The organism is Listeria fleischmannii subsp. fleischmannii LU2006-1, assembly GCF_000344175.1.
GTDB classification, from domain to species: Bacteria; Bacillota; Bacilli; order Lactobacillales; family Listeriaceae; genus Listeria; species Listeria fleischmannii.
In genome coordinates, this window is the sequence record NZ_ALWW01000010.1 from 1 (window position 1) to 57,084 (window position 57,084).

Below are 57,084 nucleotides of genomic sequence, written 5' to 3' on the forward strand. Positions count from 1 at the left end.
TTGTCCTTCGAATCCAGTAACCGCCCCAAACCCCCGGAACTCAAAATAACGGCACAAAACGAAACGGACCAGAAAGCATTTCCGTAAGCCCCAAACAATAATCAGACCACTTTAACATCTTCGGTTGGTTTAAACTGTTGTCGTCTATGTAGTAGTCAATTTTATGAAATAGCGACACCTTCATACGGTCCGCTGCACGCCAATCTAAGAAAAAACCACGCTTATACTTCCGTAAGATGTCCTCATCCACATTCGTGTCGTTCCAATTCCCCATCTCCAAAGAACGCATTCTTTTCTGGATTTCAAAGCGCGCCACATCCACATAAACGGTAAGATCAGCTTCAGCCGCTAAACTAGCCCCCGTCCCGTAAATAATCGTAAGTGGCTTTTTCGAATGGGCCACTTTAAGACGCAGCTCCGCTAAACGCTCCTTTTCAAAATAGTCTTCAAGTGTAATCGGCGCCATCCTTCCAAAAACCCGGTCCTCCGTAATGATCATATCGAATTTACGCCGAATTTCCTCCCCCGATAACGCGAATTTATCGGCAAAAATCAGTTCTGCCTCTGTAAAATGATTTTCTAAAGCCTGCTTAATCAGTTCCATGCGAACGCCTGGATACCCTTCGATTACGAGTACCGCATTCGCTTTGTTAAGTTTCAAAACAGCACTCGAAAGCTCGTTTAAAATAGCTTCAAATCCCGTCCACGTTAAAAATTCTCCTTTTACCCGAAAAGTCGGGTTTTGGTCATATGTTGCTTTATTTTGCCCCAATACCGACGCCTCCTTCCATTTATGCTTTCAGTATAAGAATTTATGCTTTCCTAAACAATCCTTTTTCCAAAGAACGAAAACCATTTCCGCAGTAAGAAAAAAAAGGACTATTTTTCGTGCTCCCTTTTCACGGCAACCAAAAAAAGCCGCTACATCCTGTAACGACTTTTAAAATTAACGCTTTTCACTTCTCTCGTCCAGTAACTCACGAAAGCTTTTATTTTTTCGGGGATATTTTTTTCGATAAAGGGTTTGGGTAATCACAGCTAAAATTAAGGCAATAAACATGATAAGCATAGACTTTGAAATCGTAGCGACAAGTAAAAGCGCTGCACTGCTAAAAATTCCAATATTTACAAAGTAGGAAGTCATTATCATTCCTCCAAATTATAATTTAATTCTGGTTCTTCTGTTAAGGTATGGATGTGAAGCGCATCAAACACCATAGCTTTTTGTGCGACGTAAGCATTATATTCAATCCGCTCTAATAAATCGTAGGCTTTATGAAGAGAGGTTTCGAGAACGACAATGCCGTGTTTATTAAGTAGACTCGCGCTAGGAACTGCCTTATCTCTAAGGTTGACTACATGCTTTCGAACAATTTCTGCGAGCTCTTTACTTGTTGCGGGGGCAAATTCGAGTGTTTGAATACGCCCAATTTTTTGCGTTGCCTCGGTTAAATTGGGTAAATCGATTCCGAGTGTTGCAAACAACATCGATTCTTTAGGGTGCGCATGTAACACACAGCCAATTTCTGGATTTTCATTATAACAAGCTCGGTGTAAATTGATTTCTCGCGTTACTTTTCCGTCGCCTTCTACTACTTCATTTTTTTGATCTACAACTAAAATTTCATACGGGGACAGCTGGCATAATTTGGCTTGGCTCATTAAAGTTGGTGTCATAATAATATGCTCCTCGTTCATTTTAACAGAGACATTTCCCCCTGCCGCATTCGTTTCAAAACGATCAAACATCGTTTTAACAATTTTCGCTAAATCTTGACGTTCTTTTTCATATAACATTACATTCCCTCCACTTCAATAATTGAAATTTCTTTTTTAAAATGCTCCACTTCTTCTAGGCTAAAAGTCGAGCTGTCCATATACTGCACTTTACTTGCTGCTACGCTGGTCGCTTTTCGAATAACTTCTTCAATACTTAAATTTTCAAAAAGTCCTGCTATAAACCCGCCAACGAATGCATCTCCTGCTCCAGTATCACTTTTTTCCGTCACTTGTGGCGCTATTACACGATAAATTTTATTGTTATGGGCGACATAAGATCCTTTTTTCCCAAGCGAGACAACGAAATAACGAATTTTCCCCATTAGTAAACGAATATTTTGAAGAACATCCTCATTTGCCTTATGCCCCAATATTTTGACTTCTTCTTCATTTGGTTTTAAGAAATCCACACCATTTTTGGCAGCATAGAGCAAAAATTCACCAGATAAATCGCAAGCAAGGAAAGCTCCTGTCTCTTTTACGGCTGAAAATAACGTTTTAAAGTCGTCAAGCGTAAATTCTGGTGGCGGTGAACCCGCAATGACTACATAATCGTCTTTTTGAACCCTTTCTTTTATGAAAAAAAGGAGTTTTTCTTTGTTCTTCTGGCTAACTGTAAAACCAGCTTCCGGCATCATCGTACTACCGCTTGACGTCTCGCTAATGACAACAAAGCATTCACGTGTCCATTTTGCCGGCTCAACAAAAAAGCAGTGGGAAATAGCTCGCTTGTTTAAAATATCCAAAAACTCTGGTCGATTTTGTTCACCGATAAAGCCTAGTGCCAAATTAGGAATGTGATATTGATTTAATACGTGAGAAACATGAAGGCCTTTCCCGCCGCAATCAAATTCTGTACGCACCACCCGATTCGTCTTTCGTTTTTCTAATTCCCCGCGAATAAAAAGCAGTCTGTCAATTGCTGGATTTAGTGTAATTGTATAAATCATTTTACATCCGCCTCTTCAAATTGTCGCGTTCGTTTTTTCATAACTTTTAAATAGAAAATAAGAAGAATTAGCCAACCTACTACTAAAACGAGTCCAATGACAGTGGGTTTTGTAGCTTCCGCCATAATAAACCGAAAAACCGGATATTCCAGTGTACTCCATGTGATTTCTTGACCTGGTTTTAACGAAATCGCACCTGTGGAACGGGCAAGTTTTGTAATAGTATCTGCAAAAAAAGTTGCGACATATAAAAATACCGGCGTGGTAATAATGCCAAGAATCGTCATACGTAGCAAATTCCCGCCTGTTACAACAAGGGCTGGTGCGCATAGAGAAATATTTAAAATACCCGCAAATGGCAATACACCGTTGCCTGGTAAAATGAATGAAAAGAGTAAGGTCACCGGTACCATAATGACAACCGCTACCCAAACTTCACTACAACCAGCGAGTATCGGCCAATCCAGCCCAATAAATAATTCTCGATTTTTAAATTTCTTTTTCATAAATTCCGATATCCCGTCAGAAAGCGGAGATAGGGCTTGCATAAACAGTTTAGCAACCATCGGAAATAAAGTGAGAGCCGCAGCAGACTGCATAGCGAGCATCAAGATTTTAGGAACATCATACCCCGCCGCAATCCCGAGAAGACCACCAATAATAAACCCCATCACGTGATTTTCCGCGAAAATACCAATTTTTTCTTTTAACGCATTAGCATCCATATCTTTTCGTAAAACGGGGATTTTCTTAAGCAGCCAATCAAAAGGCATTAAGAATACGCAAAAGATCATCATTCCGTGTGAAACCGTCACGCCTGGAATACCGTTTAACTCCTGAATTTGCCGCTGGTTGGCATCGCTTAAAAGTAACTCAACCACAATTTGAATCCCTGCTACTAAAAAGGCCAGATAATAATTTTGAGTCACCCCATAAATAAGAACGGCCGTTAAAATTTTGCCCCAAACATTCCATAAATCTACGTTTAATGTCTTAGTACGGTTTAAAATTAGCATAAGCGCATTAATTCCGAGTTGAACCGGAAACATCAAAAAGGCAAGTGGCCATGCCCAAGCAAGCGTAGCCATCGAAGTCCATCCGCCGTCTAAAATGGTCAGACCAATACCCGTCCGCTCGGCAAGACTTTGAGCGGCTGGTGTCAGCGCTTCAATCATAAAGCCAATAACAATATTCATCCCAAGAAAGGCAACACCTAAAATAATACCCGCACTAAACGCATCACGTGCTTTCATACGAACAATTAAACCAATGATAATCATCAAAGCTGGAACAAAAACGGCTGCTCCCAAATTTAAAACAAACTGTATGACATTTTGTAAGGAATCCATTTCCTTCAACACTCCCCTCGTTCATTTTTATTTTAAGGCGGCTAGTAACTTTGTTGTCTCTTCTTCCATCCCCATCCCTGTTAAAAAGGCAATCCCATTTAAAGTAGGAATATCAAATGTTTTATTCGCTTTCGTTATCGCAATATACACATCGCTCGTTTTAATATGTTGCTCGAGTGATTTAATATCCACCGCTTCCACAACAGCCACTACACCTTTTTTCTTTTAAAATACGCTCTACTTTTGAAGCGACCGTTTGGCTTGTTGCAACGCCTGATCCACAAGCTACAATGACTTTTTTCATTATCTTCATCCTCCAAATTGATTTTTTAAAAAGCGCACCATTTCGCGTTTATCTTGAAACTGGCTGAGCCTTTTTGAAAATGTTTCATCTGCAAATTTTTCCATAATTTTGGCTAAAAGTGGCACTTGATTTTGCGGTTCCTGAATACCTAAAATAAAAATCATTTTCACATTAATTTTTTTGTCCGTTGTCCCCATCTGAATAAATGGAATAGCTTCCTCTAATTTACTAACAAACACAAAAGGCTTTTTCACATGGCAAACATCCGTATGCGGAATCGCAATTTGAATCGAGTTCATCATAAGACCCGTTGGAAAGGCCTTCTCCCGCTCGACAATGGCGCGAAAAAAAGAACGTTCCACAAATCCTCCATCCTCTAAAATTGTGGCAGCAAGGCTAAAAAAGTTTTGCTGATTTGTCGCAATTTGCCCCATCATGGTGTTTTCTTCTTGAAATAAATCGGCGTACTCCAACACTTCACCCCCTATCAATCAGTTCGTACAACTCATTTTCACTTGATGCCGATAAAACTAATTCCCGTTTTTTTTCGTCTAAAAAAAGCTCGTTTAATTTTAAAAGAAGTGAAATATGGTCATTTTTTTCAGATGGCGCAAGAGCAACCACAATATCTACTTCCTTCCCACTAGGCGTTTCAACTAGCGTGTCTAAACGAATAATTTGAATATCCGCGTTTAAAACGCCATCACTTGGCCTAGCATGCGGCAAATAAATATTGGGTCCAATCATCATCGTTTCATAGTGATTATAAAAATGAGCGCTACAGGTTTCGACATAATGCAGCGTTACCGACCCCCGTTTTAAAAGCGGCTTAAACGCTTCCAGTACGACAGAATCAAATGTTACCCCTTCTAAAAAGCTAATTTGTTCTTCAAAAATGGCCATTTTCTTCGGCGTCTTTTCAATCACCGGCTTTTTCATAAAAAATTGATTTAATCGCTTTTCAACAAAAGAATGTTTTTCAGTTGGAATAGCCTCTTTTAAAATCGCCATAAGTTCTTTTGTCCGCATGCCTTCATTAAGTAAAATGGTTTGTTCTAGCTCTCGTCGTAACTTTTTCCGTTCAAAATCCCCTAAAATCGGAGGAACAATAAAAACTTTCGCCTGACTTTGAACAGGGACAGTCGTAAAAATAAAATCAAGATTTCCTTCCACCTCTGAGAGTTGTCTAACCGCATAAGCACCTTTAAAATCAATCGTTGGGAACATTAATTTCAAATTTTCAATTAATAATTTTGAAATAGATGTCCCACTTTGACATAAGACCACCGCAGAAAAAATGGGTTCAACAGATGCCTCTTCTTGGTACATCCAAGCAAGTACAATCATTGATAAAAGGACCATTTCCTCTTCCGCCCATTCATGCCCTACAAGTTGTTCAAATGGGCGTGCTGCTTTTTTCACTAGTTGAAAAGTTGTAAAATGTTCAGCTTTAAATTGTTCAACAAGTGGATTCTCAATTTGAAAGCCAAGTAAATTGCGATATATTGCAGGTCGAATATGAAGTAATACTTTTTCTTTAAACTGGTGTTTATGGGCAAATTCAGTTGCAAAATAAAATTCGAGTCGCTGAATAAATTCGGTTGTCGCCTCTGTCATTTCGTCACTTTCCGAAAGATAAAGGACGGATTCTAACAAACTAGAAGCCAAAATTTGTAACGCGAGGTATAAATAATCGGCCTCGGATAAAAAATCGTAACCCCAAAACATTTCTTTAATTACCGGGTATTCTTTCGTATTTTTAAGGTCATAATGTTGTAATTGAAAAGACCAGTCTTCTCTTAAAACTTCCGTTCGCTTCATGGTTCCAACTAACATATACGGAAGAACTTCTAGTTGCTCGTCGGTAAATGTTACTTGCAGCCGCTTTTCTACACTTTCTAGCCTTTTTTTCAAAAGAAAAGTTTCACTTAGTGTAATTAAATTTTTTTCATCGAGAATAAATTTTCCATAGGGCAATTTTATGACTTCACGTAAAATTTCGGCGAGTTGATTTCGAATTGAAAACTCTGTGCCGCTTATGGCATAGCCTTCTTTTCGTGAGTATTTGAGTAGAATTCGTTTTTGGCTTAAATAATCTCGAATCCATTTCACGTCACTTAAAACGGTATTTTTGCTGACATACACGTAATCGGCTAATGCTTTAAGCGATAAAAATCTTGGCTTCATTAGCAGTTGAATTAAAACGAGCTGCCTCCTAAGTTTAACTTCATAGTAAGGAAATAAGCGCACTTCTAACGTTGTTAATAGGCGGTAGCAATCCATGCGGCTTTGTTCTGTGACTAAAATAGTGCCTTCACTTATAAAAATTTTTTCTTGCTGTAGTAGATGGTTGATTTTTACAATTTGTTTCCGTAGTTCAACTTCTGAAAGTCGAAAACGTTTGGCTACTACTGCAAAATCCATGTTTTCATGTAATAAAAGATAGATGATGAGTTCTTTCGTTTCTTGTTCCATCTACTTCCCTCCTCATACTTTAATAGTAAATGATAACCCTTTCATAAAATTGCAAATCGATCACAACTTCAAATAAAGCGCTTTCTTTTATTGTGATGAATAGTTGCTACAAAAAAAAGCTAACACAAAAAATGTTAGCTTCGAAAGAAAATTCTATTAGGCTTCTTTTGGTTTTTTCCAAAATCCGTAAATCAGTCCCGCAATGACCATACCAATTAGGATGGCGACAATAAACAGAATAGGTTTATTCGCAAGGGGTGCTACAAAAATACCACCGTGCGGAGCAGGTACATTAATAGTCCAAATTTGTGTTAGCGCACCCGCTATGGCCGAGCCTATTACCGAGGATGTGATAACGCGAAGTGGATCAGCGGCGGCAAACGGGATGGCCCCTTCTGTAATAAAGGAAAGACCTAAAATATAGTTGGTAATCCCTGCTTGTTTTTCTTGTTCTGTGAACTTACTTCTAAATAATGTGGTGGCAAGCGCGATAGCAAGCGGAGGTACCATCCCCCCAGCCATAACTGCGGCCATAAACGCACCGTCACCGGTTGAGGTGAAGACTCCTATTGCAAATGTATACGCGGCTTTATTGAACGGTCCACCCATATCAATGGCCATCATGCCACCGAGGACAAGTCCGAGGATAGCCGCATTGGCAGTACCTAGGCCTTCAAGTTGAGTGGTTAAAAAATCATTAATCACTTTGAAAATCGGATTGACAATGAAGTACATAAGTCCGCCCGTTATGAGCAGTCCAAATACTGGGTAAAGTAAAATCGGTTTTAATCCGTCAAGTGAACGAGGCATGCCCGCGAACACTTTTTTTAATCCTAAAACGATATAACCGGCTAGGAAACCAGCTGCTAATCCGCCTAGGAATCCAGCACCTGTCGTGTAAGCCATCAAACCACCGACCATACCAGGCATTAAACCAGGACGATCTGCGATACTGCTCGCGATAAAACCGGCTAAAATAGGGATAAGGAAGAGGAACGCTCCTGTTTTGTCACCTGAAATAGCTGATAACATTTGATAAACAGCACTATCTGGATAAAACTGTTCGATTAAGAACGAAATCGCCATTAAAATCCCGCCGCCAACAACAAATGGTAGCATGTGTGAAATTCCGTTCATTAAATCTTTATAAATTTTACTGCCGACAGAAACTTTTTCTGAAGACGCTTCTTCGCTTTTCACATGATCCGCATGAAAAACTGGGGCATCTTGTTTTAGAGCACGTTGAATTAATTCTTCCGGCTTACGAATCCCATCACTTACAGGTGTTTCAAGTACATGTTTGCCGTCAAAACGCGCCATTTCCACGTTTTTATCGGCTGCTACAATAACACCAGATGCTCGTTCAATTTCATCAGCCGTTAAGCGATGTTTGACACCTTCAGAACCATTTGTTTCTACGCGAATCGAAACGCCCATTTCCTTCGCTTTATTTTTAAGTGCATCTTCTGCCATATACGTATGGGCAATACCAGTCGGGCAAGCCGTAACCGCTACAACAAACTGATCGCTATCTGTTGCTTTCTCTTCTTCCGCCGATACCTCTTCACTCTCGCCTTGTTCTGCATCAAAAAGCGCAATCACTTCGTCTGGTGTTTTGGCTTCTTTAAGGCTTTTGACAAAATCAGGATGTACGAGTAAGCGAGACAGTGCAGCTAAGGTTTCAAGGTGGGTTTCATTTGCCCCATCAGTCGCCGCAATCATGAAAAACAAATGCGCATCCGCGCCGTCTAGTGATTCATAGTCAAGTCCAGCCTCACTTTTAGCAAAAACAACGGTTGGTGTGTTTACCGCCTTTGTTTTCGCATGCGGCATCGCGATGCCTTCGCCAATTCCTGTTGAGCTCTCGCTTTCACGTTTCATAATTTCTTCTTTAAATAAAACAGGGTCGTTTAATTTACCGTTCTTATTTAAGGAATCTATCATCTCATCAATGGCAGCTTCTTTCGTTCTTGCCTTTAGAGACATAATCATAACGTCTTTACTTAATAAATCCGTGATTTTCATTCTGCTTCCTCCATTTTTCGTATTTTAACTTGGGGTAAAATTTCTTGTATATACGCTTTTGTAGCTAAATCGGTTTGAAAAGCCGTCGCCGTTCCAGTTGCCACACCCATTTTAAATGCCGCGACCGGATCTTTTGTTTCTGAAAAAGTGCCAACAAAACCTGCAATCATCGAGTCCCCAGCACCAACAGAATTTTTCACCTGTCCTTTAATCGGTTCAGCAAAGTACACATCACTTCCTGTAAAAAGAAGGGCCCCGTCTCCTGCCATCGATACAATGACGTGTTTAGCGCCAAGTTCAAGACATTTCTTGCCATACGGGATTAAATCCTCTTTAGACGAAAAGATGACACCAAATAATTCCGCCAACTCATGATGGTTCGGTTTAATTAAAATCGGTTGTTTAGAAAGCGCGTGAAGCAGTTCTTCCCCTGTCGTATCAATCATAAACTCCGCGCCTTTTTGTTCACAAAATTGGATAATACGATCATAAAAATGACGACCTAACGAAGGCGGCACACTGCCTGATAAAATCACAATGTCATTTTCTGCAACTTGCTCTAATTGCCTAAAGAAGTCTGCTATTTCATTTTCAGATACTTTTGGCCCAAGCCCATTAATTTCCGTTTCATCGCTTGATTTTAATTTAATATTAATCCGTGTATCATCAGCGATTTTCGTAAATCCAGACTGAATACCTTCTTTTTTAAGCCAATCCGCAATAAATCCACCGGTAAATCCACCTAAAAAACCGCTCGCAATCGTTTTCACATCTAATTGATTTAAAACACGAGAAACATTAATTCCTTTTCCGCCTGGTAATTTATAATCGCGATTCATGCGATTTAAATCCCCCATTTGAAGGTTTTCCACTTCCACAATGTAATCAATCGACGGGTTTAACGTAATTGTATAAATCATTTTTCTACCTCGATTATCTTTAATTTTTGGATAAAGGACTCCGCTTTATTTTCCGGTACGTAATCTGTTATAAGCGTCGCACGGTCTAATTCAAACATCTTTGCAAAGTTTGCACTTTCAAACTTCGAATGATCTGCTACGACGAAAGTTTCGTCTGCGAGTAAACACGCCTTACGTTTTAAAAACGCCTCTTCCGTATCCGGTGTCATAAAGCCAAATTCATGATGAACGGCATTCGTTCCAATAAATGCTTTATCAAAATGATAATTACTAATATTATCTAGAGCCACAGCGCCAACAACCGCTTTTGTATGCACTTTCATTTTGCCGCCAAGAAGATATGCCTCAACATTTAAATGGACTAAGCGTTCCACATGGCTTAAACCATTCGTCACAACTGTAATTTTTTTATCCGCTAAAAAAGGAATCATTTCAATCGTCGTTGATCCAGCGTCCAAATAAATACAATCGTTTTCTTCCACAAGCTCTGCCGCTCGTTTCGCAATTAATTGTTTGCTATGAATGTTTTTGAAAGATTTTTCATTCATACTTGGTTCTAAATTATGTTGCTTAAGAAGCTTCGCCCCACCGTGAACACGCGCGAGTAAACCGTCTTCTTCCATTTCAATTAAATCACGTCGAATAGTTGACTCAGAAGCATTTAGACTCTCAACTAATTCGGAAAGCTTAACCACCGTAACGCGTTCTAACAGGTCGAGAATTTTTTCTTTACGCTCTGCATGTAACATTTCATTTCCTCCATCCATTGTTAGCTTAACATCTTTTTCTTTCAAAATCAATCATTATAATTCAAAAACATTCAAAAATAAGTCATAATCCACCATTTTATTATAATGTATTCGTTTTATTCTTTCAAATTCATTCAAAACGAGTCATCGCGCGCACAAAAAAAACGGCTGAGCATCGCTCAGCCGTTATGAGTTTACTTATTTTTCCATTTTTCCCATGATGAAGAAAGTAGAAATCGCGCCAATACCTTCTACGATAAAGAATGTACCAGTAATAAAGACGATTCCGATTAAACTTACAACTGGGTTGAATAAAGCGATAAACCCAACAATAATTCCGATAATGCCTAGTGTTAAAATCCAGCCCCAACCTTGGACGTTATTTTGTTTAGCCGCAAAAGCACCGATTGTTCGCATAATCCCTGCAAAAAGAACCCACATTGCAAATACAAGAACAAGTGTCGCAGCTCCTTCAATTTGGTCGAAGAGAAGAAATACCCCTAGTAATGTAGATAAAATCCCCTCTGCTAAAACCCATCCAGATACATGTTGCGCTTTGCGATTTGAAAAGTAGGAAATAATATGAAAGATACCTGACACAAGTAGCACAAACGCGATAGTGAAGTTAAATGTAAGTAACGACACGAGCGGATGGAACATTAACCAAATACCTAAGATAATCATAGCAATTCCAGCAATTAATAGTAAGATACGTGTAAAAGTTTTCATTTTTTGCCTCCCATGTTTTTATGTAAACTCTAAGTTTGTTTACCACCATCTGCATAGGTATAAACCTGTTTGAATAAAATTTACTTTTTTTCTAAAAAAAAGAGTCTTTCTTATACGCATGATGGCGACTTAGCACGCTTTTTGAATGTCCACATAAACGCCAAAAGAATCATATATCTAGTTTGGAGCTATCTAGCGTTTTATTTTCCGCAAAAAACTGGGCGACTTTATCCATAATCGGAATTTGAACGAGGTGGCCTTCATTTGTGCCGATTTCAAATTGAATCCGCGCCCCGTGTGCCTGATTTTGATTTTTCTTGACGAATGTTTGAACGCTCTCAATTGGGATTTTATAATCTTCTGTGCCATGCCAAATGTAAAGCGGGCGACCCGCTAAGGTTTCTGGATTTTCTGCCAAATCATAGCGATCTTGCCAAGAAAGAAGGTCCCCATAATCGCTTGGAAGCTTGATTTGGCGTTCTGTTGCACGCTCAATGGTTCGCATTCGAAAATGAAGGGGCTTGGCTCTCCCATAATCGAAGCTGCTGCCGTAATTTCTGTGTGATGCGTTAACAAGGCACAAGTTGTAATTCCCCCCATGGATACACCACCGACAAAAAGGTTTGAAGTGATGCCTTGACTCACATAATGGTCGCGTAAATACTCATATTCCGCTAAATTCCCTTGAACGCTATTCCAAAAAGTTAAGGAAATAACAGAGGAGACATTTTGGTGACGCTCTCCGTGATTCGGCGCATCTGGCAAACACACGCGAAAACCTTGACTCGCTAACTTTCTCCCTTGGGTTAAAACAAGTTCTTTACTAGTTTGCCAGCCATGATAATAAATGACCAGTGGCAATTTATGATCAACTTTCGTTTTATCCACAATTTCTAAAACAGGAATATCCTTGATTTTTCGTTTTACAATTTTAAATTTCATTTTCCACACCTCATCTTTCATTTTAACAGCCCCAAAACTAGAAAAACAATTTTGCCGCCTACTTGACAAATTGTCTAAATCATATTATGATTATTGTTAATTTCATACATTCCTTATCAAGAAAGGCGGAGGGACTGGCCCGATGAAGCCTTAGCAACCGGATGTAAAAATCACGGTGCTAATTCCAGCAGTTAATTCTGAAAGATAAGTCGGCAGTCTCTTACATATAACTACCCCTCTTGGCTTATTTTTTTAGCTAAGAGGGGTTTTTTTTTATAACTCGACTTACTAACTTCACGAAAGGGTGACCAAAGTGGGCTTAAAACAACAATTATTATTTCAAAAAGAAGCTTTTATTTTAGAAAACGGGGCTACTTTACAGCCTGTTGAAATCGGCTACGAAACATATGGGCAATTAAACGCTGATAAATCCAATGCGATTTTACTTTTGCACGCCCTAACAGGAACCGCACATGCAGCGAAGCACCATGAGGCTGATACGCCTGGCTGGTGGGATGACTATATTGGTCCCGGGAAAGCATTAGACACTGACCGTTTTTTTGTCATTTGCCCCAATGTATTTGGCGGGTGTAGTGGATCAACAGGTCCCTCTTCTATTAACCCTAAAACAGGGATTCCTTACCGCCTTAGTTTTCCTGGTTTTAGTGTAAAAGATATCGTTCGCGTGCAATATGAACTTATCAAAACCTTACATATTTCAAAATTAAAAGCGGTTATCGGCGGCTCTATGGGCGGCATGCAAGCAACCGAGTGGGCCATTTGCTACTCGGACCATGTAAACTCCGTCATCAATATCGCGTCTCCGCTAGCAGCTAGTCCTGACGCCATTGGTTTCAACCTCATTCAGCGTATGGCCATTTTAAACGATCCGGATTTTAACGATGGCAATTACATCGCACAGCCAGAAGGCGGGCTCGCTACTGCTCGAATGGTGGGCATGATGACTTACCGCACAAGCGAACTTTTTTCGAAACGCTTCGAACGCTTTACCGTGGCCGAAAGTTCAAAAAGCGCTTTTCAAAAGAGCATTTCCAGATCGAATCCTATTTACAATACCAAGGCGATAGTTTTGTTGAACGTTTTGATGCGAACAGCTACCTTTATTTAACAAAAGCAATTGACCTGTTTGACGTTATCCGCAGTCAAGAAAGCGAAGCGCCACCTTATTCCCACATTAAAATTCCTTACCTTTTAATAGGGATTACATCCGACCAACTTTTCCGCATTTCCGATCTAAGACGTGACTTTGAATTGCTAAAAGCAGCAGGCGTTCCTGTAACGTACCACGAAATCGATTCTGAATATGGTCACGACGCCTTCCTAGTACACAGCGAAGTAATCAAATTCGCACCCATTTTAACCGAATTTTTACTTCCAACAGAAAAAATAGCGCACTAAAAAAGAGAAGACTTAATCTTCTCTCAGCTTGTAGAAAAACTCAAAGTTTACACAAAACAAAACGCTTCTAACCAAAATCAGACTGCTGACAAATGGTGAGATTCTAGCAGAGCCGAGTACCGAGGCGGAACATACTCGAGTACGTGATGACTGAAAACAGGGAAGGCGTAGTTGACCTGACCATGTGAGAAGTTATGCGAAGCGCACCAGAACGGAGGCAAGAGCGGCGAAGATTGACGTTTGTCAGCAGTCTGAGAGAAGAATCAATCTTCTCTTTTTTGATACTCCTCTTTCAACAAATCCCCCAACTTATGGAAATCGCTTCCCGTCACAGAACCCTTCAAAACAACTAAACTATCCTCATCCAAAATTCCAAAAAGCGCGCTGCGAAGCTCTTTCAAATTATCAAACCACCGAACCTTATCGCTTTCCTCCTGCTTAAATAAATCTTTAAACAAGTCACCATAACCAAAAATATAATCTGCGCCACTCCCTAGAATATCCTTCATTATTTTAACGTGCACCCAAGGACCTTTCTCGCCTAAATCCGCAATTTGTCCTGTAATTAAAACCGTTTTCCCACGGTAAAAAAAGCGATGCGTTTTAAAATAATCAATCGCATTTAACATAGAAGGAACCGCCGCATTGTGCGAATCATCAATCATAAAAGCCTTCTTGTTTGCAGGCAAATATAAGGGGACCATCTCCATTGTTTTTGGTAACGACTTAAAAGATTCCATTTTTAAAAGCGCCGGACCCGTTTCCTTATAAATTTGATAATACGCCATAAGCGCAGCTAAGCTATTTTCAATAAGACCGTTCGAACCTGTTGGCAAACGGTATGTGAGCGTCTCGCCAAAAAATGTAATTTCAATTGCATCATAAAATTTTTCATGTTGAACGTGTTTTAAGCGTACGTCTGCGTCTTGGCCTTTAGCTGAGTAGGTTAAAATCCGGTTCGTATATTTTCTTGCTTTTTTTAGTATAATGTCACGTTCTTTTTTTTCAATATCGGCATTTAAAATGAGTGTCGTCTCTTCATTTGCCCCTTCTAACACCTTAGCTTTATACAAAGCGATGGTTGAGGTGTCCTTCATCGAACTAAGGTGCGCCTCGCCGATAGATGTGATGATGACGATATTTGGTCGAATCAGCTTAGACATGGAACCTGTATCATAGCCATTTAATGCGTTTAAGGATACTTCCAAATTTAACACATCCGGCTCTTTTAAAAGTTTAGACATATAAAGCGGAATCGCAAAGCGTGTATTATGATTCCCTCTATTTTCAAGCACTTTTCGTTCATTCAGTAAGTGGGTAAGTAGCATTCGCGTAGAAGTTTTGCCAACAGACCCCGTAATCGCAATCGCTGGTTTATGAAAATGGGTCCTGACAAGCTTGGAAAATCCAAGCATAAATTCCCAACTATTTTCGACAATAAATTGGGGTGTAGTGAGACGTGCACTTTCAATCGGCGTCTCCGTCACGATTAAGCCCAACAAGTTTTCCTTCCCAATGATTTGCACATTCCCGTCCGTCCACTTCACCGGTTTACGATTCACATAGTCCCGTCGTTCACTAGAGATGGAAATAAACATCGTCTTGGCTAAAATAGCTGGATTTCTGCTTAACATGTTATGCTGATATTCTACTTCTGTAAGTTCCACTGGACGCAGTTCTTCATTAAGAAAATATCCTGGAAGATAGCGATCTAATTCTTTCACGAGATTTTGAATTTGAACAATTTTTTCCATTAATAAACCCCTTTTCCCCTTCATTTAAACATTTTTATTATTATGGTCCTTCTCCCACGGGTATTCCCCGTTCTCATCCCTTTCAAAATTTTTCAAATCCTCTTCCTGTTCCACTTCTTCCATCTTATGTCGCCGCCAAAAAAGCGGAATACAAGCTGGCAACACGATGCAAATAAACACAATGACGCGCGCGAAACTCACATATCTATCCATTCAGCCACACTTCTTTCGTACAATAATCAGAAAAATACAATCACAATATACCACACTCTAAATGGAAAAGCGAGTATATTGAAACGCAAATAATTTTCCTAACTAGCGTTAAATTCTTCTTTTAACAAAGCATACATATTAAAATCCCTAAACTCACCATATACCTTTTTACTTTGCTTAAAGGTTCCTTCTTTTTTAAAGCCCGCTTTAACGGCAACACGATTACTAGGCTTGTTTAGAACATCCGCTACAATGGTAAGCCGATTTAGCCCCATTTCCAAAAAAGCAATTTGACACAAGGATAAAACAGCCTTCGTGGCAATATTACGTCCCACATATTTGGAGCCTATCCAATACCCTATTTCTGCCGTTTGATTATTTTGATCGATGAAGTGGAAATCAATTGAACCGATAATTTCATTTTCATAGGCGATAAGAAATAAGCGATCTGTTCCATTTATTTCACCATTTAGTTTCATCTTAATATAATTTTCTTCATCTTCAATCGTCTTCGTCCCATCCACAAAATCAAGAAACGGGCGCAAATGATCGCGATTCACATCAATTACTTCAAAAACATCTTTTGCAAGTTGCACATTTGGACTAACCAAGCTTATGGCTTCGTTGATATTTAATTGAAACAAGTGTTTCACGTTATTCCCCTCCTTTTTCCCCAATTATAGCAAAAAACACCCAAAAGGATGTTTTTTTATAAACTAAAAACACCTTAAAAGGTGCTTTTAATCTTTGTAAATTGATTTTGTGCGGTTTAACCAAGCATAGCCAAGTCCAATGACAAGACCACCGCCGACAAAGTTTCCTAAGAAAGCTAAGCTTAAGTTTGTAGCTACACTTCCTACTGTCATTCCAGCTAAATGTCCGCCAGATGCGAAGAAGGCAAGCGAGAATGAAGAGAAATTCGCGATAACGTGCTCAAAGCCTAAGAATGCAAAGATGAAAATAATAAAAATCATCGCAATGACTTTCCCAGCATCATCTTTCATTCGCAAGGTACATAGAACGGCTGTATTTACCACAATATTCGCAAAAATACCTTCTACAAAAATTTGCAACGGTGCTTTTTCCAGTTTGCCTGTTACAGCTGTAAATAAAAAGTGATCTGCTGGCAAATTGTGAAACGTGGATGTTAATGATACAAGGTACCCTGCACAAATTCCGCCGATTAAGTTGAAAATGACACAAAGGAATAAAATTTGTAGTGCTTTTCCTGGACGTACAATTTTTTGATAAACCCCTGTTGTCATATACATCATATTCGATGTCCCAAGTTCAGCATTCATGTAAATAATCATAACGAGTGACCAGCTAAACATAAAGGCGTATACAATTTTACCAAGCCCAACTGCATAATGGTCCACTTTGTCTCCTATCATAACCGCAACCGCTGTTCCTAAAGTCAGGAACAAACAAGCCAGCATTGCGCGTATGATGTAGCGAATGACACTGTTATTTACTAAATCAATTTTTTTCTTCGTGCTGTAATCAATTTTCTGCATTAATGGACTACTTTCGATATCCAAATCTTTCATCTCCAACTCAAATAAATTTAATATTCACGACCTATAAGTGCAATAACTTGTTCATTGTATCACGTTTTATATACATTTAAAATAGCGAATTTTGAGTAAAGCGTTATCATTTTCATTTTAATAATAAAGCACTAGAAGAAGTAAAATTTCTAGTGCTTTTAAACTTATTTTTTAAACCATTTTTTCTTAGCAGATTCCCCTGCTGCTTGTTCAGCTGCCTGTGCTTCACGAATTTCGTTTTGAACAAGCTCCTCATCCATACGGGCAATAGAGCCTTTCAAATCTCCGTAAACAACATCATTTACAATTTCACGGTCTGTTTCTGTGGCGATTAAAATGATGCCTGTTGCGCCTTCCGGAATGGTTTCAAGCGTTTTTTCAAAGACACTCATCGCGCTTTTAACTTCCCCAGCATCCTGCATCGAGCCAACTACACTACCGACAACCCAGCCTAATAAAACGCCAAGTGGTCCACCTAAAATGCCGATTAACATACCTATCAAACTATCTTTTATATTTTTATCGGCTCCAGTAAAATCAATAAAATCTTTAGCGTTTAATTTGGCCCCTTTATCATGTTTTAAAACAGCCATCTGATAGCCGCGAATCTTTCCTTCCGTATGTAATCGTTTCATCTCCGAAAAGCCTTGATAAGCGATACTTTCTTCAGAAAAATTCATAATGATAACTGACTTTTCTTTTTTCATGTTGATTTCCTCCTTCACTTTTTTCTTACATTCTTTTATGCCCTAAATTTCCAAAATGAAAACACTGGCATTTTTATCGCCTAAATTTTAAAATGAAGGAGGAAAGGAGATGTTCCATTGAAAAGAAATACCTTTACTTTTGCTGAAAAAAACGGTCTTTCGCTTGAAGCGGAACTGATTATAGGGACCGTCCCCATTCTCAAACCGTCATTTATTTCCACGGCGGCGGTCTTTTATACGGGAAAAAAGACGATTTAGATCCAGCCTATATACAACAATTTTTAGATGCAGACTACAACCTGCTACTTGTCGACTATCGTTTAGCTCCTGAAACAAAGCTGCCGGAAATCTATGAAGATGTCGAGGATGCTATTTTATGGTTTTATCAAGTAGCCGAAAACACACTTGGACTACCAAATCGCCATTTCGCCTTATTCGGTCGTTCCTCCGGGGCTTTTTTATCCCTTCTTGCTGCGGCTGATCCAACATTACCAAAACCATTTGCTGTTTTATCTTTTTATGGTTATTATAGTGCATCCGCGCCCTTCTTATTAGAAGAAAACGCCTATTTTAATACCTTTCCCCAAATTAGTGATACGCTTAAAGATGCCATGATACATAAAACGCCTCTTGTTTTTGGCCCAGTTGATTCACGTTATCCACTGTATGTTTATGCTAGGCAAAAAGGCGCTTTTCAGGAGCTTGTTTTTGGAAAAAAGGTAGATCATGCGACAAAAGCACCCTTCGATTTAATCCCGGAACGTGATTTTCACTTTTTACCGCCCTTATTCCTTGCACATAGCCTCTCTGACCAAGATGTCCCGGTGACTGAATCTATGACCTTAGAAAAAGGAACTTTGGGCAGCGAACTTCACTGCGTCAACGGTTTGCCTCATGATTTTGACACTCAAACTGTGGAAGCAGAAGGCAAACTTGCCTACGAAAAAGCAATTTCGTTTTTAAATAAAAAGCGCCTCGATTGATAGTTTATTGTAGACGATTATGTACGTGTACAGGCTTGGACTAGAAAAAAAGAACTGACATATTTACATCAGTTCTTTCGAATTTATTATTTTGTGCTGAAATAAAATTTTTCATATTTTATTAGTGGATTAGCATCATTCTTATCAACTGTACCTTGAATATAACCTTCAGCAGTTCCATCATTATACAAAGTTGCTGATAATTCATTTGGAATCACAACTGCTTCTCCTGAATATAGTGCTCCAGATTCTGAGACATATTCAAATTCCATCATGCCATCAATCATAAATTTGTTCTCAGGTGAAGCAATATCATAGGCTCTAACTTTAACCTTATTTAAAATATATTCTTTGCCCTCAGGCGCTGGATCATTAAACTGATTCTCTGACTGTATCATTTGCGCAGCTTTTTCACCTCTTATTGTCTCAACTACAGTGATATCTATACTTGCATCAAAGTTATCATAAGTGTCAGAATCCATCATAGTACCTGTTAATGATAAAGTTGAGTTAAGAGGCATTGGAGTAGCTCTAGTCCCTTCTTCAGAAGTTGTTTCTTCATTAGAATCTGTTGTTTCCTCATCTAAAGAAATTTCATCATTAATATCAACACTTTCGTCACTACTTACATCGTTGCTTGTGTCAGAAGTATTAGATTTAGAAGTAGAATCATCAATTGCTTCAACCCCTTCGTTTATAATTCCAACAACAAAAACTATTGAGAATATTAAGCCACAAGCAACTGAAGCGATTGTAGTAAATATGCCTGCCTTTCTTGTTTTCTTTATAACAATTAGCACAATCCCCGTTATCAATCCTAAAAATCCCAAAATAAGCATTAAAACTGAAAATCCTATCATTTTTGTTCTCTCCCTGTTTGTAATTTTATACTATCGCATGAGCGTTAATACCTATTGATGAATTATATTCTGATATTTATCCACACAAGCAGAAATCTACTTACTTTGATTCCACCTGCTACTGATTTTCCATATCTATATCTAATAATCTAGATGCTGTTCTAGTTTTGGAACCATTCAAAACAACATACCTCTAAAACCTCGCACTATTTTTTGAAGTTTCGTAATCGCAGTACTTGTTCCTAGCAGAACTTCTATTCTGAAGGTTCATTTTCTATCTTAATAATATCTCTTACATATTAAAAAAACAAGTTTTTACCGGTTATTTCGGTTGTAATCTGTAAAAATGTACACCCCACTTAGTAGACAAATAAAACAACAGATTGGGCGGAAATAGAGACCAGAGAAACTTGGCGAGAAAAGTAAGCCAAGAATGATGCCGAACACCCACAAAATTAAAGCGAGGAAAAGAAGAAAATCATTTTCTTTTGCTAATATAATGAGGACTCCGGCAATTAACATGACAATAGATAAAATGAGTCCTGCCAGTCTTGAAAGATTTTCTGGCATACTGATAAGGTTTACAGAAGTTAAATGGTTGGAATCAAACCACGATAAAAAACCTACGATAGAAGCTTGAATAGATAAAATTCCAGTAAAAATACGCATTCCACTCACCAGCCTAAACTTTTGCATAAGATAGATAACATCACTTATCTATCATTTTTGGATAATCAACATATTTTATAGTTTATCAGACTGATGTTTATTCACCTGAATCATTTGGATTTTCTTCAATCTGCTCATACTCGCTTTCAGGTTGTTCGCCGTAAAGACCAGATACACGTTTAAACCAGATAAAGACGTGTGTCACGATTACTTTTAGTACAGCATAACCAGGTACGGCAAAAATAACGCCTAGCACTCCGAATAATTTTCCGGCAACGAGGATAACGAATAAAATGGTAATCGGATGAACTTTTAATGTTTTTCCCATTACTTGCGGTGAAATAAATTTACCTTCTAATAATTGGACGACTACCCAGACTACGATTAATTTAAGTAGTAACCACGGAGAAGTTACAATGGCAATAATAATCGCTGGTGTAATCGCAATAGCTGGCCCAAGGTATGGGACTATGCTTGTACAAGCAGCTACAATCGCCAGCGTAAGTGCGTATGGTAGGCCGATAATAAGATAGCCGATAAATAGCAAGATACCAATACATAAACTTACGATGATTTGGCCCCTGATGTAAGAACTAATTTGATGATTTGCTTCAGAGAATACTTGACGCGTATGTGCTCGTCCGTTTACTGGAAGCATTTTTAAAATAAAATCCGGAAGCTTCTTCCCATCTTTTAACAAATAAAAGAGAACTAGAGGCGTTGTCACGATGGCTAAAACGACTTCCGTCACGGTGCCGACAATATTTCCGATACTGTCGATGGCACTATTCACAACAGATGTGCCTTTTTCGGAGACAGTCTTCATAATATCGCTCATATTTCCAGAAATCCGCTCTTTAATTTGGTCAAAAAGGGAGGATTGGCTAAATTCATTAAATTTATCGGTAATTTGATTCCAATAAGACGGAAATGTTTTTACCAAACTAACGATTTGATCTCGAACGGCTGGGATTACAAAGCTAAAAATGAGGACAATAATGCCGATAATGACAATATAGAGAAGTCCTATTGACCAGCCTCTATGCCAACCTTTTTTCTCTAAAAAATCGATAATGGGGTTAAAAAGATAGTAGGATATGCCCGCTAAAATAATTGGCGCCGCTACTGTCTCGATAATCACCATAAGTGGATGGAAAATAAACGATATTTTGGTTAATACATAAATATCAAGTGCGACAAGTAAGAAAATAAGTAAGCCTAGCACAAATTTATTTTCAATAAAAAACTGTTTAAATTTAGATAATCTTCCTTTCATCTTTTCACCTACTTTTTTCTATTATACTCAAGAAACTTCTAAAAATGGCTTTTTCTTTTCAAAATCAGTCTTAAGAAGGATTTTTTATCCCATCACTAAACCTTCAGGATCGAGCTCTAAAAGCGCATGGGCAAAAAAGAAATGATAGTCTTCTTGAAACTTTTCAAATAAATGGGCGCCTTCTTTTTGATACATAACAAGAGGATTTTGTTGCCCATAAGCACGTAAATGAATGCCTTCTCGCAGTTGCACCATTTCGTCTAAATGGACGACCCACATTTGATCCATTAAGTTTAAATATACCTCTTTCTCAATCAAATTAATCGTATCAGCTGGAAACTTTTGTCTTTGTGCACGATGCCACTCGACAATTTTTTCGCCAATTTCACGCGTATCCATTAACGTCACTTGGTCAAAAGAATACGGGAATTTAGTTCCTCCAAGTAGTTCTTTTTGCCGTTCATAAAGTTCTTCTTGCTCAAAATCATCTTTCGCCTCACGAAACGTTCGTTCAGCAACTTCAAACAAGATTTTTTCAGAAGAAATGCCTAGCTTATCATGATTTAAGAGTCTGTCGCGTTCCTTATAGACCATTTTCCGCTGTAAATCAATGACTTCATCGTAGGAAAGCAGATCTTTTCGCAAATCATAATTTGCGCCCTCAATGCGTTTTTGAGCATCTACGATAAAACCGTTAATTTTAGATGAGTTCACTGGTTTTCCGTCATTTGGATGGCGTCGTTTTAGTTTTAGGCGGTATTTTTCCCATTTTTTGCTTTCAAATTGTTCCAGCAAATCATCTTCAATCGATACCATAAATTTACTAAAACCGGGGTCCCCTCGTCTACCAGAACGCCCCATAAGCTGTAAATCAATACGCCTACTCTCGTGCCTTTCTGTCCCAATAACAGCAAGTCCTCCTAATTTGTGGACACTTGGACTCAGTTTAATATCCGTCCCTCTTCCCGCCATATTAGTCGCGAGTGTCACCATACCAGGTTCGCCCGCTCGCGCAATAATTTCCGCTTCTTGCGCATGGTTTTTGGCATTTAAAACTTGATGCGGAATTCCCGCTTTTGTAAGTAATTCGCTAATCCATTCATTACTTTTAATAGATGATGTACCGATAAGAGTCGGTTGGCCCTTTTCATAGCGCCACGATACCTCATATACAATCGCACGACCTTTTTCTTTTTTGGAATAAAACACATCGTCTGGCATATCTTCGCGGTTAACGCGCAAATTAGTTGGGATGACTACTACATCAAGTCCATAAATCTGCCTGAATTCCTCTTCTTCCGTCTTGGCGGTGCCGGTCATTCCTGCTATTTTTTTATACATCCGAAAATAATTTTGAATGGTAATGGTCGCAAGAGTACGAGATTCTTCGTTTACTGTTACACCTTCTTTTGCTTCAATCGCCTGATGTAAGCCGTCGTTAAAGCGTCTCCCTGGTAGCGCGCGCCCTGTATGAGGATCCACGATGAGGACTTCGCCGTCTAAAACGACATAATCTTTATCTTTATGCATTAAATGGTGCGCCCGTAAAAGTAGCATTGTGATACGTAAAAGCGGCTGATTTTCTGATGAGTATAAAGAATCCACAAGCCAAAATGCTTCAGCCTTTTCAATTCCAGCATCATTAAGCCATACAAGCCGTTTGTGTTCATCAATTTCGTAGTCATCTTTTAACATTTTCTTCATGAGTTGATTGGCTTCTGTGTATATGAATAAATCCTCTTCTTTATGGTCCGAAATGAGAAGCGGTGTACGTGCTTCATCAATCAGAATTGAATCTGCTTCATCAATTAAAACAAAGTCTAAGCCTGTTTGAACTTTATCCGCAAGCGTACGCACCATATTATCGCGCAAGTAGTCAAAGCCAAATTCAGATGCCGTGCCGTAAATGACATCCGCCGTATAAATCGCTTTTTTTTGTTCCTTCTCGAGGCCGGAAACGTTAAGCGCAACTGAAACCCCTAGATACTCTAAAACCTGCCCAATTTCCTCACGGTCCCGTCTCGCTAAATATTCATTGGCCGTGATGAGATGGACACGTCCAGAACGTAAAACTTCTATGTACATCACAAAAAGTGAAACGAGGGTTTTTCCTTCCCCCGTTTTCATTTCAGCAATTTTCCCATCACCTAAAACGAGCGCTCCAATTAACTGCACAATTACGGCTTCTAGGCCAATAATTCGTTTTGCTGCCTCTCTTACAAGGGCAAATATATTCACTTTATCTCGTAAAGTCATTTCTTGTGTTTTAAATTTCTCACGCCAAATTCGTGTTTGTTCTTGTAACTCTTCTTGGTCCATATTGATATAAAGACCTTCTTTTCGAACAATTTGCCGAGCAATTTCACGATATTCGCGTATAATCTTACGGTCATCAAAGTTTTGTTTCATTTTATTCCCTCCGTAATTGTATTATACAACATTCGCAAGTTAAATTAGAGTATTTTAATGTTTGCTTTTTAAAAATAAAAAGTAAATCTGTTGGTATTTCTATGATTGTGCACTATTTGTGAAAAAAACAACATTTTTATTTTCCATTCACAAAAAAGAATATTACAATTTGATTAAATTTTTCTATTTACTTTTTACAATAGGTTTCCTTTTACGAAACTTCCCTCATTCTTTATCCACCCCCAATTTCAAATTGAACTCCATTCCCAATCAACTGTCAGAAGACCGAGGAATATACGTTCGCATCATGACTTATTACAAATTTGTTACAACAGGCTGGTATAGTCCGCTGTTCTCTTTTTTGCCTATTTCCCTATGTTTGTTTTTTCGCTTCAAAGTGGGTAAAATGGGTATTAATCGGTATACATACAAGTCAAAACTGATTTTTTTTGAAAAGAGAGGAGTTTTACAAATATGAAAAAAGCGACTATCGCTACTGCTACTGCAGGGATTGCCGTCACAGCATTTGCAGCTCCAACGATTGCCTCTGCCAGCAGTGTTGTTGTAGAGTCTGGTGATACATTATGGGGGATTGCGGAAGCAAATGATACTACGGTTGATTCTTTAAAAGAGTTAAACAACCTTGATTCGGATAAAATTTTCCCTGGTCAAAAACTTGTTGTGAGTGAAGTGAAAGAAGAAAAATCGGAAAAATCTGTTTCAGCAACTTGGTTAAATGTTCGTAAGGGACCAAGTGTTGATAACCAAATTCTTACCTCTTTAAAAGGTGGCACAAAAGTGACTGTGACATCTACTGAGGAAAACGGTTGGAACAAAATTACTTATGCAGATGGAAAAACAGGCTATGTGAATGGTAAATTTTTAGGCGAAGTGAAAGCTTCTACTCCTGCTAAAAAAGTGGAAAAAGAAGCCACTCCTGCTCCAGCTAAAGAAGTGAAAGAAGCGGCTCCTGTCACTCAAGATGCAGATGTTTCTTCTTATACGGTTAAAAGTGGGGATACACTGTGGGCACTTTCCGTTAAATTTGGTACTTCTGTCCAAAATATTATGTCTTGGAATAATTTATCTTCTTCTTCTATTTATGTCGGACAGAATCTTGCTGTAAAAGAAAGTGCTACAAAAACAGTCGCTCCTGAACAAGCGGCTCCTGCAGAAAATAACCAAGTGAAGTCAAATGATACTAGTGAAGCACCTCAGTCTTCTGTAACTGTTAAAGAAGATACCAAAGTGACTGAAGTGAAAAAAGAGAGTGCAAAAACACCAAATGTAACAGAAAATAAAGCACCAGAAGTAGATGTAAATGCTTCTAGTTACACTGTCCAAAGTGGCGATTCACTAAGCAAAATTGCAAGCCTTTTTGGTACGAGTGTATCTCAAATCAAAGCGTTAAATAATCTTTCAAGCGATGCTATCACGGTGGGTGATGTGTTAAAAGTGAAAGGAACAGCGGCTCCTGCTAAAGTGGAAACGCCAAAAGCGGAAACACCAAAACAAGAAACGCCAGCTCCAGCTCCTAAACCAGCACCGACTCCTGCTCCTTCTAATGAAAAAGAAGAAACAAATGCTGCTCCTGCGATTAATACGAACGCATCTAGCTACACTGTGCAAAGTGGCGATTCGTTAAGCAAAATTGCGAGCCTTTTTGGCACAAGTGTTTCTAAAATTAAGGCTTTAAACGGGCTTTCTAGTGATAGTTTACAAGTAGGACAAGTTCTAAAAGTAAAAGGAACTGTACCTTCTACAAACGTTACTACACCAAGTAACACCAATAATTCATCAAGTTCCACGACACAAAATACAGTAAATAAACCAAGTCAAAATACAAATACACAAAATACATCTAACAATAACTCCAACCAATCAAATTCTAGCTACAGTGCTTTAATTGCCGAAGCTCAAAAACACTTAGGTAAAAGCTATAGCTGGGGTGGAAATGGTCCATCTACATTTGATTGCTCTGGTTATACAAAATATGTCTTTGCTCAAATTGGCGTGAATTTATCTCGTACTTCTGGTTCGCAGTATAGTCAAGCTACGAAAATTTCAGCTTCACAAGCGAAACCAGGCGATTTAGTTTTCTTCGATTATGGTAGTGGTATTGCGCACGTTGGTATTTATGTTGGCGGTGGTCAAATGATCAACGCACAAGACAATGGTGTAAAATACGATAATATTTATGGAGCTGGCTGGGGTAAATACCTTGTTGGATTTGGCCGTGTAGCGAACTTCTAAATTAGAAGCAAAATCAAAAAAGCTTCCTACAATGTGGGAAGCTTTTTTTATGGAGTGATAGAATTTGAAAGAATTAAATTTGCAGGTAGAACAGAAATATGTAAAAAAATATCAGGCGGGCTTTCCTCAGCTTGTGCGGGACATGATTGTCAATTGGCCAAAACAAATTGCGGAAGGACAACTGATTCGCCTCACTTCGCCGAATCAAACGTTTCTTGGGAAAGCGTATTACGGAAAACAAAATAAGGGTGATGGTTGGGTTTTTAGCCGCAAAGAACATGAAACGCTGTCAGAGGAGTTTTTTCGGCGACTTTTAGAGGAAGCGGTACAAAATCGGCAAGCCCTTTTTAGCGATGAAGCCACAACGGCTTTTCGGCTTTTTAACGGAGAAGGTGACGGGCTTGGTGGTTTGACGATTGATTTTTATGATGGCTTTTTACTGCTACAGTGGTATAGCGCGGGCATTTACGCCTATCAAAAAATGTTTGTGCGCGCCATGTTCGATTTACCATTTGTGAAAGGGATTTACGAGAAAAAACGCTTTTTACGGGAGGAAAACACACACGATTTTGTGGGTGGAACGGAGCCTGATTTCCCGTTACTTGTGAAAGAAAACGGCATGAATTACGCTACCTATTTAAATGACGGCTGGATGACTGGAATTTTTCTTGACCAGCGTCTTGTTAGGCAAAAAATTATGGAAGAATATGCACTTGGAAAGTCCGTTTTAAATACATTCTCCTATACAGGTGCCTTTTCTGTCGCTGCACTTTACGGCGGAGCCCTACATACGACAAGTGTGGATGTAGCTAAACGAAGTGTCGCTAAAACGAGTGAACAATTTGCAATCAACGGATTTAACCCTGAGGACCAGTCGATATTGGTGTGGGATGTTTTTGAATATATGAAATTTGCCAAGCGAAAAGAGATGGTGTTTGATTTAGTCATTGCCGATCCGCCTAGTTTTGCACGTACAAAGAAAATAACATTTAGTGTAGCCAAGGATTACGGAACGCTCATGAGCCAATTAATTGATATTACGGCGCCACATGGAACGATTATTGCTTCGACTAACTATGCCAATTTTTCTCTTAAAAAGTTTAAAGAAATTATAGCGGACGCATTTCAAAGTAGCAAACGTACTTTTAAAATTCGTGAAACCTATCAATTACCTAGTGATTTCAAGGTGCACCCTGCTTTTCCAGAAGGAAATTATTTAAAAGTTCTTATTTTGGAACTGGATGTATAAAAAATAGACATAAGGGAAAAAGTCCCTTATGTCTATTTCAACTTGTAGAAAAACTCAAAATTCATGTAAAACAAAACGATTCTCACCAAAGTCAGACTGCTCTCAAATGGTGAGACTTCAGGCAGAGCCTTTGTAAATGAAGATTGCCATTTTCTTTGCAGTCTGGTCTATTTTTTTTGCACACGAGATTGAACGAGTTTATCTAGCCAAATTTCAAGCTCATCTTCTTCTGCTTCTTTTAAGTTATGGGCTGTAAAGAAACTGTGGAACTCTACATTCGTTGAAAGTGTTTTTAAAAAGCGTGTTAAACGTTCAGCTTCTTCAATGGGTACGACAATATCTTCTGTTCCGTGTCCCACAAAAAACGGTTTGTTTTGTAATAATAAATTTTTCGGCAAATTTTCGGTATACGATAAAAAGCGTGAACTTAAAAGCGCGGCTCCGCTTATTTCCCCGCCGTAACGAAGCATTAAATCTAATGTGACAATGGCGCCCTGATCAAAGCCAATCAAAAAGGTATTAGCTGTTTGAATCGTATCATATTTCTTATTTATATCTGCAATAAATTGGAGCACTTGTTTTGAAACCTCATGGATTTCTTTTGCATCCGGCTCGCCTTCTGTAGCCATATGATAAAAGCCATAGCTTGGGCCATATTCCACTTTTCCACGAAGGGCAACAACCACATAACGGTCCATCATAATTTCTAAAATACCTGGTACATCCAGTTCATCCCCACCAAAACCATGAAGCGCATAAATGACAGGAAATGTTTCACCTTCTTTTCTTCCAATCGGCTCATAAATATCATACGTAAACATACATATCCCCCTATAAACAGTTAAATATAATTCCCTTTACCCCAAAATCCCAAGATTCATACATAAAAGGACTAGAATTTCTTAGTAAACTAGGTTAGGATAAAGTACAGTGCTTATTTTTTATAAAAGGAGGGATTTCTTTGGAGGCAAATCGCGATTTTATGCTCGAAACTTGCCTAATGGCTGGCAAAATTATGATGGAAAGCGGCGCAGAAATTTATCGTGTGGAAGATACGATGAACCGAATTGCGGATGCGGCCAGTCAAAAGAAAGGAATTAGTTTTGCCACGCCAACAGGTATTTTTATGTCGGTAGAAGGCGAACATCATCTTAAATTGCAACCTATTCCAACACGAACAATCAATTTGGAAAAAGTTTCCTTAGTTAATGACCTTTCCCGCGAATTTGCGGCTCATCATATTTCTCTTGAAGAATTAAATCGTAGTTTAAAAAAATTAGATCGCGATACGCGTTTTTTCCCACTGTGGTTACAAATTTTAGCAGCTGGTATTGTAAGTGGCGCGCTGATGATTATCTTTGGCGGATCTTGGATTGATTTCATTAGTACATGTATCATTGGTGCAATTGGCTTTATTATTTTTTATTACACAACTGAATGGTTGAAGGTAAAGTTTTTAGCGGAATTTTTCGCCTCATTTATTGTCGGTATTCTAGCTGTTTTTGTGGTTCATGTTCATCTTGGCGTTAATTTAGACAAAATTATTATTGGTGGGGTTATGCCGCTTGTGCCGGGAGTTCCGATTACGAATGCGGTGCGGGATTTGCTGGCTGGACATTTGCTTAGTGGTATGGCGCGCGGTATGGAGGCGCTACTTACATCTGGCGCCATCGGAATTGGGATTGCGGTTGTTTTCCGCTTTTTCACGTAAGGAGGGACTTTCATGATTTTTACAATTCTCGTTCAATTTATTTTTAGTTATCTCGCGACGGTTACCTTTGCGATTATCACGAATGTCCCTAAAAAAGCGCTCAATGCGTGCGGTCTTACGGGGGCTTTTGGATGGATGTTTTTCTATGGTTTAAAAGAGCTAGGTAGTGGGACGGTGATGGCCACAATTGCGGGCGCGTTTGTTGTTGCTGTGGCGAGTCATTTTTTTGCTAAATATAAGCATATGCCGATTACAATTTTTAACGTGCCGGGCATTGTGCCTCTAGTACCAGGTAGTCTTGCCTTTCAAGCCGTTAGAAATTTTGTTTTAGGGCAATACACAGAGGCAATTGGCTTTTCCGTACAAGTGGCCATGGTCGCCGGTGCTATTGCTGCTGGACTTATGCTGTCAGAAGTGTTTAACCACAGTATCAGGCGGTTTAGGGAGCATAAAGAGGAATTTTAATCCTATTAAAAAAAGCTCGTGCATCTAAAATTAGATACACGAGCTTTTTTTATCATAGCATTCATTTAAAAGCTATCTATATACCCATCCAGAATAATAATTGGTTACACTTTTAGCGTAGCAAAGTGGTAGACTTTGATTATATACGGTTCCTCTATAGGTATAACCATTTGCTTTATACGTAACGTATAAAGAACTATACTGAATTTGAGAAGTGTAGGGGATTTTCACATACAACTTCGTAGCTGTTGCTGCTTCTACTTTATTATCTTGAAGACCAATAACCTCCCCAGAACCTCCAAGAACAAGACCAAATGCGATAAGTGCAACTAAACATTTTACAATAATTTTTTTCATCTCTTAATCCTCCTTTTTATTTGAATGCAATACAAATTATAACACGAAAACGCTTTCTTACATGTATATAAAATGTGAATTTTTTTATTATATTATGCAATATAATTCGAATTTTAATAGTTTAATTTAAAAAAAGAGGCCTTAGCCTCTCCTATCATAAATTATAAATTTCCACTTAACAAGTCAATCATTGCCTGGTTTCCTTTTTCTTTCGCATAGTCTAATGCAGTTTTTCCGCTATTGTCTCGCAAATTTTTATCTGCACCGCCGCTTAAAAGTTCTGTAACGATTTGTTGATATAACTTCGAGCCGTCTGTTAGGGCTACGGCTTCGATGAGTGCAGTGTAACCGAAATTATTTTGATGATTGATGTCGGTTGAAGGATGATTTAAAAGGAGTTTAACGTTTTCCAAGTGACCTTTTTCTGCTGCTGGAATTAATGCGTTACCTCCAAATCGGTTGACCTTTTTCACATCAGGCGTTTTATTTTCTAACATATAGCGTAAAATGGCTGTTTTCCCTTGGGCACCTGCGTATAAAAACGGACTGTCTGAAATTTCGTCTTGGATATTTATATTTGCGCCGTTTTTCATTAAATAGATGGCGATTTCAGTATTATTTTTATGGTTGGCGATTAAAAGTGGGGTTTCCCCTTGCTCGTTTTGTTCATCTATCTCAACGTTATCCTGATTTTCGACGATATTTTTAACAGCTGAAAAGTCCCCATCGCTTGCGGCTTTTAGAAGTGTTCCACTTACAAATATTTTGTTATTTTTTTCCATCTTCCCATCTCCTTCATTTTTATTTTCTGACTGGTTACTCGAATTAGATTGACACGCGGCAAGAAAAAAGACGCCTAAAATGCCTATTACAAAAAATACTTTTTTCATGTCGATCCCTACTTTCTACTCATTAAATCGGTAGCCAGATCCCCATATTGTTTCCACATAAGTTGGATTTTTAGAATCCAGTTCAATTTTTTCACGAATGCGTTTCATGTGAACTACAACGGTTGAGGTATCACCAAACGCATCCAAGCCCCATATTTTTTCAAAGAGTTCTTCTTTATTAAACACTTGGTTTTTATTTTGCATCAAAAATTTTAGTAATTCGAATTCTTTGGTTGTTAACGTGATTTCTTCTCCGGAAACAAAGACTTTATGCGATTTTGCGTCGAGTGCGATGTCGCGTATTACGATTTGATGATGGTTTTCCTTGTGATTTGTGAGCCTCTCAAAGCGCGCTAAGTGTGATTTCACACGCGCAACTAATTCGCCAGGGCTAAATGGTTTTGTGATGTAGTCGTCCGCGCCCAAACCGAGTGCACGAATTTTATCAATATCTTCTTTTTTTGCAGAAACCATTAAAATCGGCGTATCAATTTGTTCGCGCAACCTTTTACACACATCAAAGCCCGTTAAATGAGGGAGCATCACATCTAAAATAATCAGCTGGTAATCACCCTTTAACCCCTCTCTAAGTCCCGATTCGCCGTCATAACAAGTGGTCACTTCAAATTCATTGATTTCAAGATAATCGCGTTCTAATTCTGCAATATTTTGATCGTCTTCCACTAATAAAATCCGTTTCACTTTTCAATTCCCCCTTTTGGAAGCGTGAAGAACATCGTTGTTCCTATTCCTTCTGTACTTTCTGCCCAAATTTCCCCGCCGTGTTCAGCAATAATTTGTTTTGTAATGGCAAGTCCCAGCCCGCTTCCGCCCGTCATTTGGTTACGGGATCTTTCAATGCGGTAAAAACGATCAAAAATCTTACTCACTTCCGCTTTAGGCATACCAACACCATTATCTTGGACGGAAAGGAGGACTTCCTCATCCCCGTTACGCAAGCTTATGCGAATTTCCTTGTACGTTTTGTCCATATAGCGCGTGCTGTTTTGAACGAGATTATCAAGCACACGGCGAAGCTGAATCCGGTCCACGCGCAAAAAAACCTGTTCATCCTTAAGATCACTTATCAATACGATATCTTTTTGAGCCAGTTCAATGGTGTATTCATCAATAAAATGCGTCAAAAAATCATAAATCGGAACAGACTCAAATTGAAAGGGTAATTTATGCATATCGAGCTTTGAAAAAATAAATAATTCATCAATTAAATGGTTGACGTGTTTAGCTTGGTTATGAATAATACCTAAATATTGATTTTGTTTGGCCGCTGTTTTGGCGACCCCATCTTGAAGCCCTTCCACATAGCCGATAATGGATGTAATAGGCGTTTTTAAATCATGCGAAATACTTGTCATCAACTCTTTTCGATTTTCCTCATATTTGGCCTTTTCCTGATTGGCTTCATTTAAAGCTTCGCGTAAGGATTCAAATTCATTTGCAAGGTCATCCACTTCACCTTTTGCATGGCTTGAAATCATTAGTGGTTCGTTTAAATCCCCGCTTTTCATAACAGAAACTTTCGCATTTAATTCCCGCAGTGGCTGAATGACAGCACGATTTAATGAGCGATTAAATAAAATGAGCAAGAGAATGGCTAGTAGTAAAATGGCGCTAATTAGTAAGATGCCCCATTTTTGCATGAATTCGGAAAAGCTGTTTTCTTGATTTAAAATCATGACGCTTCCTTTTTCTTGATCCGGAAAATAAAAATCAAATTTTAAATAGCGAAATAAATTGCCTTTGTTATCAATCGTTCCTTGGGTATAGATGTTGTTTGTATCGAATTCAGGGGCATGAACAAGTAGCGACTTCACAACTAAACCGTCTGAATGATATAAAATGGAATTTCCTCGTCGAATAACAATTTTAACTCCTTTTTTCTCATAAGCTGCTATTTGCTCTTTTGTCTCTGTTGTTAATAGTTTTGAAGGGTCTGTTTTGGCTGTATTACGAAGGTTAATAAGCGCTTCTTGCTCCTCGAAAGTGATTGCCTTTTGCTCGGTTGCTGTTTTATAAAGGGTGGCTGGAAGTGGCGCCTCGCCGGTTATCGCATAAAAAACAATCGCAAATATCGCCATAAGCGACACAATAATGACCAGCAAGCTTCCTAAAAAGGAAATTAAAAATCGTGAACGTATTCGCATTTTTCTCCCTACTTTGCAAAAAAGAACCATATTTTCATAGGCTCTTTCTGATTTTCTACTTTTATTTTACATGGTAAAAATGAATTTTTTATAAACTCTTTCTGAAGAAAAACTAAATTAAAGGACTTCAAATAGTTGAACTGAAACTTCTTCGTGTTTGTTATCCTCGGAAAACCAAATGGCATTCCATTCAGGCAGGCTACGTTCAAAGGCGGTGCGTGTTTCATAATCTTCTTTGGTTGCATAATAAATATCTAAAACGATGTAAACATCTTCACCCTCTGTTCGTTTAAACATCTCTTATTTTTTCGTTTGATACTTCAGAATGAAATTTTGGATTGCTTCCTGATTCCGCAAATTTAGCCATAAGTTCGGGCAAATCTTGTTTTTTTGTTTTATATGTAAAAACTACTTTAATCATCTATTTTCCCCCCCTACTTGCCTTTATGCTTTTACACTACCATAAAATGACAAAGGGAAACAGAATAATGATTCTGTTTCCCTTAGACTGCTGACAAACGGCAATCTTCGTTGTTAGCGCCTCCGTTCCGGTGCGCTTCGCATAACTTCTCACATGGTCAGGCCAACTACGCCTTCCCTGTTTTCAGTCATCACGTACTCGAGTACGCTCCGCTCCGGTACAGAGGCTCTGCCTAGAATCTCACCATTTGTCAGCAGTCTGATTTTGGTGAGAAGCGTTTTGTTTTACGTAAACTTTGAGTTTTTCTACAAGCTGAGGGAAACAAAATAATGATTCTGTTTCCCTCTATCTTATCTACGCGAAATGTTTACGGTTGTAAATACAAATTTGTCATAGCGATGTCTTGAAACGGAGTACTCAAATGCCACGCCGTTGTTTAAATAAACGGTTTGTTCGACTTCCATGACGGGGTCGTTTTGTTGGCATTTTAAATAGTCATGGTCGAGTTTGTTCGATTTATCTGCTCGAATTTGCTTATAGGAGCTGGCTATTTTTTGGTTTAATTCTTCTTGAATGTAGCTGTAAATCGAACCTTCGAGTATTTGTTTGGTTAGTCCGGGCACAATTTGGACAGGCATAAATGTGTGTTCGATGACATATGGCTCGGAGGCGACACTTCTCACGCGTAAGATTTCATAAACCGGCGTTTCTTTTTCAACATGAAGTTTTTCGGCGATTTTCTCATCTGGAAAAATCACTTCAAAGCGGAGGATGACGGTGTCTACTTTTTCTCCGTTAACGAGTTTTGTAAAGCCGTTCACTTCTTGACTTTGAATGTGCAGACGCTCGGCATCGAGTGCGGATTTGATAATGAATGTTCCGTGCCCGCGCTTTCTATAGAGCAATCCTTCAAGTACCAGTACTTCAAGTGCTTTTTTCATTGTCATTCGGCTACAACCAAATTCTTTTGCGAGTGACATTTCATCTGGAATGGGTTTATCTAATGGATAGTCTTGATTTTTAATGCGTTTTCTAATTTCTTCAGCGATAAAACTGTATTTAGTTTGGTTTCCCGCCATTTCTGACACCTCATCTTGAGTCTTTTTCTTTCTGTATTTTACCACAAAACGAAATTAAGCTTCAAATCCATTTTCTGATGCGAGTGTTTTATACCATTTCCCGGATGCTTTTACGGTCCGTTTATAGTTATCGTCTAAGTTTACTTCAACAAGTCCGTAACGATTTTTATAAGCGTTGGCCCAGCTCCAGCAGTCCATAAACGTCCACAGATGATAACCTTGACAGTTAGAACCTTCTGAAATGGCTTTGTGTAGCCACTGTAGATGAGATTTTATGAAATCAATGCGGTATGTGTCCTCGATATAACCTTCGTGATTACGGTAATGGTCTTCTCCTTCTACGCCCATCCCGTTTTCCGAAATAAAGAAAGGCATATTGTTGTAATTATCGCGAATATTAATGGCAATATCATAAATGGCTTTTTCGTAAATTTCCCACCCACGGTACGGATTCATTTTGCGGTAAGGCATTTCGTAGTTATCAAACAGATGCTCTGGGACAAAAGGTGCGTCAGGGTGTGGCATATACTCTTTGGCTTTTACTCTTCGCGGTTGATAATAATTGACACCTAAAATATCGATAATATTTTCCTTAATAGTAACAAGATCTTCTTCTGTATACTCAGGTAAGAAATTTTTCTCACGCAGTAGTTCGACAAGATCTTTTGGAAATTCTCCGAGTGTGACTGGATCTAGGAAGCTACGATTGAAAATTAAGTCTGCCAAGTGAGCAGCGCGCAAGTCCGCTTCATTTTGACTGCGCGGATAAGACGGCGTCAAGTTTAAAATAATGCCGATTTTCCCGTCTTGCTTTAATCCGTGATAAGCTTTAACCGCTTTTGCATGGGCAAGTGTTGTACCAAAAGCTACTTGTACGGCGCGTTTAAAGTCGACAACGTTTGGATAGTGCATATCGTATAGATAGCCTGCTTCAACCGGAACAATCGGTTCGTTAAAAGTAAACCAGTGCTTCACTCGGTCGCCAAACAGCTTAAAACAAGTTTCGGCAAAAGTAGCATATGCATCAATCACTTCACGCGATTCAAAACCGCCTTTTTCTTGCATCGACATAGGCATATCAAAATGGTATAAGTTCATAAATGGCGTAACACCTTGTGCAATCATTTCATCAATGACACGATTATAAAAATCTACCGCTTTCGGATTCACTTCCCCAATCCCGTCTGGAATAAGCCTCGACCACTGAATCGAAGTACGAAACGAATTATGTCCGGTTTCTTTCATAAGTGCAATATCTTCTTTATATTGGTAATAAAAATTGGACGTATTAGCCGGTCCTACCCCATTAAAAAAGCGGCCTGGTTCTTTCGTGTACCAATAATCCCAGATACTTGGCTTACGACCATCTACGTCTGCCGCACCTTCTGTTTGCGGTCCGGACGCCGCACTACCCCACCAAAAATTTTCAGGAAATGTATACTTCATTTTGAAATCCTCCAGTTCATTTTTTTCTTTTATTATACATGATTTTTTTAAAAGTATAAACTAATTTATTTAAAAGTTTATATAAAAAACACCGCCTGATTTAGACGATGCTTTTTACATAATGATTTCCTACTTTAAATGTATACTTCGTTTTGAAATCTTCCAGCTTATTTTATCTTTTATTAAACATGCGTTCTCTAAAAGAATAAACGCATTGATTTAACAACCTTTAGCTCATTCCCTTAAATCAATTTAACACAGTAATTTTTTCAATATCATTTGCTTCAATTTGTCCTGGTGAAGTTTCTTTGATACTATAATCTGCCCATAACTTTATCTCAACCTTTGACCCCACTTCAATATCCTCTGGGGCTATTTTTTCATCTTTTTTATTATAGTATTTTTCTGACGTCAAAAGCTCAACTTGTTCGCCTGTTTTAGCATTTCCTTTCACGCGGAAGTCGGTTACAAGTAACCCACCACCTCTTAGATTCCCTGTCACACCAAATGCTGTTACGGTTTCCTTAGTCATCACATTCTCTTCTTCTCTTTCATTCATACATGCAACCAGAAAAACGAAGCAGATGATAATTAGCAATAAAAGCGGCTTTTTCATTATTTCACTCCATCTATAAATGATTTTAGTGCAGGGTTATCCTAACACCTGAGTTAGCAGTTGAACCAAGAGTATGTACCCCAATAACATGCCCGCAGTTGTATCAATTCCCCTACACGATGCAGATATTTTAAGCCTCAATCTCTTCTTCATATAAGTGATTATATCATGAAGCTTTGTCACAAAACCGCTCCCCCTTAAAAAGCTAGATTCTTTTCGCAAATCACCCAAAATTGGAGTATTTCTGTTTTTTAGCATCTTTTAATGCCACGCAATTTATTTTGGTCTAAAAGTTGAGAATTTTACATTCTTTTAGTTTATCAAAATTTACATTTACAAAACCCCTTTTTTCCTCTAAAATGAAAAGATATCGTATATGTCCGAAAATAGGGTTCGGATGTTTCTACCGGGTTACCGTAAATGACCCGACTACGAGCGGAATAAATACATAGGGAGTTTTCCCGTATTTTTTTAGCTCACCCTTTTTCGAATGAAGATAAAAACAGGGAGGCTTTTTTTAATGGACAAATTTTTTAAACTTCGCGAGAATAAAACAAACGTACGAACAGAAATTTTAGCTGGGCTTACTACATTTTTATCAATGGCTTATGTTTTATTTGTAAACCCAACGATGCTTCACACAACAGGGATGGATTTAAAATCTGTTTTTGTGGCAACCGTGCTCGCTTCTGTTGTCGGATCTCTTCTTATGGGGCTCATTGCCAATTATCCTATTGGACTTGCACCTGGAATGGGACTTAACGCCTTTTTTGCCTTTACCGTTTGCGCACAGTGGGGAATCCCTTGGCAAACAGCACTTTCAGGCGTACTCGTATCAGGACTCGTTTTTATTTGTTTAACTATTTCAGGGATTCGCGAAAAAGTCATTAATGCGATTCCTGCTGAATTAAAATATGCAGTTGGCGCCGGAATTGGTTTTTTTATTGCTTTTCTTGGGTTAAAAAATGCGGGCATTATTGTAGCGAATGAGTCGACGATTGTCGCTCTTGGCAATCTCCACTCCGCACCCGTTTTGCTGGCCGTCTTTGGTATTGTTATAACGGTTATTTATATGACAATCAATTTGAAGGGCGCTATCTTTTTTGGGATGGCGACTACCGCCATTGTTGGGATGCTAATCGGTCAAATCGAGGTGCCACATCAAATTGTTTCCGCAGTACCAAGCGTAGCACCAACATTCGGGCAGGCGATTATCCATCTTGGTGACATTTTTACTCCCCAAATGTTGATTGTCATTTTAACGTTCTTCTTCATTGATTTCTTTGATACAGCGGGAACGCTCGTTGCGGTGGCGAATCAAGCTGGTTTTGTAAAGGACAATAAAGTGCCTCGTGCGGGACGCTCCCTTTTTTCTGACTCTGCTGCAACGGTTGTCGGGGCGATTTTCGGGACTTCCACGACAACGAGTTATGTGGAATCGACTGCTGGTGTTGCGGTTGGTGGCCGAACAGGGTTAACTGCCGTTGTGGTTGCGATTTGTTTTTCGCTCTCGCTCTTCTTCTCACCGCTTCTTGGTGTGATTACAAGTGCCGTTACGACGCCAGCGCTTGTTATTGTAGGGATTTTAATGATTGGCAATGTCGCACATATTGACTGGTCAAAATTCGAAGTGGCAGTTCCAGCATTTTTCGTTATTTTAATGATGATTTTAACGTTTTCCATTGCAACCGGGATTGCGATTGGCTTTATTTTCTACCCTATCACGATGGTTCTAAAAGGCCGCTACAAGGAAGTTCATCCGATTATGTATGTGATGATGGCCCTTTTCATCCTTTATTTTATATTTGTTGTTTAGAAAATAATACGAGTAGACTTTGAGATTTTTTCAAAGTCTATTTATTTGTTTAAAATTAGTTTTTCGTTTGTCGACAACTTAAAAATGAGGAGCTGACACACTACCGTATACGCTAGTAAAACACCCGCACCAGTAATAATATTTATTGAACTATTTCCAAGTTTGGCGCCAATATTTCCATTCGCCAAATTGACAACATCGAAATACACAAACGGATTAAACATCATGAAAATGCCTGCATCTGATTCCATTTTACCTAGTAAAAATCCAGAACTAAAAATAAGCAGGAATATAATAATAACACTCAAAATATTATTTCTACACGCTAAACTTAGTATAGTCTGTAATGAAACTAGAAATAGCACGATAAATGCGGCCATTATAATTGCAGAAGCTAAAATTTCGCCTTCTGTGCCAATATAAAAATCAGTGCCTTTTTGAATAATAGCGGGTATTTGGAAAGTTTTGAAGCCATTTTTAATGCTTGGAATCAAGTAAGCGACAGAAAGCGTTATGAGCAGGAAGATGCCACCAGAAGCCAAGGCTACAAGTTCTTTAGTAAGAAAAACATGTTTCTTTTTAATCGGCAAGCTCCAAAAAAAGCGTAATTTTCCAGAATCAATATCGGATCCTATAATGGTCAGGGAAGCGAGTAAAAAGATAATCAGGAAGATAAATGGAAAGAGGAATTGGAGCGTTCCTAGCGTAAAGCCCGGTCCGTTCAAACGAAATTCTGTTTCGTTGTATTCAAAATTTCCTTGGTCGTATTTTTCTTTTAAAGCGATTTGCATTTCAATTTGTTTTTCGGTCAGTTCTGTATGTGTGTTGCCACTTCTAACATCTTGTAACAAATTTTTATCTTCTATAATTTGCAGTTTCAGCCTTTCGTTTGATTTGCCTTGTTTAATCGCTTTTAACTTCGCTTTTGCCACTTTTAAATCTCGCTCATATTCACGAAGAATTTGATTTTTTGCAATTGATTCGGCTGGATCTGCTTTCACGCCTTGAATCGCCATCTCAATACTTTGAATTTCCTCTTGTTCACTATTTATCTCGTTCTCTTTTTCAAAATTAAACTGCGACTGATAAAAAAACAAAAAAGTATCACAACTAGACTGACGACTAAAATAAGCAAAATGGGAAATAATTTTCGTTTTATTAATTTTTGCCATTCAAAGCGGTACATATTTCTCATTCGCTATCCGTTCCTTTCTGTTCATAAATTTCATGATATAAGTCTTTCGTTTTTTCATTTTGTAACAAGATATCCGCAACATCCACCTGTAAATCGTTTAAAATTCGTGTCAAATCTATCAATTTCCCCGACGAAATCTTGACTAAAAGTATATTTTCATCCCTTATACTGAACGAGTAAATAGAATTATGACTTTCTAACGTCTTCATCATTTGTTCTGTCAACCTAGTTTTCAATATGATTTGATAGTCCTCCAGATGCTGTTCGCCCACTTCCTCTGCTCGGATAATCATGCCCTGCTTTAAAAACAAAACGGTGTCCGCAATTTCATCAATGTCTGACAAAATATGCGAGGAAACAAAAATTTGCTTTCCACTGCGCTTTAACTCTTGGATAAAGCATTTAAAATCACCGCTTACAGATGGGTCTAGCCCATTAAATGGTTCGTCTAAAATTAAAATATCCCCATCAGAAACGAGCACCATCGCAAATAACAATTGTTGTTTCATTCCTAAAGAATACGTCTCTACTTTTTTATTTATAAAAGCCATTAAATGCAGTTTTTCAACAACTTCAGTTATTTTTTTCACATTCCCGTACATCCGTCCAACAAACAGAAGATGGTTCATTCCGGTTAAATACGTATACAATATGCTGTTATCCTGCATAAAATAAAGCGTTTTATTATCCCCCGCAACTAGAATTTCACCGCTATCAGCTTGAAGGACACCGCTCATAATTCGCATTAATGTTGTTTTCCCACTTCCATTTGGTCCAACTAAAGCAACCAACTTTCCTCGCTCCAGTGAAAAAGTGATATTGTTTAGTATATTGACATGTCTGATACTTTTTGCTATATGATTAATCTGCATGTTCACTAACTCCTTCTACATATAAAGCAGGAACCTGATAAAGTTACCAGATTCCAAGCGATTTATTAATATTTTTTCCATGTTCTTGTGTAAGCAGTGCAACTTCCTGATTGGTACGCATAAAGTCATTTTGTTTTTGTTGTATAGCTTGCACCATTTTGGTAATAGATTGTTCGATAGTTTTTATTTCTTTTAAAATTTGTCACTCCAAAAAGTGTCCGATAAAATCCCTTTTCATAGTAGTACAAGACACTCGACGATTGGAGAGCCTCTGCTTTTTGCCCTTCGAACATAAACACAAAGCTAAATCCTAGCATCAAACTTAGAAATACCTTTAGACCTTTGCTTTTCTTTTTTCTGTCATGTTATTGTAGCTTCTTGCATGTAATAATCCTACCTTAGCATAGAAATATTTCACTTGTAAAGGAATAATCTGAAATATGTTTTTTATCAATTATTCCTTATTTTTTAATGAATAATCTTACATAACGGCCTCTTTTAAGTTGCTTTTTCTTGATTATTTGCCTATTCTTAAAAAAAGGAGTGCTGCAAATGAAAAATTCAGAATTAATTCACTTACGAACTGGTGCACAGCGGATTTTAGCACCTTTTGAAAAACCAGATGAGGTGGTTGCTTATTTTGGGGCGATGCAAGCACAAAATCGGGATCAGATGCTCTACGCCATTGCAAGCCGGACAAAAAATCCAAGTCGAACGAAAATAGAACAGGCGCTTTCAGAAAATCAAATTATTCGTGCATGGGCTTTTCGCGGCACGATTCATGCGATGCGCCCAGTTGATTATTTTTTGTTAAAGCAAGTATACGGCGCGCGAACACAACAAATTTTTCGCGGATATTGGAAAAGATTAGGAATTCCAGAAAGCGATTTTGAGCGGAGTAATGCAGAACTTAAAAAGCAACTTGCAAGCGGACCAAAAACGCGCACAGAGCTAGCAAAAAGCATTGAAGGTATTGGCTTACCAAATTCTGGCATTCCACTCGCGCAACTGATTGCAAGAGCGAATTTAGATGATATTTTAGTGTTCCATGCAAATTCAAATACTTTTCAAAATACAGAATTTTTAAAGCCTTACCAAACAGATGCTACATTTGATGAGGCGCTTAAAGAACTCGGACGGATTTATTTTAAAAGTCGCGGTCCGGCGACCATTCAAGATTTCAATTGGTGGAGCGGCCTTCCGCAAACAACCATCAAAAAAATGATCGCAAATTTAAGCGGCGAACTCGTGCAAGATGGCGACTTTTATTTTTACCCCGATACGAAAAAAACGACAACCGACCATACCCTTTTGCTCGCCGGCTTTGATGAATGGCTCATTAGCTACCGCGACCGCTCTGTGCATTTGCCGGAAGAATTACAACATGAAGTCATCACAAAAAACGGTCTCTTTCGGCCGATTGTCGTTCAAAATGGCGTCGTGAAAGGCACTTGGAAAAAAGAAAAAAATAAAATCGTGCATACCTCAGACATCAAAATTGAGACAACGAACTACGACAAGTTTTCAGCAAAAACCGAGTAAGCACGTCCAACATCGGAAACAGCATGTGAATCTGATCCATAGACAAGCGGGATGCCTAGGCGTTTCGCTTGTTTTATGTACTTTTCAGGCGGGTAAGTTTCAAGACAATCGGGTTTATAAAGCCCAGCCGTATTATAATCAAGCGCATAACCGCCCCGTTGCACAAGTTCCAAAAGTGTCATCATCGTTTCTTCCGGTAGAGCCGTTTCGGTTTGAAAGGCGTGCCGAAATTTTTGACAAAGCGAAATATGCCCCAGTCGCTTCGGTTTAAACGGCCCAAGATCCGCCAAAATCGAAGCTTTAATTTGTTCCAAATAGGCCGTTTGAGCTTCCCGAAAGCCCCCATAAAATTCAACAATCCCCGTTTCGTAATCTGACGCACTAAAATCAACCGAGCGAATCCCATCTTTACCTTCCAAAAAATGCACACTCAAAATGCCATCATCTAATTGCGACCCGTATTCATTCAAAAAATCACGCGTAAATGCCTCAAACTGTGCTAAATAATCCACTTCAAACCCAATCTTAATTTGAATATCGCTCTTATACTTCTCCTTCAGTCGCGCCATCTCCTTCAAATAATACGGCAAATCACTCATCGCCATGCTCGCCGTTTCGTACGCCTCCCGATCCCCTGCTGCTTTTTGATTAAAGTTAGCGGGTAGTGGCATATGTTCGGTAATAGAATATGTATCAAAATCTAATTCGATTGCTCGAATAATGAAACGCTCTACCTCTTCCCTTGACCCGTGCGGACAAAATTCTGTATGCGTGTGTCCATCCCTTTTCATCGCTCTTCCCCCTCCTTATTTTTCATCATTATAACATAAATCCATTTACAAAAACGCTTTAACATGCTAATATGCTAATAAGTTAAAATAACGGAGAGGAGTCTGCAGATGAACTGGAATTTAAATTTGCCAACAGGCACACGTGACAAACTTTTTCGCGAGGCGGAAGCAGCTCATAAGTTAGAAAATACCGTCCTCGATTTTTTTAAAGAACGTGATTTTATGCGTATTGAAACGCCGATTATTGAATTTGAAGATGTATTTAGTTCGGAGACGAAAGAAACCCACTACCGTTTTTTTGATGAAAAAGGGAGGCTTTTGGCCCTTCGTCCGGATATGACCTTGCCGATTGGCCGAGTCGTACATACAACAGGCGTTCATCTCCCCCTTAAACTTTCCTATAGCGGAAAAATTTTCCGTGCCAATGCTGGTTTTAGTGGTGACCGAAATGAAGAGACGCAAGCTGGTATTGAACTGATTGGGTACGGGTCAAAAAAGGCAGAAATAGAATGTTTACTTTCTGGTATTCGACTGATGCAGACACTTGCCATTCCAGATTTTCAAATGGAACTCGGGCATGCTGGTTTTTATGAGCTACTCCTTCAAAAATTACATTTAAGTGGGCAAGCAGAAAATGAATTTCGCTCCCTTTTACAAAATAAAAGTTTATCTGAAATGCAGGCGTTTAGTGAACAATTTGAACCAAAATGGGCACGTTTTTTATGCGCCTTACCTCGATTATTCGGGGAAGTTCATCCGACCATTTTAGAAGCAAAAGCCCTTTTACCTGATGAGGAACTAAATGCGCCGCTAGATGAAATTTTAGAAATGGCTACAATCATTCAACAAGTTGAACCAAACGCCTCACTACTCGTGGATATTGGGTTGGTGCAGGAACTACGTTACTATACGGGGCTCATTTTTCGCGGTTTTGCTAGTTTTGCGGCAGATTACTTTTTAAGCGGTGGCAGATATGATCGGCTTTCCGAACATTTTGGACAGACGAAGGTGCCTGCAGTTGGGCTTGCCCTCCACCTCGATTCGATTTTGGCCGTCAAAGAGCGACACGGTTTAACTGAAAAATTTTCTAAAAAAGAGATTCTTATTCATTATGATGTGACGGAACTTAAGATGGCTGAACGCTACTACGCTGAGCATCCGGAAAGTGTTTTAAGCTTTTTGGATTCGGAAAGGGAGTCGATTGCTTTCGCGAGAAAATGGGACATCGGGACTGTCGTTTCTTTCCAAAAAGAGGGGTTAAAAGTCATTTTTGAGAGGGGTGAGCGGGTTTGAGGCTGAAAATTGCACTGACAAAAGGTCGCCTAGAGGACGAGGCTGTGCGTCTACTCACGAAAGCACAGGTAGATTGTTCGGTTTTGGCGGATAAAAAACGGAAACTGATTTTTCAAAGTGAAACGGATGAGATTGATTTTTTCTTAGTCAAAGCGGTTGATGTGCTCACCTATGTGAAACACGGAGCGGCAGACATTGGTATTGTAGGTCGCGATGTTTTACTTGAGGCGGCGAGCAGTTACTACGAGGTGCTGGACTTAAAAATTGGCGTTTGTCGCTTTTGCTTGGCGGCTCCTAAAACGTTTGATCCGACAGATTATAAGCGGAAAGTAATTGCAACAAAATATCCGAATGTCACCGAAGCTTTTTTTAGGCAACGCGGTGAGGATGTTGAAATTATTAAAATCGAAGGTTCGGTTGAAATTGCGCCGCTACTTGGTTTAGCAGACGCTATCGTTGACATTGTTGAAACCGGCGCGACACTTCGTGATAATGGTCTTGTGATTTTTGAGACGATTCATCCCATTTCGGCGCGACTTATTGTAAATAAGGCATCTCTTAAGCAAAATAAAACGCGGATTTTTTCATTAATTGACAAGCTACAACTGGTTTTAAAGGAGGAGACGGCGGATGAAACGATTAACGGGTAATGTGGCGACGATAACACGTGAGTTGCGTGAGCGCGAATGGGAACAAGATTTTTCGGATATAAGTCGCACCGTTTTAGATATTATAGCGGATGTAAGAAAAAACGGAGACGCGGCTTTGGTTCGTTTGACGAAAGCGTTTGACGGGGTAGATTTAACGGCATTTAAAGTGTCGGATGCTGAAATTGATGCGGCTTATAAATCGGTGCCAAGTGAGCTTATTTCCGCTCTTGAAACTGCACGTAAGAATATTTATGACTATCACGAAAAACAAAAACGCAGTGGTTTTTTAGACAGTGAAAAAGAAGGGGTTATTCGGGGGATGCGTGTGACGCCGCTTGAATCAGTTGGGATTTATGTGCCTGGTGGTACGGCGAGTTACCCGTCAAGTGTCCTTATGAACGCGATTCCGGCTAAAGTCGCTGGGGTTCAAAAGGTGGTTATGGTGACACCGCCTGATGCTCATTTAAATCCGGCCATTCTCGCTGCCGCAAAAATGGCCGGCGTAGATGAAGTTTTCACGATTGGCGGGGCCCAAGCGATTGCGGCACTAGCTTACGGCACGGAAACGATTCCGTCAGTTTCAAAAATTGTCGGTCCAGGAAATATTTATGTGGCGACAGCAAAACGTGAAGTTTTCGGTCAAGTGGGCATTGATATGCTTGCGGGCCCCTCGGAAATTCTTATTTTAGCAGACGAATTGGCGAATCCCGCATATCTCGCTGCCGATTTATTATCGCAGGCTGAACATGATGAACGCGCGCGAATTACACTAGTCACCACCTCAAAATCGCTTATTGATGCGACTGAACGCGCGCTTGCTGAACAAATTAGTACTTTAGAAAGAAAAGCGATTTGTGAAGTGGCCCTTCAAAACGGACATTTCATTTTAGCAGAAAGTGTCTCGGATATGTTCCAAATTACAAATGAAATTGCGCCTGAACACCTGGAAATTCAGATGGATAATCCGCTACTTTATTTACCTCAAATTAAAAATGCGGGCTCGATTTTCCTCGGCAAGTTCTCATCCGAACCACTTGGCGATTATATAGCCGGACCCAATCATGTGATTCCAACTGCCGGCACAGCCAAATTTTCATCCCCACTTGGCGTGGATGATTTTACGAAACGTTCAAGTTTTATTTTATATTCGAAAGAAGCCTTACAAAATGAAGCCACTGATGTCATCACTTTAGCCCATTCAGAAGGCCTGACCGCTCACGCGCGCGCCATTCAAATTCGATTGGAGGAAGAATAAAATGAGAAGTGCAAGTCTAAATCGCAAAACGGGTGAAACCAATATTACATTAGAACTTCAGCTTGATAAACAAAATGCCTCGAATATTCAAACGGGTGTTGGTTTTTTGGATCATATGCTCTCACTGTTTGCTAAACACGCGCGCCTGAGTCTTGTTTGCGACGCTTCGGGAGATACGGAAGTCGATTTTCACCATGTAACAGAAGATATTGGGATTGTGCTTGGGCAGTGTCTTTTGGAAGCGCTCGGTGATAAGGCGCAAATTAATCGTTACGGAAACGCTTTTGTACCAATGGATGAGAGTCTTGGGCACTGTGCGCTCGATCTTTCCGGACGGAGTTTTCTTGTGTTTGATGCACCGTTTGAACGGGATAAAGTGGGCGATTTTGATACCGAACTTGTGCAAGAATTTTTCCAAGCTGTCGCGGCAAATGCTAAAATGACGCTACATTTACGTGTCCTTTACGGGCAAAATACCCATCATAAAATTGAGTCACTTTTTAAAGCTTTTGGACGTGCACTCGCTGTAGCGGTTCAGATTAATCCACAAATTGAAGGCGTAAACTCGACGAAAGGAGTGCTGTAAATGATTGCGATTATTGACTATGATACAGGAAATACAAGCAGTCTAAAAAAAGCACTCGATTTTGTGGGACTTTCTAGCCAAATTACGGCTGACCCGGCTCAAATACAAGCAGCAAGTGGCATTATCCTTCCCGGCGTGGGCGCCTTCCCTCTTGCCATGGCCAAACTCGAAGAAAGAAAACTCATCGCACCCATTTTAGCCGCAGCAAAATCAGGAAAACCGCTTCTTGGAATTTGCTTAGGTATGCAACTTCTTCTTACTTCAAGCGAAGAGCACACTTTGACAAAGGGACTCGATTTAATTCCTGGAAAAGTTAAAAAAATTCCTGAAAAAGCGGGATTTAAAATCCCTCATATGGGTTGGAATAATCTAATCGTTCGTAAGGAAAATAAGCTTACGGAAAATCTAAACGGACGTTATGTCTATTTTGTACATTCTTATTTTGCAGACACAGATTCGACTTATATTTCTGCTGTTACAACGCACAGTCAGGTGGTGCCGGCGCTCATTCAAAATAACAATGTTTACGGGGCGCAGTTTCATCCCGAAAAAAGCGGCGATGTTGGTTTAGAAATTTTACGTCAGTTTAAGAAGGTTGTAAAATGCGCGTCTACCCAGCAATTGACATAAAAAATGGTAAGTGTGTACGACTTTATCAAGGCGATTTCGCGAAGGAAACTGTGGTGAATCCAAATCCCGTTGAACAAGCTTTGGCCTTTCAAAAACAAGGCGCTTCGTATTTGCATATTGTGGATTTAGACGGCGCATTAAACGGTGAGCCTGTCAATCTTGCTTTAATAAAAGAAATCGGGGTAAAAACGGGGCTCGCTATTCAAGTGGGTGGCGGAATTCGTGATATGCGGCAAGTGGCGGCGTATTTAAACAGCGGAATTAGTCGAGTGATTATTGGTTCAAGCGCTGTCTCCTCCCCCGAATTTGTGCACGAGGCGATTAGCCAGTACGGCGAAAAAATCGTGATTGGAATCGATGCCAAAAACGGCTTTGTGGCTACAAATGGTTGGCTAGAAACAAGCGACATCACTTTTACTGATTTCGCTATTCAGATGGAAAAATTAGGTGCTAAAACGCTCATTTTCACGGACGTTGGGCGCGACGGTACACTTTCCGGTCCGAATTTCGAACAACTTAGCGCCTTACAAAGCGCCGTAAGCTGCGCCATTATAGCTTCTGGCGGCGTTAAAAACCAAGCCGATTTAGTAGCCTTAAAAAATCAAAACCTAGCAGGCGCAATCGCTGGAAAAGCCCTTTATAGTGGCCTTTTAAACTTTAAAGAAATTTTGGAGGTGGAAAACGAATGCTAACAAAACGCATTATCCCGTGCCTCGACGTCACAAACGGGCGTGTTGTAAAAGGCGTCAACTTCGTTTCCTTACAAGACGTCGGTGACCCCGTTGAAATCGCCAAAGCCTATAACCTAGCGGGCGCTGACGAACTTGTTTTCCTTGATATTACTGCGACTCATGAGGCAAGAAAGACCATGGTGGATGTGGTCCAAAAAACCGCCGAACAAGTTTTCATTCCACTAACAGTTGGCGGCGGAATTCAAACAACCGCCGAAATCCAAGCGCTTTTAAAGGCCGGTGCGGATAAAATTTCATTAAATTCAGCGGCCATAAAACGCCCCGAGCTCATTAAAGAAGCGGCCGAAAAATTCGGTAGTCAGTGTATCGTAGTTGCGATTGATGCCAAGCGCATAGCAGATTCTTGGCACGTTTTTACACACGGTGGTCGAATGGATACAGGCCTTGATGCCGTTTTATGGGCCCAAAAAGCGGAAGCACTGGGCGCCGGCGAAATTTTACTCACTAGCATGGACGGTGACGGTACAAAAAACGGGTATGATATCCCATTAACCAAAACGATTTCAAGCGCCGTCAAAATCCCTGTTATCGCGTCTGGGGGTTGCGGAAGCGCCTCACATATGGCCGAGTGCTTTCAACAAACAGAAGCAAGCGCAGCCTTAGCCGCAAGTATTTTCCACTACGGTGAACTTGAAATTTCGGACGTGAAGAGTGAACTACAAAAAAATTTAGTGGAGGTGCGCTCATGAAAATCGACTTCACAAAAGGACTCGTCCCGGCAATTATTATCGATGATGAAAACGGCGAAGTGCTTATGCTCGCCTACATGAACGAAGAAAGTCTCAAGAAAACCATTGAAACAGGCTACACTTGGTTTTTTTCAAGAAAAAGGCAAGCTCTTTGGAATAAAGGAGCAACAAGTGGGCATGTGCAAAAGGTCGCACAAATAACAGCGGACTGCGATTTTGATACCTTACTAATTCGCGTCCACCAAACAGGTCCCGCCTGTCATTTAGGATCGCGCTCTTGCTTCACAAATCAAATAACGGAGGTGCCTACATGTTAGAAAATTTATATGCTGAAATCAAAAGTCGAAAAACCTCGCCAAAAGAAGGTTCCTATACAACCTATTTGTTCGACCAAGGTTTAGATAAAATTTTAAAAAAAAGTGGGCGAAGAAGCGACCGAAGTTGTGATTGCGGCTAAAAATGAAAAAGCCGAATTAATTAGCGAAACAGCCGATTTAACCTATCATTTACTTGTCCTCCTTGTGGAGTCTGGCGTAACGCTTTCTGAAATTGAAGAAAAATTAACGGAACGCGTTGGTCGTATTAGTAAAACTAGTGACCGCAAGGAAATCCGTGATTTGTGACGAAAATGTAATGTTATTCTATCAAATTGTAAGCCTATGAACAGGATTAAACAGGTTAAATCTTCTATACTTATTTTATCGGAGAAAGTTACTTTACCTAAAGAACAACTTGTGATTCCTCTTCGAGACAAACGACTTTTTGTCTATTCATTAAGTTTCCCAATTATCCCTTGATTTTGTCTCAGAAGATCACAACTCCAATTAACTCCCTGTTTTCCCGCGCGTCCCCCCGCGCGGGAATTTTTTTGTGTGAAACAAAAAGACTGTAACACTAAATAGCGTTACAGTCCTTATTCAAAATTGAGATGGATCGGTTTCAATCCCTACAAAAAGTTTTCCATCTTTTTCGTAAATAATGGAATGAGGAAAATCCTCTCCACCTTTTCTACTATAAAGACTGGTTCCTTTTGGTAAATCATTAGACTCGAAATTCTTTTCAGGAACCTCACTTTCCCCAATTTTTTCTTTGACATTCCCTAATTCAGCTATTATTTCCTTTTCAGAGCTCGGTTCATCTGTAAGCGTATAAACTAAATTACCCACCATGACCATATTAGAGACATTTTCTTTTTTATACGATTGATAAGCGAAATAACATACTCCTATTGCAAGAACTATTATAATACTTGTTATTATTCCTTTTTGAATAAACTTTGACATCATTCTGCTTCCCCTCTCCTGATGTATTATGATATGTGATAAAAATAGTTTATCATGAACTAATTTTATTTGACAATTATTCTTACAAATCCCCATTATCATACGATTTCATGAGAAGTACTAATAAATTTAAATTTTTCCGAAAATTTGTTTTTTTACTTGCCAGAGGTATTTTTAACATGGTAAACTTGACAACAAGAGTAAGATAAATTTACGAATTAGTGCGTTTATGCGAAATATCTAACATAGCTTGTACACTAATCATACTGAAGGAGTGTTAATATGGGGCAAACATCCATGGTTTCAGAAAATCGACAAGCGGCTGAAAACTATGTAGCCAAGATTTTCGAAACAATAGAAAGACGTAATCCAGAAGAAACTGAATTTCATCAAGCAGTAAAGGAATTTTTAGATGCGATTATTCCAGCTCTCGAAAAAGATCCAGACTATGAGAAAAATGGAATTTTAGAGCGTCTAACTGAACCTGAACGCCTTATTACATTCCGCGTTCCTTGGGTGAGTGACGACGGAAAAGTTCAAGTAAACCGTGGCTTCCGCGTCCAATTTAACAGCGCTATCGGCCCGTATAAAGGAGGCCTTCGTTTCCACCCTTCTGTAAATGGGAGTATCGTGAAATTTCTAGGCTTCGAACAAATTTTTAAAAATGCCCTAACTGGTCTGCCTATTGGCGGTGGTAAAGGTGGCTCTGACTTTGATCCAAAAGGTAAATCAGATGCTGAAATCATGCGTTTTTGTCAAAGTTTTATGTCTGAGCTTGCCATGCATATCGGTCCCGATACCGATGTACCCGCTGGTGACATCGGGGTGTCAGGTCGTGAAATCGGCTATTTATTCGGCCAGTATAAAAAAATGACAGGACGTTTTGATGCCGGAACCATAACAGGTAAAGGGCTCACATATGGCGGCAGTTTAACACGTACAGAAGCGACAGGATACGGGCTGGTTTATTTTACAAAAGAAATGCTAGCCGCGACCAATCAATCACTAAAAAACAAAACGGTTGTTGTATCCGGTTCTGGAAATGTTGCGATTTATGCCATTGAAAAAGCCGAAGAACTAGGCGCCAAAGTGGTTGCATGCAGTGACTCAAGTGGCTATATTTTCGACCAAGAAGGGATTAACCTAAAAACGCTCAAACAAATTAAAGAAGTTGAGCGCAGACGGATTCATACCTACCTTGAAAAACACCCTACTGCTGAAATTTTTTGAAAAAGGGGATATTTGGTCCGTACCGTGTGATATCGCCTTACCGTGTGCCACTCAAAATGAAATTAGCGAAGCGCAAGCGAAAACGCTCGTCAGAAACGGCGTCATGGCAGTTGCTGAAGGGGCTAATATGCCATCCACATTAGAAGCTGTTAATGTCTTCCATCAAAATCAAATCTTATTCGGCCCTGCAAAAGCAGCGAATGCGGGCGGCGTTGGCGTCTCTGCTCTTGAAATGGCCCAAAATAGCAGTCGAATGAGCTGGAGCTTTTCAGAAGTCGATGAACATTTAAAAAATATTATGAAAAACATTTATAAAAATGCAAGTTTCGTCGCAAAAGAGTATGGTTATGAAGGAAATCTCGTCGTAGGAGCCAATATCGCTGGTTTTCTAAAAGTTGCAGACACAATGATCGCCCAAGGCATTGTTTAAAACCTGCGTATGATACTCTTGAAAAACAAAATAGTCCTATATAAAAAGCTAAGTGAACATGGTTCACTTAGCTTTTAGCTTGTAGAAAAACTCAAAGTTTAAGCAAAACAAAACGCTTCTCACCAAGATCAGACTGCTGACAAATGGTGAGATTCTAGGCAAAGCCGAGTACCAGAGCGGAGCGTACTAGTGTACGTGAGCACCGGAACGGAGACCCTAACAACGAAGATTGCCGTTTGTCAGCAGTCTGAAAGCTAAGTGAACATGATTCACTTAGCTTTTATTGCAAATTAGTCTATCCTTTTTACGGAATGTGGTATAATAAGCCGTGAAATCACTTTTTTATAGAGGAGGAATTAATGATGACGAATAAAACCGCAACCGCATACATTGGTACATATACAAAAGTGGAGAGCAAGGGAATTTATCGCCTTGTGATTGACCGCGAAACTGGCGAAGTTTTAGAAAACAAACATGCGGGAACGATGGATAATCCCACATATTTAAAAATTTCAGATGATGAGAAATATCTTTATTCTGTTGCAAAAGATGGAGATAAGGGTGGTCTTGCTGCTTTTAAGATAAAAGAAGACGGATCACTTGAGCTTTTAAATCAACAAGTCCAAACAGGGAATCCTCCTTGTTATGTGGATGCTTCGTCTGATAATTCCATAGTCGTTTCTGCCAACTATCATTTAGGAACGATTATTAGTTATCCGACAAAAGACGGTGCACTAGGCGAAATTATTTCAGAAATTGAGCATACTGGGAAAAGCGTTCACGAACGCCAAGAGAAACCGCACGCGCATTATGCCGGCTTTTCTCCCGATCAAAAATTTATTATAACATGTGATCTTGGAACGGATTATGTGACGACTTATAGCGCTTCGTCCGGTAAACTTGAAAAAGTCTCTGATCTTTTACTCACACCTGGAAGCGGACCGCGAAATCTCGTTTTCCACCCAAATGCGAAATATGTGTATATTATGACGGAGTTAACGTCAGATGTTGTAGTAGCTGAGTATAATAGCGAAAACGGTGAGCTCACTGTTGTCCAAACGATTCCTTCTCTTCCGTCTGATTTTACAGAAGAAAATAAAGGGAGTGCAATTCATATTTCTAATGATGGTCGTTTCCTCTATGTTTCTAACCGCGGACAAGATGCGATTGTTTCTTTCCAAATTGGTGAAAACGGGCAGTTAAGTTTACTTGAAACAGTACCTGTGCAAGGTATTGGGCCGCGTGACTTTGATTTAGATAAGACGGGCGAAATCCTCGTTGCAACTAATGAAAACTCAAATAATGTGACGATTTTTAGCGTGAATAAAGAAACCGGTAAACTCACCCTCTTACAAAAAGACATCAAAGTTCCAGAACCGGTTTGTGTGAAATTTATGAAATAAGCAAAAAGCCATGCAACTTGTGCATGGCTTTTATACTTTCTGACCTGCTAAGATGTAATGCGTGTCATTCACCGATTCCACCCTTATTTCCCCGTTTTCATACACCATTTTCGTAATACTCGCATTTTCAATAAACGGATCCACAAGTTCCGGGGCCAAAATCGTCAAATAAGAATTGATCGTCATGCCGTGCGTCACCACTAAAACATGTTTTTCAAAGTCGCCCGTTTGCTCTTCAATCATCTGGTCTAAAGCGCGAAGTAAACGCGCCTCCATTACTGCCCAGCTTTCTGAAAGACCGGTTTCGTCAAGCTCACTAACCGCCTCTGCCACCAATTGAAAGCCCTTAGGGCCTAAATTCATCATGCCTTCTTCGGTTGTCTCAAAACCTAAATGGCGCATGACAGTGCCAAACATTTCTTCATTCGGCGTGCCTTCAAATTTCCCAAAGCAAAATTCCCGCAAATCTAAAAGACTATTTTTCTTTAAATGCGTCTGTTTACTTTCGGTTAAAATAATATCCGCCGTTTCAATCGTGCGTCCACGGTCACTTGTATAAACCGCATCAAAGGCAATATCTAACCCGCGTCCTAAGTATGCCGCCACATTTCTTCCTTCTTCTGTTAACGGCGAATCTGACCAGCCTTGCACTTTTTCAAGCGTATTCAGTAGCGTTTTTCCGTGCCTTGTCATATAAAAATTTATTTTTGCAACCAATTTGATATCGCCCCCTTCCCTTTTATATTAGCAAAGTAGCAACAAAAAAGGAACCGTTTTCAGGTCCCAAATTTGGTTAATCTACACCGCGCATATATTTTTTAAGCATTGGTGACATTAAGAACAGTAAAATCGCAAATCCAATGGCGATAAAACCGGTGATTCCAAAGTACGCAACCTCCGTTTTAGCGCTGAAAAATTGCGTCGCTTGTGCATTAAACGCCTGCCCCATACTATCAGCTAAAAACCATAAACTCATGGTTTGCGATGAAAAGGCCGCTGGAGCCAGTTTCGTTGTAGCAGATAAGCCAACTGGTGAAATAAACATCTCCCCAACGATACAAATAAAGAAGCTCCCAACTAACCAAAGCGGGCTAACAAGCGTTGTCGTATTCCCATTTATAATCCCCGGAAACATCATAAGAACGAAGGATAATCCGGCAAAAAACAATCCAAGAGCAAATTTCTTAGGAGTCGATGGCTGCCTGTCGCCTAGTTTCGTCCAAATAAAAGCAAATACGGGCGATAAAATAATAATGAACACCGGATTCAACGATTGAAAATTAGCAGGATTTAATGTGAAGCCGAAAATATCCAGTTGTGTCCGCTCTGCCGCAAAAATCGCAAGTGTCGTCGAGCCTTGTTCTTCAATCATCCAAAATAAAACGGCGATTAAAAAAAGTGGAATGTACGCGTAAAGTCTTGAACGTTCTTCTTTTGTGGTTTTTTTACTGCGACTCATCACAACAAAATAAGCAAATGGAATCGCAACACCTAGAATGGTCACGGCTAAAATAATCGTATTGATTGTAAAACTTCCTGTTATAAAGGCAATTGCGGCAATTAAAGCGCCGATTGCAACTACTAAAGCAAGCGCAAACCAAACGAATTTTCCTCTTTCAGAACGTGTTAGTGGGTTAGGTATTTCTTTTCCAGCCTCTTTTAAATACAGTTTTCCGGTAATGACGTAAACAATTAGTCCTACTGCCATCCCAATTGCTGCGACGCTAAATCCGGCGTGAAAGCTATCCGTTGCGCCCCAAATACCTGAAACAATGAAAGGAGCAATAAACGCGCCTAAATTTATTCCCATATAAAAAATACTAAATCCGGCATCTCGTCTATTATCGCCTTTTTCATATAAATCTCCGACAACATTTGACACATTCGGTTTTAAAAAGCCTGTCCCTAAAATGATGAGAGCCATAGAGAAAAATAGCGCTGTTGCTCCCATTGGAAGAGCTAGAACAATGTGCCCTGCCATAATTAAAACGCCGCCCCAGAAAATCGTGCGTCTTGAACCGAGTACCCGGTCAGCCGCCCAGCCGCCGATAACCCCTGACATATACACGAGTGACCCGTAAATGGACATAATCGCAGTGGATGTGCCCTGGCTAAAACCTAGACCCCCATCCGAAACTTGTGTATACATATAATAAAGTAATAATGCGCGCATCCCGTAGTAAGAAAAGCGCTCCCAAAATTCGGTGAAAAATAATGTCGTTAAGCCTCTAGGATGCCCAAAAAAAAGTTTTTTCCTTCTGCACCGTGTTCACCTTCATTTCCCCCTTTATTTGGATAAAAAAAGAAGGTCATAATTCGTTTTATTATGACCTCCAGTCTTCGTTGTCTATTTGGACTTCAGTGCTTCCGTATAAATAGCTCGACTTACTTCAAGCGTTTGATCTCCGCGCTCAGAAATAGCCGTTAGCTGATGTTTCTCAAGCTGACTCACGAGCGCATCCACCACTTCTTCCCCTAAATCATAGGCACTGAAATAAATCGGTGCACCAAGTGATTCGAAAAACTGCCCTGTGTTGCTAATCGCCTGATCAACTTTCGCTTCGTTACTACCTTCCGTAAGATGCCATACGCGTTCCGCATATTGCACAAGCTTATCAAATTTTTCCTTTTTCCGAATCGTAAGGAGAGCCGGAAGAACAATCGCCAGTGTACGCGCATGATCAATCCCGTAAAGTGCCGTAATCTCGTGCCCTAGTGAATGACTGGCCCAGTCGCCTGGAACCCCTTTATTTAGCGTTCCGTTTAGCGCATTAGTCGCTGTCCACATAAAATTAGCGCGTAAATTATAATCATGATTTTTTTCATCAACCACACTTGGCCCAATTTCAATCAAGGTTTGAAGTAAGCCTTCCGCATAGCGGTCCTGCACCATTGCCCCAACCGGATATGTCAAATATTGCTCCATAATATGAACAAACGAATCAATTACACCGTTCGCCAGTTGTCGCTCTGGAAGCGTATATGTAAGTTCCGGATCAAGAATCGAAAAAACTGGAAAAGTGACCGGCCTCCCAAAACTCACCTTCGCCTTTTTCGACTTAATCGTCACAACCGCCCCACTATTCATCTCAGAGCCTGTCGCCGGAAGCGTTAAAACCGTCCCAAACGGAAGCGCCTCTTTTACCGGTTTCGAAGCACCAACCCCGTTACCAAAAATATCAAGCGGGTCGCCAAGAAAGCGCGCAGCAGCCGCCACAAATTTCGTCCCATCAATCACCGAACCGCCGCCAACCGCAAGCAAGAAATCATACCCTTCTCTTTTGACTAAATCTACCGCTTCTATAAGCGTTTCGAATGTCGGATTCGCCTCGATACCACCAAATTCACCTATCGTACGCCCATTTAGAGCCTCACGAACCTTTGAAAGCGTGTCAAATTTCTCTACGCTCCCCCCGCCATATAAAATCAAAACCTTCTTATCCGCCGCAATTAAATCCGCCAAATCAGAAAACCGATTTTTCCCAAAAACAATATGTGTCGGATTATAATAATCAAAGTTTGCAATTTCTTTTTTCATCAGCGTTTTCCTCACTTTCCTATCTTAAGTATAAATACACGTTTTCATTTCCCTCTAAACATTATAATACGAAGCGTGTGATTTTACGAAAAAAAACGCCAGCAAAATGCTGACGTTTTACATAAAATCGAGTAACCTATTTTTAAATTTCTCATAAAACATAGTCCCTAGAAATAAAACAAGTCCCGTTACAAGCCAAAAATAAAGGGTGTATGAGATATCAGACCAGAGAGGCTCTTCATAAAAAAGCGCGTTTCGAAATCCTGATATGATATACATCAAAGGGTTTAACTTAAAAATTTGAACCGTCCATTCTGGGAGTAAATCACTTAAATTCCAAACCACACCCGTTGTATAAAACAAAACGCGCAGTAAAGACTGCAAAACTAAATAGTAGTCGCGAATAATAATACTA

The 57,084-nt window shown here is 39.5% G+C and carries 55 protein-coding genes, 7 pseudogenes and 2 riboswitches (1 of these 64 only partly in view); of the genes and pseudogenes, 20 read left to right on the forward strand and 42 right to left on the reverse strand.

What is annotated here, in order from left to right; genetic code table 11:
• Positions 1-40: 40 nt before the first annotated feature.
• The 14 genes and pseudogenes from LFLEISCH_RS04520 to LFLEISCH_RS04580 form a co-directional block, all read right to left on the reverse strand.
• A complete protein-coding gene (locus tag LFLEISCH_RS04520) occupies positions 41-772 on the reverse strand; it encodes a hypothetical protein (RefSeq protein WP_007473483.1) in 732 nt (243 codons plus the stop codon).
• Positions 773-946: 174 nt separating this feature from the next.
• Complete coding sequence (locus LFLEISCH_RS04525; protein WP_007473486.1) at positions 947-1,144, reverse strand: hypothetical protein; 198 nt, start codon at positions 1,142-1,144, stop codon at positions 947-949.
• A 2-nt stretch (positions 1,145-1,146) separates the two neighbouring features.
• Complete coding sequence (locus LFLEISCH_RS04530; protein ID WP_007473488.1) at positions 1,147-1,797, reverse strand: class II aldolase/adducin family protein; 651 nt, start codon at positions 1,795-1,797, stop codon at positions 1,147-1,149.
• Positions 1,797-2,729 carry a 1-phosphofructokinase family hexose kinase gene (locus LFLEISCH_RS04535; protein ID WP_007473490.1) on the reverse strand — a complete coding sequence of 311 codons (933 nt, stop codon included), beginning with the start codon at positions 2,727-2,729 and terminating at the stop codon, positions 1,797-1,799. Before LFLEISCH_RS04535 ends, LFLEISCH_RS04530 begins: the two co-directional genes overlap by 1 nt.
• On the reverse strand, positions 2,726-4,078 hold the full coding sequence (locus LFLEISCH_RS04540) for a PTS galactitol transporter subunit IIC (RefSeq protein WP_007473491.1): 1,353 nt from the start codon (positions 4,076-4,078) through the stop codon (positions 2,726-2,728). The genes LFLEISCH_RS04535 and LFLEISCH_RS04540 overlap by 4 nt, the downstream gene beginning before the upstream one ends.
• A gap of 27 nt (positions 4,079-4,105) precedes the next feature.
• A pseudogene (locus LFLEISCH_RS04545) lies at positions 4,106-4,382 on the reverse strand (PTS sugar transporter subunit IIB).
• A gap of 5 nt (positions 4,383-4,387) precedes the next feature.
• A complete protein-coding gene (locus tag LFLEISCH_RS04550; protein ID WP_007473493.1) occupies positions 4,388-4,855 on the reverse strand; it encodes a PTS sugar transporter subunit IIA in 468 nt (155 codons plus the stop codon).
• Positions 4,856-4,859: 4 nt separating this feature from the next.
• Positions 4,860-6,857 carry a BglG family transcription antiterminator gene (locus LFLEISCH_RS04555; protein WP_007473495.1) on the reverse strand — a complete coding sequence of 666 codons (1,998 nt, stop codon included), beginning with the start codon at positions 6,855-6,857 and terminating at the stop codon, positions 4,860-4,862.
• Between the two features lie 156 nt (positions 6,858-7,013).
• Positions 7,014-8,882, reverse strand: coding sequence for a PTS fructose transporter subunit IIABC (locus tag LFLEISCH_RS04560; RefSeq protein ID WP_007473497.1), 1,869 nt, complete (start codon positions 8,880-8,882; stop codon positions 7,014-7,016).
• A complete protein-coding gene (gene pfkB / locus LFLEISCH_RS04565) occupies positions 8,879-9,802 on the reverse strand; it encodes a 1-phosphofructokinase (RefSeq protein WP_007473499.1) in 924 nt (307 codons plus the stop codon). The genes LFLEISCH_RS04560 and pfkB overlap by 4 nt, the downstream gene beginning before the upstream one ends.
• Complete coding sequence (locus LFLEISCH_RS04570; protein WP_007473500.1) at positions 9,799-10,551, reverse strand: DeoR/GlpR family DNA-binding transcription regulator; 753 nt, start codon at positions 10,549-10,551, stop codon at positions 9,799-9,801. The genes pfkB and LFLEISCH_RS04570 overlap by 4 nt, the downstream gene beginning before the upstream one ends.
• Before the next feature lie 198 nt (positions 10,552-10,749).
• Positions 10,750-11,280 carry an HdeD family acid-resistance protein gene (locus tag LFLEISCH_RS04575; protein WP_007473502.1) on the reverse strand — a complete coding sequence of 177 codons (531 nt, stop codon included), beginning with the start codon at positions 11,278-11,280 and terminating at the stop codon, positions 10,750-10,752.
• Positions 11,281-11,449: 169 nt separating this feature from the next.
• A complete protein-coding gene (locus tag LFLEISCH_RS15815) occupies positions 11,450-11,698 on the reverse strand; it encodes an alpha/beta hydrolase (protein WP_241432870.1) in 249 nt (82 codons plus the stop codon).
• A complete protein-coding gene (locus LFLEISCH_RS04580) occupies positions 11,674-12,243 on the reverse strand; it encodes an alpha/beta fold hydrolase (RefSeq protein ID WP_241432871.1) in 570 nt (189 codons plus the stop codon). Before LFLEISCH_RS04580 ends, LFLEISCH_RS15815 begins: the two co-directional genes overlap by 25 nt.
• An 89-nt stretch (positions 12,244-12,332) precedes the next feature.
• A riboswitch (SAM riboswitch) is annotated at positions 12,333-12,433 on the forward strand.
• A gap of 102 nt (positions 12,434-12,535) precedes the next feature.
• On the opposite strand from LFLEISCH_RS04580, the pseudogene metX reads away from it, so the two are divergent.
• Positions 12,536-13,641 (forward strand): annotated as a pseudogene (metX, locus tag LFLEISCH_RS04585) (homoserine O-acetyltransferase MetX).
• A 263-nt stretch (positions 13,642-13,904) separates the two neighbouring features.
• Here metX and LFLEISCH_RS04590 read toward each other — a convergent pair.
• The 5 genes from LFLEISCH_RS04590 to LFLEISCH_RS04610 form a co-directional block, all read right to left on the reverse strand.
• Entirely contained in the window at positions 13,905-15,395 is a 1,491-nt protein-coding gene (locus LFLEISCH_RS04590; protein ID WP_007473506.1) for a Mur ligase family protein, read from the reverse strand.
• A 24-nt stretch (positions 15,396-15,419) separates the two neighbouring features.
• The gene (locus LFLEISCH_RS04595) at positions 15,420-15,608 is read right to left on the reverse strand and encodes a hypothetical protein (protein ID WP_007473507.1); all 189 of its coding nucleotides are present in this window, start codon (positions 15,606-15,608) and stop codon (positions 15,420-15,422) included.
• A gap of 98 nt (positions 15,609-15,706) precedes the next feature.
• Positions 15,707-16,261, reverse strand: a complete 555-nt coding sequence (locus tag LFLEISCH_RS04600) for a GNAT family N-acetyltransferase (protein WP_007473509.1) — start codon at positions 16,259-16,261, stop codon at positions 15,707-15,709.
• Between the two features lie 87 nt (positions 16,262-16,348).
• Positions 16,349-17,149 (reverse strand): formate/nitrite transporter family protein, encoded by an 801-nt coding sequence (locus LFLEISCH_RS04605; protein WP_007473511.1) that lies wholly within the window; start codon positions 17,147-17,149, stop codon positions 16,349-16,351.
• A gap of 173 nt (positions 17,150-17,322) precedes the next feature.
• Positions 17,323-17,865: a DUF1269 domain-containing protein gene (locus LFLEISCH_RS04610; RefSeq protein ID WP_007473513.1), complete on the reverse strand. Its 543-nt coding sequence runs from the start codon at positions 17,863-17,865 to the stop codon at positions 17,323-17,325.
• 117 nt (positions 17,866-17,982) lie between these two features.
• On the opposite strand from LFLEISCH_RS04610, the gene LFLEISCH_RS15370 reads away from it, so the two are divergent.
• The gene (locus LFLEISCH_RS15370) at positions 17,983-18,123 is read left to right on the forward strand and encodes a hypothetical protein (protein ID WP_159099756.1); all 141 of its coding nucleotides are present in this window, start codon (positions 17,983-17,985) and stop codon (positions 18,121-18,123) included.
• On the forward strand, positions 18,075-18,848 hold the full coding sequence (locus LFLEISCH_RS16345) for an alpha/beta hydrolase fold domain-containing protein (RefSeq protein ID WP_077907954.1): 774 nt from the start codon (positions 18,075-18,077) through the stop codon (positions 18,846-18,848). Before LFLEISCH_RS15370 ends, LFLEISCH_RS16345 begins: the two co-directional genes overlap by 49 nt.
• A gap of 86 nt (positions 18,849-18,934) precedes the next feature.
• Here LFLEISCH_RS16345 and LFLEISCH_RS14600 read toward each other — a convergent pair whose 3' ends face one another.
• The 4 genes from LFLEISCH_RS14600 to secA2 all read right to left on the reverse strand — a co-directional run bounded on the left by LFLEISCH_RS14600 (position 18,935) and on the right by secA2 (position 24,062).
• Positions 18,935-19,708, reverse strand: coding sequence for a tetraspanin family protein (locus LFLEISCH_RS14600; RefSeq protein ID WP_007473517.1), 774 nt, complete (start codon positions 19,706-19,708; stop codon positions 18,935-18,937).
• Positions 19,709-20,023: 315 nt separating this feature from the next.
• Positions 20,024-20,377 (reverse strand): hypothetical protein, encoded by a 354-nt coding sequence (locus tag LFLEISCH_RS04625; protein WP_007473519.1) that lies wholly within the window; start codon positions 20,375-20,377, stop codon positions 20,024-20,026.
• A 97-nt stretch (positions 20,378-20,474) separates the two neighbouring features.
• Positions 20,475-21,653, reverse strand: coding sequence for an AI-2E family transporter (locus tag LFLEISCH_RS04630; RefSeq protein ID WP_007473521.1), 1,179 nt, complete (start codon positions 21,651-21,653; stop codon positions 20,475-20,477).
• 84 nt (positions 21,654-21,737) lie between these two features.
• Positions 21,738-24,062, reverse strand: a complete 2,325-nt coding sequence (gene secA2, locus LFLEISCH_RS04635; protein ID WP_007473523.1) for an accessory Sec system translocase SecA2 — start codon at positions 24,060-24,062, stop codon at positions 21,738-21,740.
• Positions 24,063-24,536: 474 nt separating this feature from the next.
• Here secA2 and LFLEISCH_RS04640 point away from each other — a divergent pair, with 474 nt between their 5' ends.
• The gene (locus LFLEISCH_RS04640; protein WP_007473525.1) at positions 24,537-26,315 is read left to right on the forward strand and encodes a LysM peptidoglycan-binding domain-containing protein; all 1,779 of its coding nucleotides are present in this window, start codon (positions 24,537-24,539) and stop codon (positions 26,313-26,315) included.
• 64 nt (positions 26,316-26,379) lie between these two features.
• Positions 26,380-27,564: a class I SAM-dependent rRNA methyltransferase gene (locus LFLEISCH_RS04645; RefSeq protein ID WP_007473526.1), complete on the forward strand. Its 1,185-nt coding sequence runs from the start codon at positions 26,380-26,382 to the stop codon at positions 27,562-27,564.
• A 167-nt stretch (positions 27,565-27,731) separates the two neighbouring features.
• On the opposite strand, the gene LFLEISCH_RS04650 is transcribed toward LFLEISCH_RS04645, so the two are convergent.
• A complete protein-coding gene (locus tag LFLEISCH_RS04650) occupies positions 27,732-28,385 on the reverse strand; it encodes an alpha/beta hydrolase (protein ID WP_007473527.1) in 654 nt (217 codons plus the stop codon).
• A gap of 161 nt (positions 28,386-28,546) precedes the next feature.
• Here LFLEISCH_RS04650 and LFLEISCH_RS04655 point away from each other — a divergent pair, with 161 nt between their 5' ends.
• Both LFLEISCH_RS04655 and LFLEISCH_RS04660 read left to right on the forward strand, forming a co-directional pair.
• Positions 28,547-29,275 carry a threonine/serine exporter family protein gene (locus LFLEISCH_RS04655; protein ID WP_040504765.1) on the forward strand — a complete coding sequence of 243 codons (729 nt, stop codon included), beginning with the start codon at positions 28,547-28,549 and terminating at the stop codon, positions 29,273-29,275.
• Between the two features lie 12 nt (positions 29,276-29,287).
• Positions 29,288-29,740 carry a threonine/serine exporter family protein gene (locus LFLEISCH_RS04660; RefSeq protein WP_007473531.1) on the forward strand — a complete coding sequence of 151 codons (453 nt, stop codon included), beginning with the start codon at positions 29,288-29,290 and terminating at the stop codon, positions 29,738-29,740.
• 72 nt (positions 29,741-29,812) lie between these two features.
• On the opposite strand, the gene LFLEISCH_RS04665 is transcribed toward LFLEISCH_RS04660, so the two are convergent.
• The 10 genes and pseudogenes from LFLEISCH_RS04665 to LFLEISCH_RS16350 form a co-directional block, all read right to left on the reverse strand.
• A complete protein-coding gene (locus LFLEISCH_RS04665; protein WP_007473533.1) occupies positions 29,813-30,097 on the reverse strand; it encodes a hypothetical protein in 285 nt (94 codons plus the stop codon).
• 161 nt (positions 30,098-30,258) lie between these two features.
• Positions 30,259-30,987: an ankyrin repeat domain-containing protein gene (locus LFLEISCH_RS04670; protein WP_007473535.1), complete on the reverse strand. Its 729-nt coding sequence runs from the start codon at positions 30,985-30,987 to the stop codon at positions 30,259-30,261.
• A gap of 15 nt (positions 30,988-31,002) precedes the next feature.
• On the reverse strand, positions 31,003-31,689 hold the full coding sequence (locus LFLEISCH_RS04675; protein ID WP_007473536.1) for a response regulator transcription factor: 687 nt from the start codon (positions 31,687-31,689) through the stop codon (positions 31,003-31,005).
• Positions 31,686-33,152: a sensor histidine kinase gene (locus LFLEISCH_RS04680; RefSeq protein WP_007473538.1), complete on the reverse strand. Its 1,467-nt coding sequence runs from the start codon at positions 33,150-33,152 to the stop codon at positions 31,686-31,688. Before LFLEISCH_RS04680 ends, LFLEISCH_RS04675 begins: the two co-directional genes overlap by 4 nt.
• Before the next feature lie 117 nt (positions 33,153-33,269).
• Complete coding sequence (locus LFLEISCH_RS15605; RefSeq protein ID WP_206538442.1) at positions 33,270-33,449, reverse strand: hypothetical protein; 180 nt, start codon at positions 33,447-33,449, stop codon at positions 33,270-33,272.
• Positions 33,442-33,573: a hypothetical protein gene (locus LFLEISCH_RS16175; RefSeq protein WP_277619591.1), complete on the reverse strand. Its 132-nt coding sequence runs from the start codon at positions 33,571-33,573 to the stop codon at positions 33,442-33,444. Before LFLEISCH_RS16175 ends, LFLEISCH_RS15605 begins: the two co-directional genes overlap by 8 nt.
• Positions 33,574-33,923: 350 nt before the next feature.
• Positions 33,924-34,652, reverse strand: a complete 729-nt coding sequence (locus tag LFLEISCH_RS04690; protein ID WP_007473540.1) for a GntR family transcriptional regulator — start codon at positions 34,650-34,652, stop codon at positions 33,924-33,926.
• Between the two features lie 54 nt (positions 34,653-34,706).
• Positions 34,707-36,098: a glycoside hydrolase family 1 protein gene (locus LFLEISCH_RS04695; RefSeq protein WP_007473542.1), complete on the reverse strand. Its 1,392-nt coding sequence runs from the start codon at positions 36,096-36,098 to the stop codon at positions 34,707-34,709.
• Between the two features lie 247 nt (positions 36,099-36,345).
• Positions 36,346-36,714 (reverse strand): hypothetical protein, encoded by a 369-nt coding sequence (locus LFLEISCH_RS04700; protein WP_007473544.1) that lies wholly within the window; start codon positions 36,712-36,714, stop codon positions 36,346-36,348.
• Positions 36,714-36,814 (reverse strand): annotated as a pseudogene (locus tag LFLEISCH_RS16350) (peptidase); the annotation flags it as partial. The gene LFLEISCH_RS04700 and the pseudogene LFLEISCH_RS16350, both read right to left, overlap by 1 nt.
• Positions 36,815-37,064: 250 nt before the next feature.
• A riboswitch (purine riboswitch) is annotated at positions 37,065-37,166 on the forward strand.
• A gap of 68 nt (positions 37,167-37,234) precedes the next feature.
• On the opposite strand from LFLEISCH_RS16350, the gene LFLEISCH_RS04705 reads away from it, so the two are divergent.
• Entirely contained in the window at positions 37,235-38,530 is a 1,296-nt protein-coding gene (locus LFLEISCH_RS04705; protein ID WP_007473545.1) for an NCS2 family permease, read from the forward strand.
• 41 nt (positions 38,531-38,571) lie between these two features.
• Here LFLEISCH_RS04705 and LFLEISCH_RS04710 read toward each other — a convergent pair whose 3' ends face one another.
• A complete protein-coding gene (locus LFLEISCH_RS04710) occupies positions 38,572-39,702 on the reverse strand; it encodes an ABC transporter permease subunit (protein WP_007473547.1) in 1,131 nt (376 codons plus the stop codon).
• 19 nt (positions 39,703-39,721) lie between these two features.
• Positions 39,722-40,597 (reverse strand): ABC transporter ATP-binding protein, encoded by an 876-nt coding sequence (locus LFLEISCH_RS14605; protein ID WP_077907953.1) that lies wholly within the window; start codon positions 40,595-40,597, stop codon positions 39,722-39,724.
• 552 nt (positions 40,598-41,149) lie between these two features.
• Between LFLEISCH_RS14605 and LFLEISCH_RS04720 the strand changes: the two genes are divergently transcribed.
• Entirely contained in the window at positions 41,150-42,139 is a 990-nt protein-coding gene (locus LFLEISCH_RS04720; protein ID WP_007473551.1) for a winged helix DNA-binding domain-containing protein, read from the forward strand.
• Here the strand turns inward: LFLEISCH_RS04720 and hisJ are convergent.
• Positions 42,109-42,930 (reverse strand): histidinol-phosphatase HisJ, encoded by an 822-nt coding sequence (gene hisJ, locus LFLEISCH_RS04725; RefSeq protein WP_007473553.1) that lies wholly within the window; start codon positions 42,928-42,930, stop codon positions 42,109-42,111. The genes LFLEISCH_RS04720 and hisJ overlap by 31 nt on opposite strands.
• Positions 42,931-43,038: 108 nt before the next feature.
• On the opposite strand from hisJ, the gene hisZ reads away from it, so the two are divergent.
• The 9 genes and pseudogenes from hisZ to hisE all read left to right on the forward strand — a co-directional run bounded on the left by hisZ (position 43,039) and on the right by hisE (position 49,408).
• On the forward strand, positions 43,039-44,223 hold the full coding sequence (hisZ, locus tag LFLEISCH_RS04730) for an ATP phosphoribosyltransferase regulatory subunit (protein ID WP_007473555.1): 1,185 nt from the start codon (positions 43,039-43,041) through the stop codon (positions 44,221-44,223).
• A complete protein-coding gene (gene hisG / locus LFLEISCH_RS04735) occupies positions 44,220-44,873 on the forward strand; it encodes an ATP phosphoribosyltransferase (protein WP_007473557.1) in 654 nt (217 codons plus the stop codon). The genes hisZ and hisG overlap by 4 nt, the downstream gene beginning before the upstream one ends.
• Positions 44,854-46,128, forward strand: coding sequence for a histidinol dehydrogenase (hisD, locus tag LFLEISCH_RS04740; RefSeq protein WP_007473559.1), 1,275 nt, complete (start codon positions 44,854-44,856; stop codon positions 46,126-46,128). The genes hisG and hisD overlap by 20 nt, the downstream gene beginning before the upstream one ends.
• A 1-nt stretch (position 46,129) precedes the next feature.
• Positions 46,130-46,714 carry an imidazoleglycerol-phosphate dehydratase HisB gene (hisB, locus tag LFLEISCH_RS04745; RefSeq protein WP_007473561.1) on the forward strand — a complete coding sequence of 195 codons (585 nt, stop codon included), beginning with the start codon at positions 46,130-46,132 and terminating at the stop codon, positions 46,712-46,714.
• A complete protein-coding gene (hisH, locus tag LFLEISCH_RS04750; RefSeq protein WP_007473562.1) occupies positions 46,715-47,344 on the forward strand; it encodes an imidazole glycerol phosphate synthase subunit HisH in 630 nt (209 codons plus the stop codon). It abuts the gene before it with no gap.
• Complete coding sequence (hisA, locus tag LFLEISCH_RS04755; protein WP_007473564.1) at positions 47,317-48,036, forward strand: 1-(5-phosphoribosyl)-5-[(5-phosphoribosylamino)methylideneamino]imidazole-4-carboxamide isomerase; 720 nt, start codon at positions 47,317-47,319, stop codon at positions 48,034-48,036. Before hisH ends, hisA begins: the two co-directional genes overlap by 28 nt.
• Positions 48,030-48,785 carry an imidazole glycerol phosphate synthase subunit HisF gene (gene hisF / locus LFLEISCH_RS04760; RefSeq protein WP_007473566.1) on the forward strand — a complete coding sequence of 252 codons (756 nt, stop codon included), beginning with the start codon at positions 48,030-48,032 and terminating at the stop codon, positions 48,783-48,785. The genes hisA and hisF overlap by 7 nt, the downstream gene beginning before the upstream one ends.
• Positions 48,782-49,102: a phosphoribosyl-AMP cyclohydrolase gene (gene hisI, locus LFLEISCH_RS04765; protein WP_007473567.1), complete on the forward strand. Its 321-nt coding sequence runs from the start codon at positions 48,782-48,784 to the stop codon at positions 49,100-49,102. Before hisF ends, hisI begins: the two co-directional genes overlap by 4 nt.
• Positions 49,096-49,408 (forward strand): annotated as a pseudogene (gene hisE, locus LFLEISCH_RS04770) (phosphoribosyl-ATP diphosphatase). Before hisI ends, hisE begins: the two are co-directional and overlap by 7 nt.
• Positions 49,409-49,702: 294 nt before the next feature.
• Here the strand turns inward: hisE and LFLEISCH_RS04775 are convergent.
• Positions 49,703-50,071, reverse strand: a complete 369-nt coding sequence (locus tag LFLEISCH_RS04775; RefSeq protein ID WP_007473574.1) for a hypothetical protein — start codon at positions 50,069-50,071, stop codon at positions 49,703-49,705.
• A gap of 279 nt (positions 50,072-50,350) precedes the next feature.
• On the opposite strand from LFLEISCH_RS04775, the pseudogene gdhA reads away from it, so the two are divergent.
• Together gdhA and LFLEISCH_RS04785 are read left to right on the forward strand one after the other, a co-directional pair.
• Positions 50,351-51,728, forward strand: a pseudogene (gene gdhA / locus LFLEISCH_RS04780) (NADP-specific glutamate dehydrogenase).
• Positions 51,729-52,090: 362 nt separating this feature from the next.
• Positions 52,091-53,131: a lactonase family protein gene (locus LFLEISCH_RS04785; RefSeq protein WP_007473576.1), complete on the forward strand. Its 1,041-nt coding sequence runs from the start codon at positions 52,091-52,093 to the stop codon at positions 53,129-53,131.
• Positions 53,132-53,161: 30 nt separating this feature from the next.
• Here the strand turns inward: LFLEISCH_RS04785 and LFLEISCH_RS04790 are convergent, their stop codons facing one another.
• The 4 genes and pseudogenes from LFLEISCH_RS04790 to LFLEISCH_RS04805 all read right to left on the reverse strand — a co-directional run.
• Positions 53,162-53,824 (reverse strand): histidine phosphatase family protein, encoded by a 663-nt coding sequence (locus tag LFLEISCH_RS04790; RefSeq protein WP_036062533.1) that lies wholly within the window; start codon positions 53,822-53,824, stop codon positions 53,162-53,164.
• 100 nt (positions 53,825-53,924) lie between these two features.
• Positions 53,925-55,388 (reverse strand): annotated as a pseudogene (locus tag LFLEISCH_RS04795) (peptide MFS transporter); the annotation flags it as partial.
• Positions 55,389-55,478: 90 nt separating this feature from the next.
• A complete protein-coding gene (locus LFLEISCH_RS04800) occupies positions 55,479-56,669 on the reverse strand; it encodes an iron-containing alcohol dehydrogenase (RefSeq protein WP_007473582.1) in 1,191 nt (396 codons plus the stop codon).
• Positions 56,670-56,786: 117 nt separating this feature from the next.
• A pseudogene (locus tag LFLEISCH_RS04805) lies at positions 56,787-57,084 on the reverse strand (ABC transporter permease); it runs 483 nt beyond the window's last position.

What these genes read in the sequence shown, in the direction of transcription:
- LFLEISCH_RS04705 (WP_007473545.1), top strand. Translation starts at nt 37,235, where the DNA reads ATGGACAAATTTTTTAAACTTCGCGAGAATAAAACAAACGTACGAACA.
- LFLEISCH_RS14600 (WP_007473517.1), bottom strand. Translation starts at nt 19,708, where the DNA reads ATGATAGGATTTTCAGTTTTAATGCTTATTTTGGGATTTTTAGGATTG.
- LFLEISCH_RS04655 (WP_040504765.1), top strand. Translation starts at nt 28,547, where the DNA reads ATGCTCGAAACTTGCCTAATGGCTGGCAAAATTATGATGGAAAGCGGC.
- LFLEISCH_RS04575 (WP_007473502.1), bottom strand. Translation starts at nt 11,280, where the DNA reads ATGAAAACTTTTACACGTATCTTACTATTAATTGCTGGAATTGCTATG.
- LFLEISCH_RS04625 (WP_007473519.1), bottom strand. Translation starts at nt 20,377, where the DNA reads ATGCGTATTTTTACTGGAATTTTATCTATTCAAGCTTCTATCGTAGGT.
- LFLEISCH_RS04710 (WP_007473547.1), bottom strand. Translation starts at nt 39,702, where the DNA reads ATGGCAAAAATTAATAAAACGAAAATTATTTCCCATTTTGCTTATTTT.
- pfkB (WP_007473499.1), bottom strand. Translation starts at nt 9,802, where the DNA reads ATGATTTATACAATTACGTTAAACCCGTCGATTGATTACATTGTGGAA.
- hisD (WP_007473559.1), top strand. Translation starts at nt 44,854, where the DNA reads ATGAAACGATTAACGGGTAATGTGGCGACGATAACACGTGAGTTGCGT.
- LFLEISCH_RS04560 (WP_007473497.1), bottom strand. Translation starts at nt 8,882, where the DNA reads ATGAAAATCACGGATTTATTAAGTAAAGACGTTATGATTATGTCTCTA.
- LFLEISCH_RS04800 (WP_007473582.1), bottom strand. Translation starts at nt 56,669, where the DNA reads ATGAAAAAAGAAATTGCAAACTTTGATTATTATAATCCGACACATATT.
- hisZ (WP_007473555.1), top strand. Translation starts at nt 43,039, where the DNA reads ATGAACTGGAATTTAAATTTGCCAACAGGCACACGTGACAAACTTTTT.
- LFLEISCH_RS04695 (WP_007473542.1), bottom strand. Translation starts at nt 36,098, where the DNA reads ATGAAGTATACATTTCCTGAAAATTTTTGGTGGGGTAGTGCGGCGTCC.
- hisH (WP_007473562.1), top strand. Translation starts at nt 46,715, where the DNA reads ATGATTGCGATTATTGACTATGATACAGGAAATACAAGCAGTCTAAAA.
- LFLEISCH_RS04665 (WP_007473533.1), bottom strand. Translation starts at nt 30,097, where the DNA reads ATGAAAAAAATTATTGTAAAATGTTTAGTTGCACTTATCGCATTTGGT.
- LFLEISCH_RS04595 (WP_007473507.1), bottom strand. Translation starts at nt 15,608, where the DNA reads ATGGATAGATATGTGAGTTTCGCGCGCGTCATTGTGTTTATTTGCATC.
- LFLEISCH_RS04530 (WP_007473488.1), bottom strand. Translation starts at nt 1,797, where the DNA reads ATGTTATATGAAAAAGAACGTCAAGATTTAGCGAAAATTGTTAAAACG.
- LFLEISCH_RS04720 (WP_007473551.1), top strand. Translation starts at nt 41,150, where the DNA reads ATGAAAAATTCAGAATTAATTCACTTACGAACTGGTGCACAGCGGATT.
- LFLEISCH_RS16175 (WP_277619591.1), bottom strand. Translation starts at nt 33,573, where the DNA reads ATGATTAAAGTAGTTTTTACATATAAAACAAAAAAACAAGATTTGCCC.
- LFLEISCH_RS04680 (WP_007473538.1), bottom strand. Translation starts at nt 33,152, where the DNA reads ATGCGAATACGTTCACGATTTTTAATTTCCTTTTTAGGAAGCTTGCTG.
- hisB (WP_007473561.1), top strand. Translation starts at nt 46,130, where the DNA reads ATGAGAAGTGCAAGTCTAAATCGCAAAACGGGTGAAACCAATATTACA.
- LFLEISCH_RS04630 (WP_007473521.1), bottom strand. Translation starts at nt 21,653, where the DNA reads ATGAAAGGAAGATTATCTAAATTTAAACAGTTTTTTATTGAAAATAAA.
- hisJ (WP_007473553.1), bottom strand. Translation starts at nt 42,930, where the DNA reads ATGAAAAGGGATGGACACACGCATACAGAATTTTGTCCGCACGGGTCA.
- secA2 (WP_007473523.1), bottom strand. Translation starts at nt 24,062, where the DNA reads ATGAAACAAAACTTTGATGACCGTAAGATTATACGCGAATATCGTGAA.
- hisA (WP_007473564.1), top strand. Translation starts at nt 47,317, where the DNA reads ATGCGCGTCTACCCAGCAATTGACATAAAAAATGGTAAGTGTGTACGA.
- LFLEISCH_RS04690 (WP_007473540.1), bottom strand. Translation starts at nt 34,652, where the DNA reads ATGGCGGGAAACCAAACTAAATACAGTTTTATCGCTGAAGAAATTAGA.
- hisI (WP_007473567.1), top strand. Translation starts at nt 48,782, where the DNA reads ATGAAAATCGACTTCACAAAAGGACTCGTCCCGGCAATTATTATCGAT.
- LFLEISCH_RS04580 (WP_241432871.1), bottom strand. Translation starts at nt 12,243, where the DNA reads ATGAAAGATGAGGTGTGGAAAATGAAATTTAAAATTGTAAAACGAAAA.
- LFLEISCH_RS04785 (WP_007473576.1), top strand. Translation starts at nt 52,091, where the DNA reads ATGACGAATAAAACCGCAACCGCATACATTGGTACATATACAAAAGTG.
- LFLEISCH_RS04610 (WP_007473513.1), bottom strand. Translation starts at nt 17,865, where the DNA reads ATGAAAAAAGAAAAGTCAGTTATCATTATGAATTTTTCTGAAGAAAGT.
- hisF (WP_007473566.1), top strand. Translation starts at nt 48,030, where the DNA reads ATGCTAACAAAACGCATTATCCCGTGCCTCGACGTCACAAACGGGCGT.
- LFLEISCH_RS04775 (WP_007473574.1), bottom strand. Translation starts at nt 50,071, where the DNA reads ATGATGTCAAAGTTTATTCAAAAAGGAATAATAACAAGTATTATAATA.
- LFLEISCH_RS04590 (WP_007473506.1), bottom strand. Translation starts at nt 15,395, where the DNA reads ATGGAAAAAATTGTTCAAATTCAAAATCTCGTGAAAGAATTAGATCGC.
- LFLEISCH_RS04700 (WP_007473544.1), bottom strand. Translation starts at nt 36,714, where the DNA reads ATGAAAAAGCCGCTTTTATTGCTAATTATCATCTGCTTCGTTTTTCTG.
- LFLEISCH_RS15605 (WP_206538442.1), bottom strand. Translation starts at nt 33,449, where the DNA reads ATGTTTAAACGAACAGAGGGTGAAGATGTTTACATCGTTTTAGATATT.
- LFLEISCH_RS04555 (WP_007473495.1), bottom strand. Translation starts at nt 6,857, where the DNA reads ATGGAACAAGAAACGAAAGAACTCATCATCTATCTTTTATTACATGAA.
- LFLEISCH_RS04525 (WP_007473486.1), bottom strand. Translation starts at nt 1,144, where the DNA reads ATGACTTCCTACTTTGTAAATATTGGAATTTTTAGCAGTGCAGCGCTT.
- LFLEISCH_RS04650 (WP_007473527.1), bottom strand. Translation starts at nt 28,385, where the DNA reads ATGTTTACGTATGATATTTATGAGCCGATTGGAAGAAAAGAAGGTGAA.
- LFLEISCH_RS14605 (WP_077907953.1), bottom strand. Translation starts at nt 40,597, where the DNA reads ATGCAGATTAATCATATAGCAAAAAGTATCAGACATGTCAATATACTA.
- LFLEISCH_RS04790 (WP_036062533.1), bottom strand. Translation starts at nt 53,824, where the DNA reads ATGACAAGGCACGGAAAAACGCTACTGAATACGCTTGAAAAAGTGCAA.
- LFLEISCH_RS04640 (WP_007473525.1), top strand. Translation starts at nt 24,537, where the DNA reads ATGAAAAAAGCGACTATCGCTACTGCTACTGCAGGGATTGCCGTCACA.
- LFLEISCH_RS04570 (WP_007473500.1), bottom strand. Translation starts at nt 10,551, where the DNA reads ATGTTACATGCAGAGCGTAAAGAAAAAATTCTCGACCTGTTAGAACGC.
- LFLEISCH_RS04660 (WP_007473531.1), top strand. Translation starts at nt 29,288, where the DNA reads ATGATTTTTACAATTCTCGTTCAATTTATTTTTAGTTATCTCGCGACG.
- LFLEISCH_RS04670 (WP_007473535.1), bottom strand. Translation starts at nt 30,987, where the DNA reads ATGAAAAAAGTATTTTTTGTAATAGGCATTTTAGGCGTCTTTTTTCTT.
- LFLEISCH_RS04540 (WP_007473491.1), bottom strand. Translation starts at nt 4,078, where the DNA reads ATGGATTCCTTACAAAATGTCATACAGTTTGTTTTAAATTTGGGAGCA.
- LFLEISCH_RS04535 (WP_007473490.1), bottom strand. Translation starts at nt 2,729, where the DNA reads ATGATTTATACAATTACACTAAATCCAGCAATTGACAGACTGCTTTTT.